This window comes from Novosphingobium sp. B 225 (assembly GCF_002198665.1).
Taxonomy (GTDB): Bacteria; Pseudomonadota; Alphaproteobacteria; order Sphingomonadales; family Sphingomonadaceae; genus Novosphingobium.
In genome coordinates, this window is sequence record NZ_MWLM01000039.1 from 54,437 (window position 1) to 110,598 (window position 56,162).

The following is a 56,162-nucleotide window of genomic DNA, read 5'->3' on the forward strand; positions in this document are numbered from 1 at the left end:
TCCGCTGATGGCCAAGATCGACGTCAACGGGGACAAGGCCGATCCGCTGTACGATTGGATGAAGGCCGAAGCGCCGGGGCTGATGGGAACCCGATCGGTCAAATGGAACTTCACCAAGTTCCTGATCGACCGCGAAGGCCAGGTCGTGCGGCGTTACGCCCCCACGGACAAGCCAGAAGCGCTGGAAAAGGATATTCAGGCGCTGCTGTAGTTCCTTGCCCGCTGGGGGCATCCCGCAGGGATGGTGGAACGGCAAGTGCGGTTTTTGGTTACTTCGCCGCACTTCAGGAAATGCTGTGCGCGAGAAGCACCTTGCGTTCGATCCCCGTCACCCTGAACTCGTTTCAGGGTCCATTTCGCCGTTATCCCTGTTGCCTGAGCGTGTGAGCAACCTGAGCGGTTTGCTTGCGCTTTGAGCCACAGGGCTGGAACCACGATGGACCCTGAAGCAAGTTCAGGGTGACGATGGTGAGGTGCCGATGGTGAGGTGACGATGCTTAGGTCGTGGCGCTTGGGTGACGATGCTTGGGTGACGATCCTGAAGCGACGGCAAGGACCTGAAGGCATCGCGTGAACAAACCCCCACTTCGCATTTTCCTACACGCTGCCAATCTGCGATAAGGGCGCCGCTGATTCAGCCGCTCTTTGACATTGTCGGTTCGCGTTCCATTCCGTGCGGCAGGTTTCCAGCGGGGAAAAACCGCCCAAAAACGCAAATGTGTCACCTTATTTGGGTTAAGATTTTGAATTAAAACGAATAACAGGCCGGACAGGGTGTAACCCTGGTGTCACCTTGTCCGCCCCTGTGTCGCTCTCGCGTGTCGCTTTATTTGGCCAGTCCCGCCAGCGCTCCCGGGTCCACGGCCGCAACCGCGGCTTTCAGTTCGTCGATGCTGCCAGCCTGGCCCTCAGCCTCAACCATGAAGCGGGTGGCGATCATGGTGCCGAATTTGCCGCGGCTGTCGGTCTTGTTCCATTCCTCGGTCTGCATCTGGCCGTTTACCGTGCTGGTCTTGCTGTAACCGTCGGCGTCTTCCTTGCTTTCCTCAACCCCCATGGCCGCGCCGATTCCGGCGATGGCGCCCAGGCCGCTCATGTCCACAACCTTGAGTCGGAAGGATTTTTCGCCCTGGGTATAAGTGCCCTCGGCCTGGCTGCCCATGCCGCCCAGCGCCTGGCTTTCGGTGGCGGTGCGGGTGTAACCGCCGATTGATCCGGGCAGCAGTGCTTGCAGCTTGGCCGCTTCGATCGCCACTTTCTTGCCATTGGCTGCAGCTTCAACCTGCTTGCTGGCAGCTTCGATCCCGGCGGTATCGATCGTTCCGCCGCCCGGCAGGGTAAGCGTTCCGCCATCGGTTGATGACGTGACGCTTCCGGCCATGCCGCCGCCAAACAGGGCAACGACCGGGGCCGTCACGGCGGCGACAACGAAGTAGAGCACCATGGCCGCTACCAGCGTGACCACCGTATAGACCGCCGCCTTGTCCTGCGGGACTTTCATCAGCGGGGCGGCACCGGTGTAGAACAGGTAGCAGCTGTACAGTGCCAGCAGGCCAAGGATGCCAAGCCCCGGAATGAGCTGGAAAATCCCCACGATCCAGGCCGCAGTTGATCCCCAAACCACCAGTTTGAAAGCATTGGTCCGGTCTGACGTGCCGCCGAATTTCGGGGCGAGAAAGTCTGCGATCAGGGCCAGCACACAGACCCCGATCAGGCCCAGCACATAGCCAACCACGGCGCCGGTCAGCCCCGCCATCAGCCCCGGCTTGTAGCTGAACCCCAAGGCGCCATAGCCCCACAGCTGGCCATGGATGAACCCGGCGACCGGGCCGATCGCCGCCAGCGGCACCGCCACTTTGGTGATCAGATCGGCCGGGCTGGCAGGCTCTGCCGCGATGGCCGGCCAGGTATCGGCGGGCTTGGTGACCAGCGCCTTGATCCGATCGATCAGGCCGCTTGTGCTGTTATTGACGTCCATCGAAATTCCCCTCGTCCTAACGGAGTTCGACCCGGCGATTTTCTTTGCAGCAGACCACATCGGGGGGGACTTGCCTAGTAGATTTCCGCCATTGTCCACTTGTGTGGAAAAGGCCGCCCGGGGCCCTTCCGAATCCCGCCGCGATCCCTAGTTTCAGCGCCATGCCTCATGCCCAATTCGTCCCGCTGCGCGTTTTTTCGAGCTATACGATGCTCGATGGGGCGATTGATCCCAAGGCCATGCCGAAACTGGCCAGGGAACGGCAGTTTCCCGCCATTGCGATGACCGATCGCAACGGGCTCTACGGGGCGATGTCGTTCGCTTCGGCATGCCGGGACAGCGGGATCCAGCCCTTGCTTGGCACGTTCCTGGCGGTCCGCCGCGATGCCAGCGGTCCGATCGACTGGCTGGGGCTGCTGGTGCAGGACGATGCCGGGTGGCTAAACCTGTGCCGCCTGGTCAGCCGGGCGCACCTTGATCGCCCGCTTGAGCTTGATCCGCATGTGACTTTTGCCGAACTGGCCGGGCACACCGACGGGCTGATCGCCCTAACCGGCGCGGGCGAGGGGGCGCTGGCGAGACTGCTGGCAGAAGGCAAGCGTGATGCGGCAGAAGGCTATTGCGAGCAGTTGGAGGCCTTGTTCCCGCAGCGCCTCTATATCGAAATCGCCCGCCGGGATGACCCGCTGGAAGAAGCTGCCGAAGAAGGCCTGATCGATCTCGCCTATGCCCGGAACCTGCCGCTGGTCGCCACCAACCCGGCGCAGTTTGCGGAAGCCGGCTTTCACGCGGCGCATGATGCCATGCTCTGCATCGCCAATTCGACCCACATCGACGCGGCGGACCGGCCCCGCAGCGGCGCGCAAGGTTGGGTCAAGCCGGCCGAAGTGATGGAGCAGATCTTTGCCGATCTGCCCGAAGCGCTGGCCAACACCCTGGTCGTCGCCCAGCGCTGCGCCTTCTCCCCGCCCAAGCGCAAGGCCTTGTTGCCCAGCCTGGCGGGCGACAAGGAAGGCGAGGCAGCGATGATGGCCGAGCTGGCGCGCAAAGGCCTGGAAGAGCGGCTCGCCCCCTATGGTGAGCTCACCACGGAGGAGCGGCAGGTCTATTTTGACCGGCTTGATTTCGAAGTCGGGATCATCACCCGGATGGGGTTCTGCGGCTACTTCCTGATCGTGGCCGACTTTATCCAGTGGGCCAAGCACAATGACATCCCGGTGGGGCCGGGGCGTGGTTCGGGCGCGGGGTCGGCGGTGGCATGGGCGTTGCTGATCACCGATCTCGATCCGCTGCGGCTGGGGCTGCTGTTTGAACGCTTCCTCAACCCCGAACGCGTTTCCATGCCGGACTTCGACATCGACTTCTGCGAAACCCGGCGCGGCGAAGTGATCCGTTATGTCCAGCAGAAGTACGGTGCGGACCACGTGGCGCAGATCATCACGTTCGGCAAGCTGAAGGCCCGCGCAGTGCTGCGCGACACGGGCCGGATCCTGCAGATGAGCTATGGCCACGTCGACCGGCTGTGCAAGATGGTGCCCAACCATCCGACCGATCCATGGACCTTGCCGCGCGCGCTCAACGGCGTGATGGAACTGAAGCGGGAATATGACAACGAGCCGGACGTCAAACGCCTGATCGATCTGGCGGTCCAGCTCGAAGGCCTGCCGCGCAACAGTTCGACCCACGCCGCCGGGGTAGTGATCGGCGATCGCCCGCTGGAACAACTGATCCCGCTTTACCGCGATCCGCGTTCGGACATGCCGGTGACCCAGTTCGACATGAAATATGTCGAGGATACCGGGCTGATCAAGTTCGACTTCCTGGGGCTCAAGACGTTGTCGGTGCTCAAGAAGGCGATCCAGCTGATGCAGCGCCGCGAGATCGAGATCGATCTGTCGGCGCTGCCGTGGGATGACGAGCAAGTCTATGCCCTGCTGCAACGCGGCGACACGGTGGGGGTGTTCCAGCTGGAATCCGAAGGGATGCGGCGCACGCTGGCGGCGGTGAAGCCGACCAATTTCGGGGACATCATCGCGCTGGTCTCGCTCTACCGCCCGGGTCCGATGGACAACATTCCCCTGTTCGGGCGGCGCAAGAATGGGCAGGAAAGCATTGAATATCCGCACGAAAAGCTGTCCGGCATCCTCTCGGAAACCTATGGAATCTTCGTCTATCAGGAACAGGTGATGCAGGCCGCGCAGATCCTCGCGGGCTATTCGCTGGGCGATGCAGACCTTCTCCGCCGCGCGATGGGCAAGAAGGATCAGAAGGAGATGGACCAGCAGCGCGCCCGGTTCATCGCCGGGTGCAAGGACGTTTCGGACATCGATGCGGCCAAGGCCAACGAACTGTTCGACTTGATCGACAAGTTCGCAGGCTACGGCTTCAACAAGTCGCACGCCGCCGCCTATGCCCTGCTGGCCTATCAGACCGCCTGGCTGAAAACGCATTACCCGCATGAATTCTTCGCCGCCTCGATGTGTTTTGACATGCACCAGTCAGAGAAACTGGCGATTTTTGTGGACGACATGCGCCGGGCCGGCCTCGCCCTGGCCGGGCCGGACATCAACCGCAGCGAGGCGGAGTTCACGGTTGAGCGGACGGATGAGGGACTGGCGGTGCGCTATGCCCTGGCCGGTATTCGCAACGTCGGCGAAAAGGCGATGGACGCGATCGTGGCCGAGCGTGAGGCCCATGGCTGGTTCACGTCGCTGGAAGACTTGTTCCAGCGTGTGCCCCAGGGCAGCATGAACCGCCGCCAGCTGGAAGGCCTGGCCGGGGCCGGAGCGTTTGACGGGCTCGATCCCAACCGGGCGCGGGTGCTGGCCAATGCCGACATGCTGCTGGCCGTAGCGGACGAGGCTGAGCGGACCCGCAATTCGGGCCAGCACGGCCTGTTTGGCGGAGAGGACCACGCCGCCCAGGCACTGCGGCTTAACGAGTGTGAGGCCTGGAGTCGGGCCGAGCAGATGGCCAAAGAACGCGAGAACTTCGGGTTCTACTTTGCCGCGCATCCGGTGGAGCAATGGCGCGCGGTCGCCAGTGCCAACGGTGCGCGCAATTACGGCAGTCTGATGGAAACCGGGGTGCCCGGCGGCGGACGGCTGGGTGCGGTGATGGCGGCAATGGTCGAAGGGGTCCAGCGCCGAAAGACCAAGCGCGGCAATGATTTTGTTGTCGCGGAGTTTTCCGATTCGTCGGGGCAGTTTTCGGCAAGCTGCTTTGAGGAATCGCTGGTCGAACCAATGGTTCAATGGGCGCGGGAGGGGACCTGTGTGCTGCTCAATGTTGAGCTTGACGCTCCCAGCCCGGACGAGCCGCCCAGGGTGACCGTGCGCGGGGGACGCCCGCTGAGCGAGGTCAAAAGCGCCTCGTCTATGGTGCTGAAGCTCGATATTCTGCGGCCCGAGGCCCTGTCGGAGCTGGCGCTGCTGCTGCATCGCGGCGCGGACGGACGCGGCGAAGTGCTTGCCCGGCTGCGCACCGGCACGGGTCAGGAGCCGCTGGTGCGGCTGGGCCGCGACTTCCAGCTTGATGGAGATCTCGCGGAACGCTTGGCAAGTGTCGAAGGACTTGCCAATGTATCGCTGACTGCGCGGCGCGGGGCAGGGCACCTGCGGCTCGTCGCGTAACCAAGTTAGGCCCCGGTTGGGTCGAGTGAACTAGAGCTACGTCGCACCGGCGTGTCTCGACATCGCTCGACACGGACGGAGGTTAGTAAGGGAGTAGGGAATGCTGGGAGCGATGCAGGACTGGGACCTTCGGGTAACCCGCATCATTGATCACGCCGCGCGCGAACATGGCACGCGCGAATTGCTGACGCGCTGGGCCGATGGCAGCGAAACCCGCACCAATTGGGCCGGGATCCGCCGCGACGCGCTGAAGATGACGCAGGCCTTGCGCAAGCTGGGTGTAGGCAAAGGGGACCGGATCGCCACTCTGGCGATGAACCACCATTACCACCTGACCACCTGGTACGGCGCCGTCGGTGTGGGCGGGGTGCTCCACACGATCAACCCGCGTTTGTTCGACGATCAGCTGGAATATATCGCCAACCATGCCGAGGATCAGGTGCTGCTGTACGACAGCATGTGGGCCGGGATTGTCGAGCGGATGAAGCCGCGCTGGACCACGATCAAGCACTATGTGTGCTTTGATAATGGCGAGTTTGAAGCCTGGATCGGGGCCGAAGATGGCAATGCCGAATGGGAAGGCGGCGATGAGCGCGATCCCTGCATGCTGTGCTACACCAGCGGCACCACCGGCAACCCCAAGGGCGTGCTCTACAACCACCGCTCCACCATGCTGCACGCGATTACCAGCCTGCAGCCGGCGATCTTTGATTTTGATGCGCGCAGCGTGATGCTGCCGGTGGTGCCGATGTTCCACGCGGCAAGCTGGGGCCTGCCCTGGGGCGGGGCGGCTGCGGGGGTGAAGTTCGTCTTTTCGGCAGTCAACGATCCCGCCGTGCTGTGTGAACTGATGAACCGCGAACGCGTGACCCACACTGCCGGGGTGCCGACGGTGTGGCTTTCGATGTTCGGGCATATGGACGCCACCGGGCAGGGCATCCCCAGCCTGCGCCACGCGATCATCGGCGGCAGCGCCGCGCCGCGCTTCATGATCGAGCGGCTGATGAAGGCCGGGGTCAACATCGCCCACGCCTGGGGGATGACCGAAACCAGCCCGATCGGCACCACCGGTGCCAAGACCTGGGACTGGGACGATCGCAGCTTTGACGAACAGGTTTCGATCAAGCAGATGCAGGGCCGCGTGCCGTTTGGCGTCGAACTGCGCTGCGTCAGCCTGGACGATCCCGATCAGGTCCTGCCGCGCGATGGGGAAACCAGCGGGGCCTTGCAGGTGCGCGGGCCGTGGGTGATCAAGCGCTATTTCAAGGCCGAACAGGACGCTGCGCCCAGCCCGGACCAGTGGTTCGATACCGGCGACGTCGCCGTGCTCCATCCCGATGGCACCCTGCAGCTGACCGACCGGACCAAGGACGTGATCAAGAGCGGCGGCGAATGGATCAGCTCGGTCGAACTGGAAAACGCGGCCGTTTCTCACCCTGCCGTGGCCGAAGCGGCGGCGATTGGCATCTATCACCCCAAGTGGGATGAACGCCCGATCCTGGTGGTGATCAAGAAGCCGGGGGCAGAGGTTTCAGCCAGCGAGATCAAGGACCACCTCGCCAAGACGGTGGCCAAGTGGTGGCTGCCCGATGCGGTCGAATTCGTCGACGACATCCCGCACACCGGCACCGGCAAGATCAGCAAGAAAGACCTGCGCGACCAGTTCCGTGATTACAAACTGGCTGATGCGTGAGTGAAATGGAGATCCTCCCCATTTTTGCGAAGCACAAATGGGGAGGATCTCCATTTCACTCACGCATCAGCNGCGAAGCACAAATGGGGAGGGGGACCGCCCGCGTTGCGGGTGGTGGAGGGGTTTTGCCTTGCCGCATACCCCCTCCATCAGCCCTTGCAGGGCTGCCACCTCCCCATTTGGCTTCGCACAATGGAGAGGAATTGGACTTGACCACCTACATCGACCCCAGCCGCGACAACTGGCAGCGTTTCAAGGACCTGCCGCGCGATCGCCCCATCCACATGCTCAACCTGATCAAGTTCCGCGACCTCGCGGAATACCCCGCAGGCCATCCCAACCACGGCAAGGGCCTGACCGGGCGCGAGGCCTATGCGATCTACCTCGAAGGCTTTCAGCGGGTCGTCGCCAATGACGGCGCGGCGATGGTCTGGGAAGCTGAGCTGGAATGCACAGTCACCGGGCCGGACGGCGAATGGGACGAGGGCTTCGTGATGGGCTATCCCAACAGCGGGGTGTTCATGGCCATGGTCAAGAACGAGGAATACATCCGCGACGTGGTGCCGCACCGCTCGGCGGCAGTGGCGGACAGCCGGTTGATCCGGTTCCGGGGGTGAACCGCCTGACCCGTCTGACAGAAGCCGAACGCGCGGTGCTGCGGCTGCTGGGGCAGGGGCATGATACCAAAAGTTCGGCCACAACCCTTGGGGTCAGCACCCATGCCGTGAACGAGCGCCTGCGCGAGGCACGGCGCAAGTTGGAAGTTACGTCCAGCCGCGAGGCAGCGCGCTTGCTGCTGGCGGCGGAAGGCGGGGTACAAGAAATTTGGGACAGATTTTCCGGGGATGCGACGGGGCCAGTAGGCGCGGCATCGCTGGCCGCACCGGTCTTGTCTCGCCGGGTGCTGATGGGAGTTTTCGCTGTGACTGTTCTTGCCCTAGCGGCATTCGCCTGGACGCTCGCCGCGCCCGCCGCCGCGCCGAAGGTTGTTGCCACAAGTCCGGCCAGCGGCGCACAAGTCACCGCTGGTCCGGCGCAGGTCTCGGTTACGTTCGATCAGCCGATGCAGCCGGGCAGTTTTTCCTTCGTCCAGACCGATCCGGCGCGCTTTCCCTCGTGCGCCCGCGTGCCGCGCCAGAGCAAGGACGAACGCACCTTTGCGCTGCAATGCCAGTTGCTGCCAGGGCGCGAGTACGAGGTGTGGTTCAACCGCGGGCGGTGGCTGAATTTCAAATCGAAGCGCGGGGTTCCGGCTGAGCCCTATCGGCTGGTGTTCCGCACGGCGCCCTAAAACAGCCGCATCTGCCCATTCGAACTCGGCCGCTCAAACTGGCTGCAATCAAGCACGGGCTGCTCGCGGTTCAGCGCCAGCCGCTGCACCGCGATGCGGAAGCGGGCGCGGAACACATCTGCCCAGACGCCGCTGGGCTTCATCCTGGTGAAAAAGCCGGGATCGTTGTCTCGCCCTTCGCGCACGGACTGGACAATGGCCATGACCTTGCCCGCGCGGTCAGGGTAGTGGACGTCCAGCCATTCGCGAAACAGCGGTGCAACCTCGAACGGCAGACGCAGCATGATCCAGCTGGCGCTTTTCACGCCGCGCTCTGCCGCAGCTTCCAGAATACCTTCAATGAAGAGGTCGGTGATCGACGGGATTACCGGCGCTACCGAGACATGAGCAGGCACGCCGGCGTCGGCCAGCTGGCGCAGTGCGTCGAGCCGCTTGGAAGGCGCACTGGCGCGCGGCTCGAGCAATCCGGACAGGCGCGGGTCGAGGCTGGTGACTGACACGCTCACCGCCGTCAGGTTCCGCTTCGCCAATTCGGCCAGCAAGTCCAGATCGCGCACTACCCGCGCGCTTTTGGTGGTGATCGTTACCGGATGGCGTGTTTCAAGGCACACTTCCAGCACCTGGCGGGTCAGCTGATAACGGGCTTCGATCGGCTGATAGGGATCGGTGTTGGTGCCCATCGCGATCGGGGCCGGTTTGTACCCCGGCTTGGCCAAAGTCTCACGCAGCAATCGCGCGGCATCGGGTTTGGCGAACAGCTTGGTTTCGAAATCCAGCCCCGGTGACAGGTCGTGATAGGCATGGCTGGGGCGGGCATAGCAATAGACGCAGCCATGTTCGCACCCGCGATAGGCATTGATCGAACGGTCAAACGGGATGTCGGGTGACTGGTTGAAACTGATGATCGTTCGCGCCCGTTCCTCGATCACATGCGTGCGCAATTTGGGGCCGGGACCGTCAATACCCTCTCGCGCATCCAGCCAGTCCCCATCGGCTTCGCGCGCGGCCAGGCCAAAGCGTTGCGGCACTGCGGCCGACTGGGCGCCGCGTCCGTGTATGGGGGTTGGGGACATGAGAGTAAGAGAACATAAAAAGAACAAATTGACAAGGGCAAGTAGCCAGTTAGTTTGCTCCCCAATCTGATGAGAGGAGAATGTGCGTGCGGTTGTTGTCATCTGCCGTTTTGTTGGGATTGGGCGTGTTGGGGGCATCGGCAACACAAGCGGAAGAAGCCGCGAGCGCTTGTCCGCAAGGCAAAATCTGCGCAGCCGATCCACAAACCGTGGTGAATGCCATGCAGGAGGCGGGTTACAAGGCCAAGCTTACCGCCAGCAAGTCATCCGGCAATCCGCTGATAAACAGCGCCGCCGCAGGTTACAATTTTGAGGTTCAGTTCTTCAATTGCACGATAATGACGGCATGCAAGTCATTGGCTTTTCTGATTTCATTCGACGATGATGGAACCAACACCCCTGAACTGGCCAACCAGTGGAACGATGTGAATCGATTTTCGACGATGTCGGTAAGCAGCGACAAGAGCCTGGTACTGGCTTACGATATCAGCACTGTCGGTGGCCTCAATTCGCGTAATTTCGAAGATTTGCTCGATACCTGGAACAGCACGCTGGGTGAGGTGTCGAAGTTCTTCAAAGCTCACCCCGCACCGGCCAAGCCTGAGAAGGGCAAGCCGAAAAGCTGATTACACCTCGCGCAAGCGCGGCATCAGTTCGACGAAGTTGCAAGGCCGGTTGCGGCTGTCGAGCTGTTCGGCCAGGATCTTGTCCCAACCGTCCTTCACCGCGCCGTTCGATCCGGGCAGGGCGAAGATATAGGTGCCGGCGGCCACAATCGCATCGGCCCGGCTTTGCACCGTGCTGGTGCCGATCGACTGAAAGCTGATCCAGCGGAACAATTCGCCAAAGCCGGGGATCTGCTTGCCGCCCCTTGCTGCGCGGACGCGGTCAAGCGCTTCGGGAGTGACATCGCGCCCGGTCAGGCCGGTGCCGCCGGTTGTCACCACGCAGTCAATCGCCGGATCATCGATCCAATCTTGCAACCGGCTGGCAATCATCGCGGCGTCATCGCGCTCAACCGTGCGGGTCACCAGCTTGTGCCCGGCCGCGACCACGCGCTCGGCCAGCAAAGCGCCGCTGGTGTCGGTATCAAGCGTTCGGGTATCGGAAACGGTCAGAACCGCAATGTTGATCGGTTTGAATGTGCGCGCCGGATCAACGGCCACGCAGCAGCACTCCGTCCTGGCTCATCCGCACGGCCTGCGATCCGGTCAGACCCGGGAAAGTCGGCCACAGGCCCTGGACCAGCGCGAGGCGGCTTTCGCTGGGCCCACCGGCCTGGCGTTCATACATCCAGTAATTGCGCATCACGATGTTCACATAGCCGCGCGTTTCCCAGTAGGGGATGCTTTCGATCCACAGCAGCGGATCGCCCTGATCCTTGATCTCGGAATTCCAGCGCGTGATCGGGGCGAGCCCGGCGTTATAGGCGGCCATCACCTTGGGCAGCAGGCCCTGGGTTCCGGACGAATTCTTGAGCATCTGCAGATGCTGCTGTCCGAAGGCCAGGTTGATCGTTGGTTTAGCAAGATCAGACGCGCTGCCCGAAACACCCAGATCAGCGGCATGATCGCGCGCGGCGGCGGGCATGATCTGCATCAGCCCTTTCGCCCCTGCCAGGCTGGTCACGCTGGTGCGGAACACCGATTCCTGCAAGGTATGGGCATAGACCAACGCCGGATCGACCCGCCAGCCGGTGGCCGGGGTCCATTTCGGTGTGGGAAAGCGCATCGCTGGTTCGGCCTTGCCGCCATAGGGCGCGTTATAGGCCATCCACAGCTGGGTGCTGGGCAGGCCGATGTCGCGGGCGAGGCGGCTGAGCGGCTTGTATTGATCGGCCCCGCCAATCCGCGCCTGATAGCGCAGCACTTCATCTGCGCGACCATCCTGGCCAACTTCGGCAAGCGCCGCAGCGGCGCGCACCGTGGGCACATCGCGCAGACGTTGCCAGTCATTCTGGGTGAAATCGGGCGATTGATGGGTTTCCGGAACCTTCAGTCCCAATTGCTCGATCGCCAGCATGCCATAAAGCGTTTCATCCATCCGCGCCGCCTGGCGCAGCGGCGCAGTGGCCTTTTCCGGCTGGCGGCAGCGCACGAATGCGCGGCTTTGCCAGAACCAGGCCGCAGCCGTCAGTTCGGCATTCTCAGAACCGGCAGCGGCGCGGGCAAAGGCATCGGCAGCCCCGGCACAGTCATTCAATCGCCAAGCGGCGAGGCCTGCCGTCCACCAGCCTTCGGCCACCCACGGGCCTGCGCCATCGGTTACGCCTTGCGCCGTGGCATAGGCATTCGCATCGTCATTTTCGATGTAAAAGCTCCACGCCACCTTGGCGCGCCATTCGGCACGGGTAGCCTGCGAAAGCTGCGTATCGATTCCGTCAAGCAGGGCCTTTGCCCCGGCTGGGTCGTCGCCTTTGATTCTGGCCAGAATACCGGCCGCAACGCTGCCCGGCATGGTCCCGTCGTTGATGTCACGCGGGCGAATTCGCTTGGGGCGGCTGGGCACGGTGGACAGCGCATTGGCGCTGGGCAGCGCTGGCAGCACAGTCGCCCCGCGTTTGACGGCAAGAGCGGCAATCTGTTCGGCCTGGGGCAGCCCAACGCCGTTTGCCAGCCACTGGTTCAGGGTATCCAGCTCGATCTTGGGGGAACCCGGCGCCAGATAGTATTCCGCGCGGGCCACCTGATGCAGCGGGCCATCGCCCTTTTGCGCGAACAGGGCCTGCACCCGCGCCCAATCGCCCTTGTCGATCGCGGCGAACAGGTCCTTGTAATAGGCGCGTTCATCCTGGCTGAGCAGTGCGGGCACGGCGCTGCGATCCGCACGGTTGCGGAAATAGTCCACAGCAGCGGCATTAGCATGGGCAACAACCGGCAGCGCGGCCAGCGCGCCCGCCAATGTCAATGCCGCTATCCTTGCCCTTGAAGGCTTGGTCACAATCAAAAAACTCACCCCGTCCAGTCGAGCAGGGCCTGCCATAGCCGGGCCTTGCTGCGTGGTCGCGCCATCAGGATGTCCAGCCCCGGCGCGGTCAATGTGGGCCACATAGCGCCGCCATGGTTAAATTGGGTGAAAGGATCCCCACTTTTCGCCGGATCGTGGCCAAGCAGCGACGAGATGTTCGGATCGAGCAGTAAAAGCCGCTGGGGCTGGGCCAAAGCGATATGATGCGCCGCGATTTCCCCCAATCCGGCTCGCTTCAGCGCGCCCCAATCGGGCAAAGGCATATGGCGCGGCAAGCAGCTCGCGACATAGACTTCGGCCGGATCAAAACCGAGTGCGGTGAGCACTGCATCGAGCAACTGGCCCTGCGACCCGGACAACAGGCGATCACCATCCTGCGACTCGGGGTAGGGGACCAGCACCATCAGTGCCGCACCCGCTGGCCCGCGCGGTGGCACCCGGCGATCAACGATGCCGTTGTCCAGCGCCGGTTCGACCAGCCACCATTCACGAAATTGATTCCAAGTATCGGGAAGGGGGGCAGATCGTTCGGTGATCAGTTCCGGTTCGGGTGGCGGTTCGAGCGTACGCGGCGCAGCGGGCTGCGGGCTTGCCGTAGCGACCGGCTCTGGCGCAGCGAGCCAGCTGCGCGGCGCTTCTTCAAAATGCAGATCGACGCCCGCACCGCGCCACCAATCGAGCGCAGCGGCCAGATCGCCCGCTTGCAGCGGGGCCGATGGCGCAGTTTGTCCTGGCAAAGTCACTTTGCGGTCTTGACCTGCCGCAAGCCAGCAATCAAGGCTCCAATGCAAAGTTGAACGGGAATGCACGGGGACAAGGCCATGAGCGAACGTGAATCGATGCCTTATGACGTGGTAATCGTTGGCGGCGGCCCGGCCGGGCTGTCAGCGGCGATCCGCCTCAAGCAGGTCAATGCCGACCTTTCGGTCTGTATTCTGGAAAAAGGCAGCGAAATTGGCGCGCACATCCTCTCAGGCGCGGTAGTTGACCCCAAGGCGCTGGATGAACTGTTCCCGGACTGGCGGGAACAGGGCTGTCCGTTGGCCGAAGTGCCAGTCACCGACAACCAGCACTGGGCGCTGAGTGCGAAGCACAAGTTTGAAGTGCCGCATTTCATCGCCCCGCCGTTCATGAACAACAAGGGCACTTATACCGGCAGTCTGGGCAACCTGTGCCGCTGGCTGGCGGGCAAGGCGGAAGAGCTGGGGGTTGAAATCTTCCCCGGCTTCCCGGCGAGCGAAGTGCTCTACAACGAAGACGGTTCGGTCAAAGGCGTAGCGACGCAAGATATGGGCGTGGCCAGGGATGGCAGCCACAAGGGCGAATATCAGCCCGGCATGGAACTCCACGCCAAATACACCCTGTTTGCCGAAGGCGCGCGCGGGCATCTGACCAAGCAGGTCAAGGCGCGTTATGATCTTGATGCGGACAGCCAGCCGCAAGTTTATGGCATCGGCATCAAGGAACTGTGGGACATCGATCCTGAAAACCACGTTCAGGGGCGGGTGATCCATACCCAGGGTTGGCCGGTGAAGGACGAAGACGGTTTCGGTGGTGGGTTCCTGTACCATCAGGCGAACAACCAGGTCGCGCTGGGTTATGTGGTGTGGCTGGGCTACAAGAACCCGCATCTCTACCCGTTCGAGGCCTTCCAGCAGTGGAAGACCCATCCTGCGATCTCAGCAATCCTCAAGGGTGGGCGGCGCGTGTCCTATGGCGCGCGGGCCATTTGTGATGGCGGCTTCCAGTCGATCCCGAAGCTGGTTTTCCCAGGCGGCGCGTTGATCGGCTGCGCGGCGGGCTTCCTCAACGTGCCGCGGATCAAGGGCACGCATACGTCGATGAAAAGCGGCATGATGGCCGCCGAAGCAATCGCCGATGCGATTTCGCGCCAGCGCGGCAATGATGAGCTGACCGCTTACACCGAAGCCTATGAAGCCAGCTGGGTTTACAAGGAACTGCGGATGGTCCGCAATTTCGAGCCGATTGTCTCGAAATTCGGCGGGACGATCGGCACCTTGCTCGCAGGTGCGAACCTGTGGCTTGAATCGCTGGGTATTCGCTTGCCCTTCACGATGAAGCATCACCGCGATTGCGAAAAGACGCAGCGCGCGGACCTCTATCAGCCGATCCAGTATCCCAAGCCCGATGGCGTGATCAGTTTTGACCGCCTGTCCAGCGTGGCACTGTCTTTCACCAACCACGAAGAAGACCAGCCTTGCCATCTGCAGCTAAAGGATCCGGCAGTCCCGGTTGACGTGAACCTCAAGCTCTTTGCCGGGCCCGAGGCGCGGTACTGCCCGGCGGGGGTGTACGAATTCCTCGGCGAGGAGGAAGGCAATCCACGCCTGCAGATCAACGCCCAGAACTGCGTCCACTGCAAAACTTGCGACATCAAGGACGCCACCCAGAACATCACCTGGGTCACGCCGGAGGGCGGCGGTGGGCCGAATTACCCGAATATGTAAGCCGGCGATCCTCCCCCTGGGGGAGGTGGCAGCCCGCAGGGCTGACGGTGGGCGAATGAGGCATATTCAGGCCCCCTCCGACCTCCGCTTCGCTCCGGCCTCCTCCCCCGGAGGGGGAGGATTTTGACCATGATCGAAACCGCTTATGCCAAGATCAACCTTGCGCTGCATGTTCGGCGGCGGCGGGAGGATGGCTATCACGAACTCGAAACCCTGTTCGCCTTCGTTGATGCGGGGGACAAGCTGAGCATTAGTTCGGCCGCGCGGGACGAGCTCAGGACTTGCGGGGAGTTCGGTGGCGAGCTGGCTGATCCGTTCGGCAATATCGTCGCCAAGGCCCTGTCGGCCTTGCCCCGGCCGCAGGGCTGGGCGGTAACGCTGGAAAAGAACTTGCCGGTGGCTGCCGGGCTGGGCGGCGGCTCGGCCGATGCTGGCGCTTTGTTCCGCCTGGTCGAGCGCGAATACGGACTGCCGGATGACTGGCATTCTCGTGCCGCTGAACTGGGTGCTGATGTTCCTGCCTGTGTGCTTTCGCAGACCTGCATCGGGCGCGGGACGGGGACCGAGCTGGAGCCGGTCGAGAGCGACTTGGCCGGAATACCTGTGCTGTTGGTCAACCCTCGCTTGCCGCTGGCAACCGGGCCCGTATTCAAAGGTTGGGACGCTGTGGACCAGGGTCCGATGCCGCAGGGGCCGGTCAGCCGGATTGCTCTGGAAGGCCGCAATGACCTGGAAGCACCGGCAATCGTGTTGTGCCCGGCGATTGCGGATGTCCTCACGGCGCTTGGCGATACACACCCGTGGCTTGCCCGCATGTCGGGTTCGGGCGCGACTTGTTTTGCGCTTTACGAAGATGACGCCGCCCGCGAAGCAGCGGCGGTGCAGTTGGCGGCACAGCATCCCGGTTGGTGGCAATTGGCAGGACATTTGCGGTGAGGGAGCACGAAGCATGGCGCTTGCTTGGTCAGCCCCGCTTCGGCGGGATTCTGGTCGTGTCCGATCACGCCAGCAACACGGTGCCCGCCGATATTGAACTCGGCATTGCATCAGAGCTGCTCACGCAGCACATCGCGGTCGATATCGGTGTGGCAGAGGTTGGCGCATTGATGGCGCAGCGCCCCGGCATCGCTGCGTTCCAAGGCAATGTCAGTCGGCTGGTGTGCGATTTCAACCGGGAGGAACATGGCCCGGCGGTGTTTCCGATTGCCAGTGATGGCCATGCCATACCCGGCAATATGCTCGACCACGCGGGGCATCTTGCCCGGCTGGATCGGTTTTATCATCCTTACCACCCCGCGCTGTCCGCTCTGCTGGATGAAGCACCGCCCGCGCTGATCCTGTCGTTGCACAGCTTTACCCCGCAACTGGCCAGCCATCCAGAGCAAGGCCGCCCCTGGCAAGTCGGCGTCCTCTACAACCACGATGACCGCGCCGCGCGGATCGCCATTCCCTTGCTGGCGGCGGAAGGCTTGGTGGTGGGCGATCAGCAGCCCTATTCGGGTCAGCTACTGAACCACACCATGAACCGCCATGCCGAGGCGGAGGGGCGGCCCTATCTGGGGATCGAGATCCGGCAAGACCAGCTTTCCGATGCTGCCGGGCAGGCCAAATGGGCTGAGCGGCTGGCGCGGATTTGCAACGAAGTGGCGTTGAAGCTGGGGGATTAGGCGTGTAGGGCCGCTGCAAAGCCCCTCATTTGAAAGATCGTTCCATGCCCGCCTATCGTTCACGCACTTCCACCCATGGCCGCAACATGGCCGGTGCGCGGGGGTTGTGGCGGGCTACGGGGATGAAGGACGGTGATTTCGGCAAGCCGATCATTGCCGTGGTCAACAGCTTCACCCAGTTCGTGCCGGGCCACGTTCACCTGAAAGACCTGGGCCAGATGGTCGCGCGTGAGATTGAGGCGGCGGGCGGTGTGGCCAAGGAATTCAACACCATCGCCGTCGATGATGGGATCGCGATGGGCCACGATGGCATGCTTTATTCGCTGCCCAGCCGCGATCTGATTGCGGACAGCGTCGAATATATGGTCAACGCCCATTGCGCCGATGCGATGGTGTGCATTTCCAATTGCGACAAGATCACGCCGGGCATGCTGATGGCGGCGATGCGGATCAACATTCCGGTGGTGTTCGTATCTGGCGGGCCGATGGAAGCGGGAAAAGTGGTACTGAAGGGCAAGGAAGTCGCGCTCGACCTGATCGACGCGATGATCGCCGCGGCCGATGACAGCTATACCGACGAGGAAGTGCAGACGATCGAGCGTTCGGCCTGCCCGACCTGCGGTTCGTGCAGCGGCATGTTCACCGCCAATTCGATGAATTGCCTGACCGAGGCGCTGGGCCTGTCGCTGCCGGGCAACGGTTCGCAACTGGCCACCCATGCAGACCGCAAGGAGCTGTTCCTGGAAGCCGGGCGGCGCGTAGTCGATTTGTGCAAGCGGTACTATGAACAGGATGATGCCTCTGTCCTGCCGCGCAATATTGCCAGCTTCAAGGCGTTCGAAAATGCCATGAGCCTGGACATCGCAATGGGCGGATCGACCAACACCGTGCTGCACCTGCTCGCCGCCGCGCAGGAAGCCGGGATCGATTTCACCATGAAGGACATCGACCGGCTGAGCCGCCAGGTGCCGTGCCTGTCAAAGGTTGCCCCGGCCAAGAGCGACGTCCACATGGAAGACGTTCACCGCGCCGGCGGGATCATGTCGATCCTGGGTGAACTGGACCGTGCCGGGCTGCTCCACACCGATCTGCCCACTGTCCATGCGCCAACGCTGGGCGATGCGCTCAACAAGTGGGACCTGAAGCGCACCAACGATCCGGCGGTTCAGCATTTCTTCAAGGCCGCGCCCGGCGGCGTGCCGACACAGACCGCGTTCAGCCAGAACCGGCGCTGGGACGAGCTTGACCTTGACCGTGAAAACGGCGTGATCCGTTCAAAGGAACACGCCTTTAGCCAGGATGGCGGGCTGGCGGTGCTGTTCGGCAACATCGCGCTGGAAGGCTGCATCGTGAAGACCGCCGGGGTGGATGATTCGATCCTGAAGTTCAGCGGCCCGGCCAAGGTTTACGAAAGCCAGGATGCCGCCGTCACGGCGATCCTGACCGGGCAAGTCGAAGCCGGCGACGTGGTGGTGATCCGCTATGAAGGGCCCAAGGGCGGCCCGGGCATGCAGGAAATGCTCTATCCCACCAGCTACCTCAAATCGAAGGGGCTGGGCAAAGCCTGCGCGCTGCTGACCGACGGGCGCTTTTCGGGCGGTACCTCAGGCCTGTCGATTGGTCATGCCTCACCTGAAGCAGCCGAGGGCGGAGCGATCGGGCTGGTCGAAATGGGTGATCTGATCGAAATCGACATTCCGGGGCGCACGATCAACCTGGCCGTCAGCGATGCTGAACTGGCCCGCCGCCGCGCAGTGCAGGACGCCGCCGGATGGCAGCCAAAGGCCGAACGCAAGCGCGTGGTCAGCCAGGCACTGCAGGCCTATGCCGCCATGACCACCAGCGCTGCTCGCGGCGCGGTGCGGGATATTTCGCAGTTGAAGCGAGGATAACTGATGAATTCCAGACTGCCTGGCATCCTTGCCCTCTTCCTGCTCCTCGCCGCCTGCCAGCAGGCGAGTGATGCAACCGTGGCCGATGGCGAGGCGATCTATTGTGCGCTGGCCGGGGCGAAGGAATTCAAGCAGGATTGCACACTGGAACGCACGCAGATTGATGGCAAGGCGACCTATGTGATCCGCCACCCGGACGGCGCGTTCCACCGTCTGGTTGTAAGCGACGATGGCCAGAACCTGCTTGCGGCAGACGGGGCGGATGTAACCCAATCGGCGCGCAAGCAGGATCGCTATGAAGTGATCCTGGGGCAAGACCGTTATGTCGTGCCTGTGCAGGCACCGGCCAGTGCCAAGCCGCAGTAACCAGATCCTGACCGTGCGCCAGATGCGTGCGGGCGAAGAAGCGTTGATCGCGGCGGGAACCACGGTCGATCACCTGATGCAAGTGGCGGGACGCGGCGCGGCGGAATGGGTCTGGCGTGTGGCCGGACCGGGCAAGGTTACGGTGCTGTGCGGCCCGGGCAACAACGGCGGCGACGGCTATGTCATCGCCGAGGCGCTGCGTGAGCGGGGCGGCACAGTGCAGGTTATTGCCGCTTGCGATCCGGCCACGCCAGCGGCGCGGACCGCGCGGGCGCTTTATCAGGGTCAGATCTTGGGACCGGATGCGGCCGTGCGGGGCGCGGTGCTGGTTGATTGCCTGTTCGGCAGCGGCCTGACCCGCGCACTGACCGCCGAACACGCCGCATTGTTGCGCCGCCTCGCCGCCAGCCATGACAAGCGCATCGCGGTCGATCTGCCAAGCGGGATCGAGAGCGACAGCGGCGCTCCGCTTACGCCTGACTTGCCACAATGGGATCTGACCATTGCACTGGGGGCGTGGAAATCCGCGCATTTCCTGATGCCCGCCTGCGCGGCGATGGGCGCGCTGCGGTTGGTCGAGATTGGCGTGGAAGCAATCCCGGGCGCTGCGCAAGTGATCACACGCCCCGTGCTGAACACCCCGGCAGCCGATGCGCACAAGTACCGGCGCGGCCTGCTGGGCGTGATTGGCGGCGCGATGCCCGGCGCGGCCTTGCTCGCGGCGCGCGCGGCGCAGCATGGCGGGGCCGGCTATGTGAAGCTGCTGGGTGCGGCGGATTGGGCTCCCAGCGATCTGGTGGTCGATAGCGGCCCACTGGGAGCAGCCTTGCAGGACCGGCGCTGGTCCGCACTGCTGGTCGGGCCGGGGCTCGGCCGCTCCAAGACCGCGCGGGAGCAGCTTGAAACGGCGCTTGATGCGCAAGTCCCCACGGTGCTCGATGCCGATGCGCTGATGTTGTTTGGTGCGGTGATGGCGCAAGGCCATCAGGCTGGGCGGGTGCTGACCCCGCACGCCGGGGAGTTCGATGTGCTGGAGCGCGCGTTCAAGCTGTCTGGCCTGGGTAGCAAGCTTGACCGGGCGGTTGAACTAGCCGCCCATACCGGCGCGGTAGTGGTTGCCAAAGGTCCGGACACCGTGGTCACTGCGCCCGATGGACGGGTGGCACTGGCCCGGCGGGCATCGTCGTGGCTGTCCACGGCGGGAACTGGTGACGTTCTGGCCGGAACGATCGCCAGCCGCCTTGCCACGGGTGCTGATCCGTTCGAGGCGGCCTGTCAGGGCGTCTGGCTTCACAGCGAAGCCGCGCGGCTGTGTCCGCCTGCTTTCACGGCGGGACAGCTTGCGGAGGCGGTGCAGTGCGCCTACGCGGCCTGTCTGTGAACCCGGATTGGCCCAACCCTCAATGACCAAAGAACCCATCATCCGCATCGCCGCCAAGGGCGATGGCCTGACCGCGTCAGGGCGCTATGCCTGGGGCGCGGCGCCGGGGGATTTGCTGCTTGAGGACGGGACGCTGGAGCCCGGCCCGCACCATGTCACGCCGCCATGCCGCCATTTCGGCCGCTGCGGCGGGTGCCAGCTGCAGCAACTGGATGAAGAGAGTCTGGCCGGATTTGTCGAGGCGCGGGTCAGCAATGCTTCCACCTCGCAGGAACTGGGCGCGGAACTGATCGCGCCGCCACATCTTTCGCCCCCCGGCGCACGCCGCCGGGCTTCGTTGCGGGCGGAAAGCTCGCAAGGGCGAGTGGTGATCGGGTTTCGCGAGGCGAAGTCGCACCGGGTGGTGGAACTGGCCGAATGCCCGGTGATGCTGCCGGAAATGGCCGCAATTCTGGCTCCGCTGCGCAAGCTGCTGATCCGGTTGGGGCAGGATCAGGCCAAGCCGAAGGGCAAGGCCAAGGGCAAGCCCGGCAAGCACGCACATGCCAAACTGGCCGCCGATGTCGATCTGACCATGCTGGATCAGGGGCTCGATCTGGGTATCAAGGGCCTCAGCGCCGATGGCCTGACCGCCACCCAGGCACTGCTCGATTTCGCGGGCGAACACCGCCTCGCGCGGCTGACGATCGATGCGGGATACGGCCATGAAGTGGTGTGGGAACCCGAACCCGCGACCGTCACGCTCGCCGGGGTGGCCGTGCCGTTCCCGCCGGGATCGTTCCTGCAGGCGACGCTGGATGGAGAGGCCGCGCTGGTCGCTGCCGCGCGCGAGTGGCTGCAGGGCTGTGCCAGCGTGGCGGACCTGTTCTCAGGCCTCGGCACTTTCGCTTTCGCGCTGGCGGGTCCGGAGACCAAAGTGCTGGCGGTAGAGGCCGCGCGCGATGCACATCAGGCCTGCAGTGCCGCCGCCGGGCGTTCCGGCCTGCCGATCCACGCACTGCACCGCGACCTGTTCCGCAATCCGTTGCTGCCGGATGAGCTGAACCGTTTTGCCGGGGTCCTGCTCGATCCCCCCCGCGCCGGCGCGCGCGATCAGGTGGAGCGGATCGCGGACAGCACGGTGGAGCGCGTGGTCTATATCAGCTGCAATCCTTCCAGCTGGGCCCGCGATGCGCGGCTGCTGGTGGAGGCGGGCTATCGCCTGGCGGAGCTGCGCCCGGTCGGACAGTTCCGCTGGTCGACCCATGTGGAGCTGGCGAGTTTGTTTGTGCGGTAGGCCAAAACCCTCTCCATTTTTGGCGAATGCCACAAATGGGGAGGTGGCAGACGCCGCAGGCGGCTGACGGAGGGGTTTCCGCCGTGCCGCATTACCCCTCCGTCTCGCCTGCGGCGATCCACCTCCCCATTTGTCCCTGCGGGAAAAATGGGGAGGATCTAGTTTGCGGTAATCTCGCGCCATTCGCCCGGCGCCAGCCCATCGAGCGCCCAGTCCCCGATCTGCCAGCGGACCAGCCGTAGGGTGGGATGGCCCACAGCGGCGGTCATGCGGCGGACCTGGCGGTTCTTGCCTTCGCGCAGGGTCAGCTTGAGCCAGCTATCCGGCACGGTCTTGCGGAACCGCACCGGCGGATCGCGCGACCAGAGTTCGGGGGCGGGGATCAATTCGGCCTCGGCGGGGCGGGTCATCCCGTCCTTTAGCCGCACACCGCCGCGCAGGGCGGCCAGCGCGGCGGCGTCCGGTTCGCCTTCCACTTGCACCAGATAGGTCTTGGGCAGCTTGAACCGGGGAACGGCGATCCGGGCCTGCAAGCGTCCGTCGTCGGTCAGCAGCAACAGCCCCTCACTGTCGGTATCGAGCCGCCCGGCGGGATAGACCCCCGGCACCGGCACATATTGCGCCAGCGTCGGCTTGTCCGAACCGTCCGCGCTGAACTGGCACAGCACGCCATGGGGTTTGTTGAGCAGGATGAGGCGGGCCATGATTGCGTGCCTATCCGCTACGGCCCAAAAAGCAAATGGGGCCGACGTTTCCGCCAGCCCCACGCTACGCCATTACTGCCTCCGACCGACTTGGGCGATCGCTGTTCCGGCGTTCCATCCTGCCTGCCACTGTGATGCTACCTGAGCACCTCGCGTACCATCGCACCGTGAGTGCTACCGCATCGTGATGCTCATCGCATCGGGCTGGCCGATCTCTGTCCGGGGTTCCCGAAAGAACCGGCTTTCATCGTCCGGATGCCGTTTCCGGCGTCCGGTCCCGTCAGGTGTTGGTCCGGACCTTGCGGCCTTTCCCATCACCTGGCGGTTCCGTGACCACGCCACTGCTGCTGTCTGCGAACTTTCGTTCCGCTGCGCCGAAACGCGGCTTTCCCATCGTTCGTTCCAGCCACTGTGCCGTGACCAACCAGCCTCGCACCTCTCACTGCATCTGCGGTTCGCCAGATTTGGTCCGAAGACTTTCTGAGGCGTGTTTTCCGATACTGCTGCGGGCATCGCTGCCGGTATCTTGACGTCTCGGTTTTCCCTATCTGTTTCAGTGGTTTCCCACTTCATCTTCAAGTTCGGTATCAGCGTCTCGATGACTTGAAGCTGCGCCCCGAAACCGAGTCTGGCAAGCACGCGCAGGCCGACTTATCCACAGATCGCCATCTTGGCGGTGGATAAGTCGGGTCAAGCGGTGGACAATATCGGAAGATGCCGTCATTCGGCGCGGTTTCCCGCCAGAATCAGGTCAGAAATTGCGGCGGTCACGTGTGGCCAGCAACCGCAGGCGCAGCGCATTGAGCTTGATGAAGCCCGCCGCGTCCTTCTGGTCATAGGCGCCGGCATCGTCCTCAAAGGTCACGTGGCGTTCGGAATAGAGCGAGTTGGGGCTCTTGCGGCCAACCACGCTTGCCATACCCTTGTACAGCTTGAGCCGCACAGTGCCCGAAACCTTGGCCTGGCTGTGATCGATCGCAGCCTGCAGCATTTCACGCTCGGGCGCGAACCAGAAGCCGTTGTAGATCAGCTCGGCATATTTCGGCATCAGCTCATCTTTCAGATGGGCCGCCCCGCGATCGAGCGTGATCTGTTCGATCCCCCGGTGCGCGCGGGCATAGATCTCGCCGCCCGGCGTTTCGTACATCCCGCGGCTCTTCATCCCGACAAAGCGGTTCTCGACCAGATCGAGCCGCCCGATCCCGTGCTTCTTGCCCAGCGCGTTGAGCTCGGTCAGCAGGGTCGCCGGGCTCATCGCCGTGCCGTTCAGCGCAACGCCATCGCCCTTTTCAAAGTCGATGGTGATGTATTCGGGAGTGTCCGGCGCCTTCTCGGGGTTATCGGTGCGCGAATAGACGTAGTCCGGGGTTTCCTGCCACGGGTCTTCCAGCACTTTGCCTTCGCTGCTGGTGTGCAGCAGGTTGGCGTCGGTAGAGAAGGGCGCTTCGCCGCGCTTGTCGTTCGGCACGGGGATCTGGTGCTGTTCGGCCCAGGCGATCAGCGCGGTGCGGCTGGTCAGGTCCCATTCGCGCCACGGTGCGATCACCTTGATTTCGGGGGCGAGGGCATAGGCGCTCAGCTCGAACCGCACCTGATCGTTGCCCTTGCCGGTCGCGCCGTGGGCGATCGCATCGGCCCCGGTTTCGCGGGCGATCTCGATCAGCCGCTTGGAAATCAGCGGCCGGGCGATGCTGGTGCCGAGCAGATAGTCGCCTTCATACCGGGCGTTGGCGCGCATCATCGGGAAGACGAAATCGCGCACGAATTCCTCGCGCATGTCATCGATATAGATGTGCTCATCCGGCACGCCCATCAGCTTGGCCTTGGCGCGGGCGGGTTCCAGTTCTTCACCCTGGCCCAGATCGGCGGTGAAGGTCACCACTTCGCAGCCATAGGTAACCTGCAGCCACTTGAGGATGACCGAAGTATCGAGGCCGCCGGAGTAGGCGAGGACGACTTTCTTGATATCCGACATGGGCTGGTTTTCCGCTGGATTGACGTTAGGATTCGACGCGCGCCCTAGGGCAACCGCGAACCGGAGGCAAGCCGATGGCAAAGGCCGAAGCCAAGACCAAGCCCAGTGACAACAGCGTGGCCGAATTCATCGCCGCCGTGCCGGAGGAGCGCCGCCGCGAGGAAGCCGCGGCGGTCGATGCCTTGCACCGGCGCGTGACCGGGTGCGCGCCGCAGATGTGGGGCCCCTCGATCATCGGCTATGGCAGCTATCACTACCGGTATGACAGCGGCCGCGAAGGCACCATGTGCCGCGCCGGGTTCTCACCGCGCAAGGCGGCGATGACCGTGTACCTGATGGGCAATTACTGTGACCGGCAGGCCGAAGTGGACGATCTGTTCGCACGGCTGGGCAAGCACAGCACCGGCAAGAGCTGCCTCTATATCAAGCGGCTGGCCGATGTGGATCTGGCGGTGCTGGAACGGCTGGTGGAAATCAGCTGGGAAGTGATGAACGCGAAGTACCCGGATTGACCCGGCAACAGCGGCCTTCGCTGCAAGGCCTGGCGGGCTTGCACAGTTGTCCGGGTTGACACGCAACAGGGCCGGAATTCCTGTGACTTTAGGGCCCTCCCGTTCCGGCTTAAACTGCTGCAAACAAATTGAATATGTGATTTTCAAACCGGCTTTCCGACGCCCGGATCTGTGAACTTCCATTTCCGCAGCGTCACGCTCCGCGTGTCAGGCTTGCACGCCCCGGCCTGCCGCCTTGGCAGGGGTGCGATCCCGATGTCGACAATGTCAAAGAAGCTGCGCGCGATTCGCCGCCAGCCGCGTGCAGGATGACAGTTCGGCGGCGTGTAGGAAAATGGTTTGCGGGGCCGGCGGACCTGCGCACCGGCCATCCCAGTTCCCGCGTCATACGAACAGGGTTCACGTAGAGGCCGCAGAGTAAAAACAGCGGCGCAGAGATGCCGGGCATGCGGCACTGTCGTTTCGTCCATCCCTGGCCCACACAACCACGCCTATGGGTAAGGATGCTGCACCCACAGTGCGGAACAACCCCTCTGCGCCTCGCTTGTGCCCCCACAAGCTCCTTCAGTTCCGCACGGGGAAGGCAGAGTAATTCGGCACGTATGGGGCGAGGGTGACACTGGCAGTGTGTCCAGGCACCATTTCGCGTTTTCGGGTTTTGGCGAAGGCTTGGCAGATATCGTCCGAAAGTGGGGTTACAATGCGCTTTCCCGCCATTGATGCCTGGCAATAGACACCGCCCAGAAATGCATAATCGAACGCCAGATCGATTTGCGGTCCGCCTCGCTCGGTCAGCGTGACCGGCATGCGAAACCAGTCACTGAAGCGCCAGTGAACCGGCTGATAGAAGTAAAAAGCCGCCGCCCTGTCGCTTCTGTCCCGCGCCGGGATAAAGGACTTGCGGGCGAACAGCTTGCAGGCAGCGCGGTCCAGCCGGGCATAGCCCGAAGTCTTGACCGGTGTGCACGCGGCAAGCTGGCCCTTTGCCGTAATGTGCAGCCGCACAATACTGGTGCCAGCCTGCTTTGCCCGCACGGCGGACGCGGGGATGCGATTGAGAATATCGGGCAGATCGATCGGGCTGGCCAGACGCGGCAAACTGGCGAACCGTTCTTGCGGGGTTGGCGGCAACGGCGGCAGGGCGTGCTTGACCAGAGTGATGGCATTGTCGCCATGGCGCACTCCGAATGCCGCGACCTGGTTGCGGTACCAATAGATATGTCCGAGGTGGTTGCCGAGCAGCGCACGCCCTTGCGCATCCTGCGGCACGGCATAGCGGGCACGCTCGCGCAGCAGATCGCAGGTCAGCCGTGCAAAACGGCTCGACCCATCATCGTCGAGCAGAAATTCGTCCGCTGCGAAGCAGTTCCGGATCTTGCCATCTTGCCCCACAACCATCCGGTATCTGACATGACCGCGCGCATCGGCTGGAGCATCGGCGGGAAAGTCCGCATTGGAAACCCAGCCGAACGGATCGGAAAGCGGGTTGGCGAAGGGTTGCTCTTCGCCGAACGCCGGACTGCCGATCATCACACAGCTGCAAAACAGAAGGGTCCGCTTCATCGGCCAAGAGATATGCGATCTTGTTTATCATTGGCCTAACGGCGGGGCTGATCAGGGTGGCGGTGCCATCCGTGAATGGGGCTGAAAGTTTGGCGGGTAAGGGCATCTCAGCGCAACCGGGAAGCGCGCACCGGCCATCCCAATCCCCGCGTCATGAGAACAGGGTTCACGCAGAGGCCGCAGAGAAGAAGCAGAGGCGCAGAGATGCCGGGCATGCGGCACTGTCGTTTCTTCCATTCCCCGCCGCGCCAAAACCGCACCCATGGATAAGGAAGCTGAGCTACAGTCCAGAACAAGCCCTCTGCGCCGCTCTTCTGCCTCTGCGTGAATCCTAAATTCCGGAGCTTTCGGGTGACGCGGCGCGAGCCGGTGTGGCTTGGCCCAGGCGATGCAGTTTAGGGGTTTACGGACCTGTCACCGTAATTCTCCGTAATTCTCTGTCACCGTAATTCTAGTTCACCTGTCGCCGTAATTCTAATTGACGAATTGAGCGCGCTACGACCGTTATGACTAGATTCTCCTAGCGAAGTCACCGATTTCAGCATCCTCAAATGGTTCGTCTACGGTACGATTACCCTCCTCGATCTCTTCGACTGGCGGTGCCCCAAGGCCAGCAATCCGAAATGGATTGTTTCGAGTGACAATCTTTTTAATTCCAGGTAGTTGCCGAGTATCAATTGATTTGATTGTGCAAAACCTATCTTGTAAGTGCACAACCTTACCGCGCCCTCTAATTATTTCAAGAATGCCGAGGGATTCTCCTGTTTCAGGATCAGTTATTTCTTGTCCCAGTCCATAAATCAAAAATTTTTGAACGCTTTGTATTCCGTCATCACGTCCAACATTTAAGACTATGTGAAAATCGTCGATAATCGCAGCCACTCTAATCGCTTTTGCTTGGTTAATTATTTCTAATGAGTTATTGCTTCCTGAATCGGGCATCACGAAGCCCTCCAATCCTGCGCGGGTTTGACAATAATGTCTGAAAGCTTCAATTTAGTTAGTTGAGCCATTATGTCTTCATTGTCGTCGTAAAACTTCTCTACTACTTGAATTTGAATCAATCTATTGGCTTGGATATTGGAAACAATGCCAAGTGCCAGGGGGCGTTCGTAGTCGCCATCTTTTTGATAAATATTTAGCCTCGCACCGTAGCCTATCCATTCCTCTGGCTCGCAGATAATTATTGAATTATTTTCTATAACTGCTCTAATCTTAGGAAGTTTGAAGTGGTGCGTTTTTGTGTCATAGACTAACCATATTAGAAAAAATATAAAAGTGAGGTACAAGACATTCATAAGAACAAATGACCAGTACTCCGCTCTAAATTTCTCACCACCTATTGTTAGCAGGAAACCGCCAATCGCGACAAAAGCGAGAAGCGACCCGAGGAGCGGTTTGCCAAAATGCGTGTATGGATTTTGATTATCTACCACAGCGCCTCCAGCAAACTGTTTCGTAAAATCTGCTATGCCTTTAGAAAGGTGTCAAGTCTTGGACGAGACTAAGCCCAGTTACTGGTTCAGATATTTTGCACGTGAGGCATGCTTATTCAACTCTCAACCCTATATGCAGGCATACAAGTCCGCCTCACGCCGCCACAGCCAGCCTCACCCCGAGTGCCCGCGTCACCTTCAACAAGGTGTCCAGCGTCGGGTTGCCGTTCTCCCCGAACGCCTTGTAGAGTGCCTCGCGGGAGATGCCGGTTTCGCGGGACAATGCGGTCATGCCGCGCGCGCGGGCGACGGTGTTGAAGGCGTGGCGGATCAGGGCGGGGTCACCATCTTCGAACGCCGCTTCAAGATAGTGCCGAATGTCGGAATCAGAGCCGAGAAATTCGGCTGCATCCCAGACTTTGGTGGAAATGCTCATGGCTACTCCAGTTCTTCGGTCATGCGGATTGCAGCGGCGATGTCCGCGTTTTGGCTCTTCTTGTCGCCTCCGCACAACAGGATCACGATCTCTCCTGCGCGTTCGGTAAAATAGACCCGGTAACCGGGGCCGTAATCGACTTTCATTTCGCGCACCCCATTGGTCAGGTTGCGGTGCTGGCCGGGATTGCCCAGAGCCAATCGGTCGATCCGAATGGCAATCCGTGCAACTGCCGCCCGATCCCGCAAGCCCTTGAGCCATGCAGCGAAAGTGTCGGTGCGAATGACGGTTTTCACATGGGGTGTGTAATTCAGATTACGGAATGTGTCAACTTTGGATTACAGGTGGTAGTACGTCCGGCCCGCCACCTATCCCCCCAAATGCCACTCCGGCGCCTGATCCAGGGCTGACAGCCTTGCCGCCTCCGCGCTGATGTAATCCCGAGTCATTGGCACGGCGCTGCGGCGTTTTACGCTTTGGATATGGAAGTTGACCATGCCGCCGTGGCGGAAGCTTTGCTCCGCTCCCGCGAGGTAGAATTGCCACATCCGGAACAGGCGCGAGTCGTAGAGCGCGGTAATCTCTGCCTCGTGCAGGGTGGTGCGGCGATACCATTCGGCCAGGGTGTAGGCGTAGTGATAGCGCAGCACTTCGATGTCCGCGATCTCCCAGCGGTTGCGTTCCAGTGCCGAAACCAGTTCGCTCATCGCCGGGATGTAGCCGCCGGGGAAGATGTATTTGCGGGTCCACTTGTCGGTCGTCCCCGGCGGGCCGGTGCGGCCGATGGTGTGGGTCAGCATGATCCCGTCGTCGGCCAGCAATTCGTTGGTCTTGGCAAAATACTCGCCAAAATGCGGCGCGCCGACGTGTTCGATCATGCCGACGCTGGTGATCCGGTCGAACTCGCCCTGAACATCGCGGTAGTCGATCAGCTGGAATTTGACCTTGTCGGCCACCCCAGCCGCCTCGGCACGTTCATTGGCGAAGCGGACCTGATCCGGGGCGAGGCTGACGCCCAGCACCTCGCAGCCGAAATGGCGGTTGAGGTAAAGGCCAAGCCCGCCCCAGCCGCAACCAATGTCGAGCAGGCGCATGCCCGGTTCCAGCCGCAGCTTGGCCGCGATCAGCGCCTGCTTGTCAATCTGCGCGCGTTCCAGCGTGTTCGCCGGATCCTTGTAATAGGCCATGGTATATTGGCGGTCTTCATCAAGGAACAGCTCATAGAACTGGCGGGTCAGGTCATAGTGGTGGACCACATTCTTGCTGGCCTTGGCGCGCAGGTTGACCTGATCGGCCTTGAACGCCAGCCAGTCCACCGCGCGCTTGGCCTTGCTGGGCGGCTTGACGCTCGCTCCGGGGCGGTTGGCATTGCCCATGACCAGCAGCACCATGTCGCGAATGTCATGCGGTGGTTCGACCACCAGCCGCCCGTCCATATAGGCCTCACCCGCGCCAACCCGGGGATCGCGCGCGATGTGCAGTGCGGCGCCTTTGTCAGTCAGGCGGATCCGCACCGGATCGGCGGCAGGATCGCCGAAACTGTATTGCTTGCCGTCATGATCGGTCACCAGCAACTGACCGTTGCGGACCAGCGCCGAGAGCATCCTGGAAAGTAACCACATGGCGTGGAGACTAGGGCCGCGACCACTGCTGGCAAGGGCAAAGTCGCGCTGTCCATCTTGCCAATCCCGCAGCCTGCCGCCAGTAACGGCACAGCAAACCCATTTGACCCTGTGGAGAGACCCCGATGACCCTGCGCCGCCTGCTGCTGTCCAGCGCCCTTGTTGCCACGCCTCTGGCCATGCCGGGCGCGGCCTTTGCCGATGAGGGCATGTGGACCTTTGACGGATTTCCGGCGGCCCGGATGCAAAAGGACTATGGCTGGTCGCCCGATTCTGCCTGGCTCGACAAGGTCCGCAGCGCGGCGGTGCGGCTGACCGGCGGGTGCTCGGCCAGCTTCGTTTCGCCTGAAGGGCTGATCCTGACCAACCACCATTGCGTGGTCGATTGCGCGCAGAACCTGTCGACCGCCGACAAGGATCTGGTTGCCAATGGCTTTGTTGCGGATACCCGCAGCAAGGAAACCAAGTGCCCCGGGCAGCAAGCCGAAGTGGTCACCGCGATCACTGACGTGACTGACAAGGTCAAGGGTGCGATCGGCAGCGAAACCGGGCAGGCGCTGGTCAAGGCGCGCGACGGGGCGATCGCCAATCTCGAAAGCCTGAGCTGCCCCGATACCAAGCTGACCCGCTGCCAGGTGGTGACGCTGTTCGGCGGCGGACAGTACAAGCTGTACCAGTACCGCAAGTATTCCGACGTGCGGTTGGTCTGGGCCCCGGAATTCCAGGCCGCGTTCTTTGGCGGTGATCCGGATAATTTCAACTATCCGCGCTATGCCCTCGATGCTTCGTTCCTGCGCGCTTATGAAGATGGCAAGCCGGTCAAGGTGGCGAGTTTTCTGAAATGGAATCCGCGCGCGCCCCAGCCGGGCGAGGCGACTTTCGTGGTCGGCAATCCCGGTTCGACCCAGCGGCTGTTCACGAGCGACCAGTTGGCGTTCCAGCGTGAGGTGTCGCTGCCGATCACCCTGGCGATCTATTCCGAACTGCGCGGCCGCGTGATCACGGCGATGGAGCAAAGCGAGGCGAAAAAGCGTGAGGGCGGGGACACCCTGTTCGGGATCGAGAACAGCCTGAAGGTGTTCATCGGCCGCCAGCAGGCGCTGAACAGCCCGGCCTTCACCGCCAAGCTGGCCGCTGCCGAAGCCGACCTCAAGGCCAAAAGCGCGGGCAACGCGGCGCTGGGCAATCCCTGGGGCGATGTGGCGAAAGCAGTCAGCGCCTACCGCGAGGTCTATCTACCCTATCGCTTCATGGTGCCGACCAGCGACCTTTATGATTATGCCGAAACGCTGGTCCGCGCTGCGGAAGAGCGCGGCAAGCCCAATGCCGAGCGGCTGCCGGGTTACACCGATTCCAGCCTGCCGCTGACCGAAAAGCAGCTGCTGGATGAACGCCCGATCTACCCCTGGCTCGAACAACTCAAACTGGGTTGGTCGTTTTCCAAGGCGCGCGAATATCTGGGAGCGGATGACGCAGATACCCGGCTGATCCTGGGCAAGGAATCGCCCGAAGGCCTCGCCGCGCGGCTGGTCGCTGGCAGCAAGCTGGCCGATCCGGCGGTGCGCAAGGCGCTGTGGGAAGGCGGCAAGGCGGCGATCGAAGCCTCTGACGATCCGCTGATCCAATACGCCCGCAAGGTCGATCCGCGTGAGCGTGAGCTGAAGAAGCTGGTCGATGAGCGCTACACCGGCCCGCTTGCCAGCGCCGGAGCCAAGCTGACCCAGGCGCGGTTCGCGGCCTATGGCGACACGCAGTACCCGGATGCGACGTTCACGCTGCGGATCAGCTATGGCAAAGTCGCGGGCTGGAAGGAACGCGGCGCGGATGTGACCCCGGTCACCACCCTTGGCGGCGCCTTTGACCGCGCAACCGGCAATGAGCCGTTCAATCTCGCCAAGAGCTTTGCCGCGAACGAGGCAAGGATCAACAAGGCGACGGCCTATGACTTTGTCACCACCAATGACATCATCGGCGGCAATTCGGGTTCACCGGTGGTGGCCAGGGACGGCTCGGTGATCGGTGCGGCGTTTGATGGCAACATCCATTCGCTGGGTGGCAACTATGGCTATGAGTCTGACGTCAACCGCACCGTGGTGGTCAGCTCTGCAGCGGTGCACGAAGCGCTGACCAATATTTACCCGGCTCCCGCGCTGGTAAAGGAACTGGCCGGGAAGGGCGGCAAGGGCGGCAAAGGGAAGTAGGTGCCGTGAAGCCCCCCTCCCGCTTGCGGGAGGGGGGAACGGGCTACCCCAGCCAGCCCAGAATTTGCGCCAGCTGCCACAACCCCAGCACCAGAAACAGCAGCGCTGCGGCCATGCGGGTGGCGTTCAGGCTGACCCGCTTGACCAGTTCCTCGCCCAGGAACACTGCCGGGCCATTCGCCAGCATCATGCCCAAAGTCGTCCCTGCCGCGACCACCAGCACGTTGTGATACTGCGCGCCCAGGGCAATTGTGGCGATCTGGGTCTTGTCGCCCATTTCGACCAGAAAAAAACTGACCAGCGTGGTCAGGAACGCCCCGCCGCGGTGCTTGAAGCCTTCCTCGTCATCATCCAGCTTGTCGGGCACCAGGGTCCAGGCGGCCATCGCGATGAAGCCCAGCGCAACGGCAATGCGGAACCATGGCGCGTCCAGCAGTCCGGCCACTTCCTGCCCGACCAGTGCGGCAAGGGCATGATTGGCCATGGTGGCCACGAGAATGCCGGCCAGGATCTGCCACGGCGCTCGCAGCCGTGCGGCCAGGACAATGGCAAGCAGCATGGTCTTGTCGCCGATTTCGGCGAGGGCGACCACGGAGGTGGATGCGAAAAAAGCGCTGAGCAGGGAGGGAATCATTGCCGCGCGAGGTAGAGCACGTCGCGCGGCTGTGCCAGCAGATGTTGGCCGCTGTCGATGTAAAGCGTTTCACCGCTCGCCAGCCAGCCTTGCGACAGCCACAACGCCGCATCAGCCAGTTCACGCGGAGCAGTCAACCGTTGCAGCAGGTTCATCCGCCCGCTGGTCTCATGCTCATGCTCGGCCTGATCGAAGCTGGGCAGCATCGCCCCGGGGGCCAGACCATAAATGCGGTCGTCCGCTCGGTCCTGTGCCATGGCGAGCATTTTTACCGTGGCTGCCAGCGCGTGTTTGGCCATGGTGTAGCTGAAGAAATCGGGGTTGGGGTTACGCAGTTTCATGTCGAGGAACTGCACCACCCGGCGGCCTCCGCTGGCGCGGGCTGTGGCCAGATAGCGCTGGCTCATCCGGGCTGGGGTTTCGGCATTGACGGTGATCGCCTCGGCGAAAATCGCCGGATCGATCGCCTGCGCGGTATCGAGCTGGAACACGGCGGCACAGTTGACCAGCATCCGCCAATCGCCCAGCCGCGCGGCCAGATCGTCGATCATCGCCAATGCAGCGTCACCATCCAGCAGGTCGCACAGCACCGTTTCGGCAGAAGGCAGGCTGGCAGCCAGTTCGGCGGCGGCGTCGGGGGAGTGACCTGCGTGGATCACCACGTGCCATCCGGCAGCGGCAAAAGCGCGGGTCAATTCCGCGCCGATGCGCTTGGCGCCGCCGGTGATAAGAACTGCGGGTCGGGACATCACCCGGGTCCATGCGGGCGATGTCCCGATTTCGTCAAGCGATTAGCTGTGTCAGGCAGACCATATCCAGCTAACCAACCTCCGGTCGAGACACCGGGCGCAGCATTTCGACTTCGCTCGATGCGAACGGGAAGTGGGGATCAATTTGACTCCGACGCGCGGTTCATCGGCAGCGGGATGAACCCTTGCCCAGTTCGTTGCCGATCAGCGCCCCGGCGGCAGCACCCAGGATTGTGCCGGGCGCGCGGTCGCCGCGGGTGTCGATCGAGCGGCCGACCAGCGCACCGGCAACCCCGCCGATCAGCAGGCCGACCGTGCCATCACCCCGGCGGCAGTAATTGCGCCCATCGTCCCCGCGCCAGTAACGGATGCCGTTATCAGTGCGGTAATAGCGGCGGTCATCGTCATGAAAGCGGTCATGGTGGCGATTGCCATGCGCCGGGGCCCAGCGCGGCGGATCGGCGGCAACGGGCATGGCGGGCAGGGCGGTGACCGCGATCAGAGCGGCCAGGACAGTCTTGTTCATGCGCTGTCTCCTTCTTTGCAGGTTGGAAAACGTGACCACAGACTGGCCCGCGCACCCCAACCGCAGATGAACGCAGCGACGAACCGTGCAGGGCCAAGACAAGCCGCCCTTGCCGCGCGGCAAAGTGAGACCATTTGCACGACGAGCCGATCCGGCTAGCACTGCCGCCCAAGGAGAATCGCACAATGCAGCTCGATCTGGTTGACGTTTTCGGTGCGCGCGCTTTTGCCGGAAACCCGCTGGGGGTGGTCCACGGGGCTGAAGGCCTGAGCGATGCGGCGATGCTGCAACTGACCCGCTGGCTGGGTTTTTCGGAAACGACCTTTCTGTTGCCGCCAACCGATCCGGCGGCGGATTACCGTGTGCGGATATTCTATCCGGCGGGCGAATTGCCCTTTGCCGGGCACCCGACGCTGGGCACTGCCCACGCCTGGCTGCGATCCGGCGGGGTTCCGCAAGTGGCGGGAACGATCTTGCAGCAATGCGGGGTTGGTCTGGTCGAGGTGCGGCAGGACGGCGATCTGCTCGCTTTCAAGGCTCCGCCAATGGCCCGCACCGGGCCGCTGAGCGCAGAGGATTTGGCGGAAGCCTTGCGCGTGACTGGCGCCACTCCCGATGCAGTGGTTGAAGCGGTGCATGTTGCCAACGGCCCGAAGTGGCAGCTGCTGCGGCTGCGTTCGGTGGCGGATGTACTGGCGGCGGAACCTGCAGCCAAAGCCCCGCTCGGCACCGATATCGGCCTGTGTGCGCCCGGTGAGAATGGGTTGGATTGGGAACTGCGTGCTTTCTTTGCCAACGGGGTTGGCTCGATCTGCGAGGATCCGGTTACCGGCAGTCTAAACGCTGGTGTTGCCTGCCACTTGTTCGCCAGTGGACTGGCGCAAGGCAGCTACCTGGCAGGACAAGGCCAGAAGGTCGGCGCAGATGGGCGCGTTCATTGCCGGATTGACGCCAACGGCGCGGTCTGGATCGGCGGCCGGGTTGATACGATCGCGGCGGGGGCAGCGCTGCCCGCGCTTTGACGTGCTTACTTGGCCTTCTTCTTGCCCTTGGCGGCTTTCTCCGCTTCGGCAGCGGCGATGGCTTCATCGCTTGACCAGGCGTTAAGCTTGGGCTTGTCCGAAGCTGCGGCCACAGGGGCGGGTTTGGCCTTTTTCTTGCTCTTGGCGGCGGCTTCGGCCTCGGCGGCTTCGATTGCGGAATCCTTCGACCAGGGATTGGGTTTGGTCGAAGCCGCAACTGCCTTTCCGCCGTCCTTGGCCGGTTCGGTAGCGGCTTTGCCCGAACAGCCCATCAGGGCCAGGCTCACCAGTCCAAGTGCCAGCATTGAACGCTTCATGGGAATCGCACCTCCTGTTGGCCGAATCCCTAGGCGTCAAATGTCTAATAAGTGGTAATTCGCCGCTCCGTTCAGCCCAGCGCGGCCTGCTTTTCCTCGGCCAGCCGGTCAAGTTCGGCGCGGCTGAGTTTTTGCGCGGTGGTCTTTAGCTGGCCACAGGCAGCATCGATGTCGCGCCCGCGCGGGGTCCGAACCGGGGCGCTGATGCCCGCTTCGAACACGATTTCCGAAAAGCGCCGCACCCGTTCGGGCGTGGAGCATTCGTAAATCGCGCCGGGCCAGGGGTTGAACGGGATCAGGTTGACCTTGGCGGGCAGTTTGTACTGCTTGATCAGCCGCACCAGCTCGCGCGCGTCGGCGTCGCTGTCGTTCTTGTCCTTGAGCATGACATATTCGAACGTGATCCGCCGCGCATTGCTGGCGCCGGGATAGTCGGCGCAGGCCTGGAGCAGTTCCTCCAGCCCGTACTTGCGGTTGATCGGGACGATTTCGTCCCGCACTTCCTTGCTGACCGCATGGAGCGATACCGCAAGGTTGACGCCGATTTCCTCGCCCGCGCGGGCCATCATCGGCACCACGCCGCTGGTGGACAGGGTGATGCGCCGCTTGGACAGCGCCAGCCCGTCACCATCCATCACCAGCTTCAGCGCATCGCGGACATTGTCGAAATTGTAGAGCGGTTCGCCCATGCCCATCATCACGATGTTGGTCAGCAGGCGTCCGTCGGCGGAATAGCCGCCATCATCGTCCACCAGATCGTCGCCCAGCGCCGCCAGATCGGCCTGCCCCGCACGCGGCCATTCGCCCAGCGCGTCGCGTGCCAGCATGACCTGGCCAACGATCTCGCCGGGGGTGAGGTTGCGCACCAGCCGCATCGTCCCGGTGTGGCAGAACCGGCAATTGAGCGTGCAGCCGACCTGGCTGGAAACACACAGCGTGCCGCGGTCCGCATCGGGGATGAAGACCATTTCGTATTCCTGATCGTCGGCGGTCTTCAGCAGCCATTTGCGCGTGCCGTCGCTGGAATGCTGTGACAGGACCACTTCGGGCCGCCCGATTACAAATCGTTCGCTGAGCCACGGGCGCATGGTCTTGGCGATGTCGGTCATCGCTTCAAACTCGGTCACGCCGCGGTGGTAGAGCCAGTGGAACAGTTGCTTGGCGCGCAGCTTGGAAGCCTTGGCATCCAGCCCGGCTTCGGACAGCAATTCGGCGATACGCTGGCGGGGCAGGCCCAGCAGGTCGATCCGCCCGTCGCTGCGCGGCGTGATGTCACGCGGGGTGGGGACCGGATCGATATTGCCGGGGATCTGCATGATGGGGGTATGGGACATAGGGCGGCGCATATAGGCTGACCGCCCCGGAAAAGCTAGCGCGCCCCCGCGCAGCCGACCATTGCCGCGTCAATCGCGGTTGCCGCGCCCTTGAGATCCCAGGTATTGGAGAAGCCCCGTCCATCGGCCCCGCGTGCGCTGACGGTCATTTCGCTGGCCGAACGCATTGCCGCTACGATCGCCGCGTCGCCGCGTGGGTCAGGGGCCCAGGCGTCTCCGCCGCCGCCAGTCAGACCGATCCGCTGGTTTCCGATTTGCAGGCTGATCGGTGCGCCGGGCTGCAGTTTGCGTGACAGGCGAAAGTGAACCTGCCCGCGCACGTTCTGCTTTGGCCAGAAAGCGACATCGGCATAGGGCTGAAAATCCCGCTGCATGGTGCTGGGCGCTGCCATGGCCAAGGCATAGCAACGCGGTACCTGCGCATCCTTGAATGCGCCCCATTGCCCGAACATGCCCAGGCTGTCCCGCGCAGCGAGCGGGGCAGCCACAAGGCCGACAAGCAGAAGCATCCGGTGCAGTTTCATTACGGGGTCTATTCCCCGATCAGGTCCAGATAGGCAACCACATCGTTGTCGGTGGCGATGAACAGGCCTTCCTGCACTTCCTGTGGCTGTTGTTCGGCCAGCCGCAAGGCTTCCAGCAGCGGGCCGTACATCAAGGTATTGGCGGCCCCGCCTTCGGGGCCGCCATCAAGGTGGTAGAGCCGGACGGTCGCGTGGTCATTGGTGGTGCGCATGACGCGCAGTCATATCAGGAACCGGGCTTACCAGGAACTGGGCGCGCGGTAAAAGGCGAAGCGTTTTACCTTTTGCTTGATCAGGAAGCTTTTGAACTTCACCCTGGCTTCATCGGCGCCTTCGCTGGTCTTGCAGACCAGGTGGGTTCCGGCGCCGGGCAAAGGTTCGATCGCGCTGATCGCGATCCCGGCCTTCTGGCAGCGTTCGGTTACGTCGTCCTGATCGAGCAGGATGTTCATCGCGCGGCTCATGGCTGGATCTCCGGGGCAGGTGTGGATGCGCGGCCAAGGACGGCCCATTGCGGTGCAGCGCTGGCGCCCAGGGCGTCCTGCATTCCTGCAATTGTGCGGGCCATGCCTTGCGCCGTGGTCAGGTGCACTGCGCGGGCCTGAAGGCCGCGGGTGCGCGCTGCGCGGATCAGCAGCAACTGGTGATCGTGATAAAGGGCGTTAAGGTCCATCGGCAGCTCCGTTCAGCAAGCGGGAGCACAACCGGGTCTCTCAGCCACGCGAATGCACAGGAGATTGCGCGTGGTGACGCCTATATGGTGACTTTTCGCAGAATTGTAAGCCCTGATCGGCTATTCGGGATAGCTGATTGCCAGCACTTCCCATTCCTTTTCCCCGCCGGGCAGGTTCACCTTGCGCAGATCCCCCAGACCTGCACCGCGCAATGCTCGGGCCATTGGCGCGCTCCAGCCGATCCGGCCCTCCGAGGCATCCTGTTCGTCATCACCCACCAGGGTAACGATGCGGCGGTTGTCATCCTCGTCAGCGATGCTCACGCTCGCGCCAAACCAGGCGCGGCTGCGATCCTGCTGCTGCGCAGGATCGATCACCCGGCAGGCTTTCATCCGCCGGGCGAGGTGCGCCAGCTCGCGGTCAATCTCGCGCATGCGTTTGCGGCCATAGAGGTAATCGCCGTTCTCGCTGCGATCGCCATTGCCCGCCGCCCAGCTGACGATTTCGACAATCGCCGGTCGTTCGGTGCCCAGCAAGTGATCGTAACGCGCCCGCAGCGCGGCCATGCCCGCAGGGGTGATCGGCGGTCCCTCCTGGCTCATCCCGGGGTGCGCTTGCCCAATACCTGGCTAAGCGGATTGGCCCCACGGAACCGGGCCTTGGCCGGGTGCATCGCTTCATAGACCACGACGTTTTCGGTGACGCGCTGCACGTAGCCGCGGGTTTCGGAAAGCGGGATCTTTTCGATCCAGTCGATCCAGTCGATCCCGCCATTCCGCGGATCGCCATAGGCGCGCAGCCACTTGTTCACATTGCCGGGCCCCGCATTGTAACCCGCGATGGCAAGCGGCCAGCTACCGCCGTAATAGTCCAGCAGCCAGTTGATATAGCTGTTGCCCAGGGTCAGGTTATAACCGGCGTCCTGCGTCAGGGCAGCCATGTTCCATTGCAGCCCGACCTTGGCCGATTCGGCCCGCGCCGTGCCCGGCATCAACTGCATCAGTCCGCGCGCGCCGGCGTGGCTGATTGCGTTCATCGCGAACTGGCTTTCCTGCCGGGAAATTGCATGGATCATGGTCCAGTTGCCGCCCGGGGGGATCGGGATCAGCGGAAAGCTGGTGCGGCGATAGGTGCCGTGTCCATCGACATGCGCGGCCTGGCCCAGGATCACGCCCAGATCACGCCGCCCCAGTTCACGCGCCAGATCGGTGACCATCACGTGATCGGCCTCGGTGCTGGCCTGATCGGCAATTTCGCGGAAGAACCGCACGGCAGTGGGCCAGTCGCTTTCGCGGGCCACTTCGCGCACTGCCTGGGTCAGGGGCAGCGCGTTGAACGCCTCGCGCTCACTGCGGGTTGGAACGATTGCAGGCGTGCTGTCCAGCGCTGGCAGGGCCCGGCCCAGACGTTCCAGCGCCAGCATGCCATAGAATTGGTCGGGATAGGCCGCCGCGAGCTCGAAATAGCGATTGGCTTCCTTGGTGTTGCCCGCGCGCACCATGGCACGACCAGCCCAGTAGAACCCTTTGCTACGGGTCTGCGGCGTGCGGGCGGCGGCGCCATAACGCCAGAATAGCGGCGCAGCCTGATCGCCCCGGCCCAGCCCGCTTAGCGCCATGTTCCCGCCCAGCCACATCAGCGAGGTATAATCGTCGCGGATCTGAAAGCTTTGGCGCGAAACGTCGGTGCCGGGGGCAAAGGCATCGTCAACCATCGCCGCGATCCGCACCGCACTCGCCGCGTCGCTCTTGCGGGCCACCGTGAGCAGCTCAGCAATCCATTTGCGCACATCAAGTGGGGGCTTGGCCAGCTGGGGGCGGGTTGCGTGGAGATAGATTGCAGCAGAGCTTTGCCCCGAATTGCGCAAATAGCGTGACCGGGCATAGACATAGCCCGCGTCCTTTGCGGCATCGGCAGCGGGCACAATCCCGGCGCCTGCAGGGTCACTGCCGTTGGCCATGCCCAGCCGCGCCAGAAAGCCCATCCGTGTCGCTGCAGAGACATAGGCGATCTGGCGCTCTGCCTGTGCGGTTGCCCCGGCCCACAGCAAGGCATCCATTCGCGCATCATGATCGGCCATGGTCAGCGTGGGAGCGAGCCGGGCGAACAGCGTGGCTTCGGACACGTCGCTCATCGCCCCGCCGCGCCATGCCTCAAGCGCAGTCTGCGCCGCCTGCGGACGGCCCATGGCATAGAGCGCGGCCGCATACTGCGCGCGGGCAGCGTTGGTTACCGGCGGAAAGCGATCGAAAAATGCGGTCACACGGGCCGGTTCCGCCGCCTCTCGCGAAAGGGCGGTTTCCGCCTTGATCCGCATTTTCGGTTCTTCCGGAAAGCCCGGATAGGTCAGCAGAAAACCGGCGTAATCGGCAAAGTTCAGGCTGTCAGTGGCGCTCAGCTGCTTCCAGCGCGCGACGCCCAGCACCATGTCGCCAGCCGGCTTGCCCACCAGCACGGCACGCGCATGGTCCCATTCGCTGCCGTCCGCGCCGTCCTGAGCCCTGGCGCAACCCGGCAACAAAGCCAGTGTAAGCAGCGGGATAGCAAATGTGATGCGCAACATGCTGGACATTGTCGGCAAAGGCTCCTTATCAGGCGCTGAACGTAACAGCACCCCGCCTATGGGGCATTAGCAAAGGTCATGTCCATGTTCTCCGGTTCAATTCCGGCTCTGGTGACTCCTTTCCGCGACGGAGCGTTTGACGAGAAAGCCTTTCGCCGCCTGGTTGATTGGCAGATCCTGAACGGATCGGCGGCGCTGGTCCCTTGCGGCACCACCGGCGAAGCAAGCACGCTGTCCAATGCTGAACACCACCGGGTCATCGAAGTTTGCATCGAGCAGGCGGCGGGCCGGGTGCCGATCATTGCCGGGTGCGGATCGAACGATACGATGAACGCGCGGCTCCACCTCAACTTTTCGAAGAAGAGCGGGGCGCGCGCCGGGCTGTGCGTGGCGCCTTATTACAACCGTCCCAGTCAGGAAGGGCTGATTGCCCATTTCAGCTTTCTGGCCGAAAACACCGATCTGCCGATTGTGCTCTACAACGTGCCGGGCCGGACGGTGACCGACCTGAAGCCTGAAACGGTGATCGAACTGGTCCGGCGCTATCCCAAGACTTTCGTGGCGATCAAGGACGCGAGCGGCGATCTGTCGCGCGTGACCGATCACCGCATGGGGATTGCGCGCGATTGGTGCATGCTGTGCGGCGATGATGAGCTGGCCTTGCCGTTCAACGCCGCTGGCGGGGTTGGCTGCATTTCGGTGACGGCCAATGTCGCGCCGCGGCTGTGTGCCGATTTCCAGCAGGCCTGTGCCGAAAACAACCTGGAAAAGGCGCGCGAACTGAACGACAAGCTCTATCCGCTGCACTACGCGATGTTTGACGATGCCTCACCCGGGCCGGTCAAGTATGCGCTCAGCCGGGTGCATGACTGGATCGGTGATGAATTGCGCCTGCCGCTGGTGCCGTGCAACGCCGAAGCACGCAAGGCCGTGGATGCCGCGCTGGAACATGCCGGTCTGGTCTAGGTGAATTTACAAAGTCCGCTGCGAACCGGACTGCAAGGCGCAAATCCTTAATCCTCCCGCAACCATGAAACGGGAGTAAGCGCATATGATCGGCAGCGGCAGTCAGGCAGCCATTTCAGAACGGCTGAATTTCATCGAGTTCGGCGATGCCGACCGTGCCGCCTTGCGCGGGATGAAGCCTATCCTGGACAAGGCGATGGGGCCTGCGCTGGACCGGTTCTATGCCCGGATTCGCAGCAATCCGGAAACCGGTCATTTTTTTCGCGACGATACCCATGTTGGCCGCGCCAAGGGTGCGCAGGCCAGTCACTGGTCGGTGATTGCCGAGGCAAACTTTGATGAAAGCTACGTCAACCGGGTTCAGACCATCGGCCGCACCCACGCCCGGATCGGGCTGGAGCCGCGCTGGTACGTCGCGGGCTATTCGCTGGTCGCGCAGAACCTCGTCACCGAACTTATCGAACAGCGCCGGTTTACCCCGCGGCGCAAATTGGCGCAGGAAGTAAGCGCGCTGATCAAGGCGATCCTGCTCGACATCGAAATCTCTGTTTCGGTCTATCAGGAGACTACCGACGAAACGATCGTCAGCAGTTTCGGCACAGCGCTTTCCGAACTGGCGCAGGGCAATCTGACTTATCGCCTGAGCGATGTTTCAAGCCGTTTTGCGCAGCTCCAGAACCACTTCAACCAGGCTGCCGAACAGCTCGAATTCAGCCTGAGCGGCGTGGCCCGGACCGCCGGAACAGTTCGAATCGCGGCCGAGGAAATTGCCAGCGCCGCGAACGATCTGGGCCTGCGGACTGAACGGCAAGCCGGTTCGCTTGAAGAAGCCGCCGCTTCGATGCGTGAGGTCAACGATTCGGTTCAGGCCAGCGCCCGCGGTTCGGCAGAGGTCCACACGGCAGTCGGGCTGACCCAGCAGGAAGTTACCGAAGGCCAGCGGGTGGTCACCAGCGCGCTGGAAGCCATGCAGGCGATCGAGCGGTCATCTCAGGAAGTGTCAAAGATCATCGAACTGATCGATGGAATCGCTTTCCAGACGAACCTGCTTGCACTCAATGCCGGGGTCGAGGCTGCCCGGGCCGGTGATGCCGGCAAAGGCTTTGCCGTGGTGGCTACCGAAGTGCGGGCGCTTGCCCAGCGCAGCGCCGACGCCGCCGGGGACATCAAGCAACTGATCGTATCCAGCGGCGAAAAAGTGGGTGAGGGCGTGTCGCTGGTGGGTGCGACGAGCGAGACGCTGAGCCGGATTGTCGAGCGGGTCAATGACGTGAGCGGTCACATCGACGCGATCCGTAAAGCCAGCGAACGGCAGGCAAGCAGTCTTGCGCAGGTCAGCAACACGGTTTCGGAAATGGACCGTTCAACCCAGCAGAACGCGGCCATGGTCGAACAATCCAGTGCTGCCGCACGAAGTCTGGCTGATGAGGCATCGGCGCTTAACGGCCTGGTCGAACGGTTCCGGACGGGGGGCGGTGCTGGCGGGATCGCATTTGCGCGGGCCGCCTGACCGATTCAGCGCTGGCGCCGCAGCGGCTCCATCGATTCGGCAAAGTATCTCGCCCAGACGTACCGCCACGGGACGACGAAATAGGCCACGATAATCCCGATGCAGTCATAGAACATGCTGTCGATGTCTGCATTCCAGCGCCCGTTGAGCCAGGCGCGCAAGGCAATCAGGATGAGCCACACGGTTTTCCAGGCTATTTCGTACAGCATCAGCGGCAGCATCTGCAGCGGATAGCGCACGCCAATCAGGCTGATCAGCGCCAGTGCCGCCAACATTGATTTGCCCACGCCCTTCCACAGCGGCCAGTCTGCCCAATCCAGCAACAGCTGCCGCCAGACCACGCTGCCCATTATTACCGCCATCAACAGGAAGAGCAGACGAATCGCATTGATCCGCCACATCGCGACCGGGGGAAGGGGCGGTGGTGTGGTGGCTAGCATGGGTGATTTTCCGTTCAGTTGAAGCAATTGGTGTATTAGTGTAATACTACAATGCACCTGTCAACCGGCCTGAGGCGGCAAAAGTTCGGCAGAACGGTGTCTGACCACGCGGGATTGGTTTGAATTTTACCATTCCGGCCCTACATGCGGGCAGATCATGGCCCGTCCGTCCCGCGAACAGTTCGACAAAAAGAAGGTCGTCGCCGAAAACCGGCGCGCCCGGTTCGATTACTTCATCGAGGAAGTGTTCGAAGCCGGGATCGTCCTGACCGGGACCGAGGTGAAAAGCCTGCGGTTCGGTGAAGGTTCGATCGCCGAAAGCTATGCCGAAGTGAAGAACGGCGAAGTCTGGCTGGTCAATTCCAACGTGCCCGAATTCAGCCACGGCAACCGTTTCAACCACCAGCCCAAGCGGCTGCGCAAGCTGCTGCTGAACGAGCGCGAAATCTCCAAGTTCCACGGTGCCGTGGAACGCAAAGGCATGACCCTGGTGCCGCTGTCGGTCTATTTCAACGGCCGGGGCCGCGCCAAGGTTGAACTGGCACTGGCCAAGGGCAAGAACGTGGCGGACAAGCGCGCGACGATCAAGGAACGGGACTGGAAGCGCGATCAACAGCGGATTATGCGGGAATACAAATGACGACCCTGATGACCCGCGTAATCAACTGGGCGCAGCGCAACATGCCCAAGCGTGAAGAGCTGGAACACAGCCGCTTCGCTGGGCCATTGGCGCGGCGGCAGGAACTGTGGCGCTTTACCCGCCGTTCGGTTCCGCGCGGGGTAGCCGTGGGGCTGCTGGTGGGGATTTTCGCCCTGATCCCGGGAATCCAGATTGTCGGTGCTGCGCTGATGTGCGTGCCGTGTCGGGGCAATATCCCGCTCGCTGCCTTGATGACGTTCCTGTCCAATCCGGCCACCACTCCGCTGATCCTGATCGGGGCGATCCGGATCGGCAACTGGCTGGGCTATCACGCCGACGTATCGACCTTTTATGCGCTGTATGAAAACGGCGCAGGGCTGCGCGAATGGGCGATGTGGCTGCTGTCTGATGCTGCCCCGGCGCTGCTGATCGGTTTGTTCTTCATTGCCACCATTGCCGGGGCGATCGGCTATGTCGTGTCGGCGATCGGCTGGACCTGGTGGATCCGCCGCAAGCGCCGGCTGGCGATGGAACGGATCCGTGCGGGAGCTGCGAGCGAGTGAGCGCGCCGGTCGCCGCATCTGCGCGACCTGGCAGCGGCGATCGCATGCTGCTGGGTGGGGCACTGCTGCTAAGCTTGGGGTTGGTCTGGCTGGTCAGCGGATCGGTGGTGTTGACCGGCGGGTTCGCGGCAGGCCTGCTCGCGCTGGGCGGACTTGGCTGGATCCTGCTTCGGCCCAAACCCGAAGAACGCGAAATCGAATATGCCTTGCCCGATTGGTCGGTAACCGTTGCCGCGATCGAGCAGGGTGATGTCGCCGTGGGGATTGTTGATCGGGCGGGGCGGTTGGTTTGCGCCAATTCCCGCTATGAAGCCTGGTTCGGCATGCAAAGCGCACCACCGCGCCTGCCGGTTGATCCCGGCTCGCTTGACCGCCTGGCCAAGACCGGCCGCGCGGCATGGCGCGATGGCGCAGCGGTGGCCGATGTAATCGAAAGCCAGGGTCAACGCTGGAAAGCGGCGGCGCTGCGGGCGGGCCGCGGGGATGACTATCTGGTGTGGACATTCTCGGCCTTGGTCGATCCCGATCCGGTAGCGGCGCTGGTCCCTTACCTTGATGGCAAGCTGGGCCGTGCGCTGAGCCAGGCGGGGATTGCCGCCGCGATTGTTGATCCTGATGGCACTTTGCGTGCGCATAGCGCCGGTTTTGCCCAGCGCGCCACGGGCGATGGGGCCGTGCTGCTTACCGGCAAGCCATTCACCACTTTGCTGCAACAGGACGAGCGTGACCGGATCAGCTGGGCGCGTGAGGGCAAGCGCGGTGCGCCGTTGACTATGTATTACTTGCCCGTGACCGATCCCGATGCTGGCGCGCCGGACTATGCCAATGCGCCCAGTCTGATGCTGCTGGTGGATCAGGGCGTAGGGTTGGGGGCAGGCGCCGGAGCCGGGGGCGAGGGCGGCAGTGCGACCGTGCCGCATCTTGAAGCTTTGCTCGGCCAGCTTCCCCTTGGTCTGGCCATGGCGGATCGTGACGGGCGGCTGCTGTTCGCCAACCCGGCTTTCCTGCGCGCGGCGGGCCGCGAGGAGCAGGGTGCGCCAACCTATCCCACCGATCTGGTGGTGCAGGAAGACAAGGGCCCGCTGTCTGACGCAATCCGCCGGTTTGCCCAAGGGCCGGCAGCCACCGGGGACATCGCGGTGCGGCTTAAGCACCAGCCGGAAGACCCGGTCTCGCTCAGCCTGGCGGGCGTGCGCGGATTGGGCGAGGCGGCGGTGCTGCTGGGTCTGACTGACAGCACCGAGGAAACCCGGCTCAAACGGCAAGTCGCACAGGCGACCAAGATGCAGGCCGTGGGACAACTCGCTGGCGGGGTTGCCCACGATTTCAACAATGTGCTGACCGCGATCCTTGGTACCTGCGATCTGATGCTGCTGCGCCATACCCCCGGTGACAGCGACTATGACGATATCCAGCAGATCCGCGCCAATTCCAACCGCGCCGCCAGCCTCACGCGGCAGCTGCTCGCCTTCAGCCGCCAGCAGACGCTGCGCCCCGAAGTGCTGCAACTGCCCGATGTGGTCAGCGACGTATCGCACCTGCTCAAGCGCCTGATTGGCGAGAAGATCCAGCTGACGGTCACGCACGATCGCGATCTCGGCCCGGTCCGTGCCGATCCGACCCAGCTGGAACAGGTGATCGTCAATCTGGCGGTCAACGCCCGCGATGCAGTGCTGGCCCGCGGTGATGGCGTGGGCAAAGTCACGCTCGCCACCCGCAAGATCGGCGCGGCAGACGTGCGCGCGATGCAGGGCGGGATCATGCCGATGGGTGATTACACCGCGCTGGTAGTGCAGGATACCGGCACAGGAATCGCCCCCGATCACCTCGGCAAGATTTTCGAACCGTTCTTCACCACCAAGGATCAGGGCAAGGGCACGGGCCTTGGCCTTTCCACGGTCTATGGGATCGTCAAGCAATCGGGCGGGTTCATCTTTGCGGATAGCGAAGTGAACAAGGGCACCACTTTCACTGTCTACCTGCCGGTCCACCATGCTTCGGCCCATAGCGAAGCGCCGGAACCGCAGGCCAAGCCGCAGCCCCAGATCGAATGGTCCGGCGGCGGACGGGTGCTGCTGGTGGAAGACGAAGACATGGTCCGCGCCGTCGCCGAACGGGCGCTGACCCGCGCGGGCTATACGGTCACCACTGCCAGCGATGGCGACATCGGACTGGAAATCGTCGAGAACGGGGGCGAGTTCGACATGGTCGTGTCCGACGTGGTCATGCCCGCGATGGACGGCCCCACCATGATCCGCGCGATCCGCAAACTCCGCCCGGACCTGCCGGTGCTGTTCATGTCGGGCTATGCCGAAGAACAGCTGCGCAAGGAGATCGACATTGCCGACGTCCATTTCCTGCCCAAGCCGTTTTCGGTGCAGCAGATCGGGGACAAGGTTGGGACTGTGCTGGCGCAATCGAAGTGATATGCTGGCCCGGTCGATTTGGGGAAAGGGACCGGACATGAAGCATCTTGTGACAATCGCCGCAGCACTTGGAATGGCGGCCATGCCCGGCACCGGCGCAGCACAGACCGTCAAGGCGATCAGCGGTGCAGCTGTAGCCAAGGTTACTCCAGACCGGATTGCCGCAGCCGCGCGGCGGGCACAACGCCCGACGGCGCTGGCCAAGGCAACGCTGGCGGCGACTGCGCAAAAGGTGCTTGGCCTGACAAGCCAACCGTCGATCGGAGAGCCGGTCGTGCTCAATGCCTCGCAGATGTACGTGAATGGGACCACGCTCTGGTTCGAACAGGTGACCTATTCAGCGATTGACGCGACGCCGGTGGTGGCACTGGGCCAGGAAGGCGCCAAATCGCGGATCAACATCATGTATTCCGCCAGTTCAAAGCCCTTGATGGTCGATTGCGACTTTCAACTGTCAGCGGCGAACGGCCTGCCGTTCAATGCCTCTTTCATGGTCTATCAGGTTGGTGCTTCGTCCGCGCCGGTCTATTCGGGAAGTGGCCAGATCGGTGCGGACGGGCATCTGGTTCTGGCCGTACCTGGATCGCAGACCAGCCCAAAGTTGCAGCTGCAGATCAGCATGCCCTCGTTTCCGGGGTGGTCCGATTTCATGATGCTCAACGCCTGCCGAGTGTACCAGCTCGGCTGAGCAAATAGTCCACCCGCTCCAGCCCCAGCCGCCTCAGCGGCGCGCCCAGCAATCCGCTCATCAGCAAGGCCTGCACCTGCTTGCCCGGCCAAAGTCGTGAGAGCGGAGCGAAAACACGGTCACGCACGTGCGCGGGGAACGCCGCGTTGGACTGATAGAGCGGCGTGAAGAACGCCGTCGCCCATTGATACAACGCCACATGCCATCCGCGCAGCTGCACCGTGAGCGCCGGGGCGAGCGCCGGATCGCCGCCCAGCCGGAGCGCTTCGGCCAGGCCCCAGGCATCGAGCAGCGCCATGTTCGCGCCCTGGCCTAGCTGCGGGCTGGCGGTGTGCCAGCTATCGCCGATATGGATCAGCCGGTCTTGCGCCGGGACGGGCAGGGTGCGGTGCGCGTAACGCGCCATGGTCAGTTGGGCGGGATCGGTCACCTGCTCGGCCAGCGGAGCGCATTCGGGCCACAGTGCCGCCACTTCATCGCGCCAGCTATCCAGCCCGCGATCCAGCCAGGCCGGATAGTCCTCGCAGCGCAATGACCAGAACAGCGCGAGCTCTTCGCCGTGGCCCGGGCGCTGGCCAGTCGGCAAGACCCCGACCATCTCACGCGCTGCGCGGTAGCGCTGTTCCAGCCGTTGCCGGTCGAACGGCCCATGCTCTGGCCAGGGCAGCGTAACCCACAGTGCTCCGAACGGCAGCGCACGGCCGCATGGCGGGGCGAGGGGGGTGTGCAGCCCCAGTGCATCGACCACCAGATCGAACGGACCTGCATCGGCCTGCCCGGCAAAGCGCAGCATCCGCCCACCGGGAACGGAATGGCTGCCCACCACTTCATGCCCGGCATGGAGCTCAATGCCATGTTCCGCCACTGCAGCATGCAGCAGGTCAAACAGGCCGGCGCGGTGAATTCCAAGCCCCATGCTGCGCGGGCCAGAAAGCTCGCTATAGCGGGCGTCCAGCACCGTGCGGCCATTGACGCACAAGCCCAGCAACCGCTCTATCAAGGCGCCGCGCGTCATCGCTGCTTCGGCCAGCCCCAGCGCGGCCAGCACGGCCATGCCGCTTGGCTGCAGCATCAGTCCCGATCCAAGCGGGCGTGGTTCGGGGAAGCGATCAAACAGGGAAACCCGGTGCCCCTGCCGCGCCAGTAGCAAGGCTGAAGCCAGACCTGCCGGGCCGCACCCGGCAATGGCGATCGTATGCTGCCCCATTCCCCTGGTCCTATCCTGAAAACAGTTCTGGCAAGTGTTGCCGCGCCGCAGCCTGGGTCCAGGTGGCATATTCGGGCAGTTCGGGGCCTACCAGCGGCAGGCCCCAATCGGCCATTGTCGCGGCAATCCCGGCTGCGTCGATTGCCCGTCCGGCGCGGTGTGCAGCGCGGGCCAGTTCCAGCTCCTGCCCCCAGAAATGGACCGCGTTCGCACCCATGTTGGCCTGCATCTGCCGGACATGATCAAGCCGCACGTCATCGACCAGCGGCAGCCAGATATCAGGCAGCAGAAAATCCACCGGATCGCGATCGGGTCGCCAGGTCAGGGCATCGCCCGCAACGATCCGCAGCTTGGCGCGCTGGAGCGGGGGGAGCTGGGCAAACAGGTCCAGTTCGCGGTGCAGGGCAAGGACCTCTGGGTCGAATTCGATCACCGTCACAGCCCGCACCGCTTCACGCATGGCCGTTGCCGCTGCGGCCCAACCCAACCCAAGTCCGCAAATCACCACATGACCGCTGGTCAGGCGCACGCCGATACCCTGGCTTTCAAGTTCGAGCGGAGACATCGACATCCAGGTTTGTTCGTGGCGCTGCAGCGCGGCTACGCCGCTGACCAGGCAGGGTATGCTCCAGTAACCTGGCATAACGCCCATGCCGATCACATCGAGCCGCCAGGCTCCGCAAACAATCGGATGATAGTGCGGGACGAACAGATCTGGGGCAAACTGCGCGGGGGTGAGGATTTCCATGTCGGCAAAGCCTAGGGTGATTGGCCGGAAAGGCAATGCCCGGATGATTCGGGTCTCACAATGGATTTTAATGGCGTAAAATCAAATAGATATAAATGTTCCAAAAATGTTCCAGTTCCCCTCTTGTTCTATCGGAACAAACGCGGTACATGAGTCGCAGTTGACCTCCTCGGTCAGCGAGTTAGGCAAGGGGACGAATGATGGCTGCACAGCTCAAGCTGATTCAGGAAGGCAAGGAAACCATGGACCGTCAAAAGGCGCTGGAAGCAGCGCTGGCGCAAATTGACCGCGCGTTTGGCAAGGGCTCGGCGATGAAGCTGGGTTCGAAGGAAACGATGCAGGTTGAAGCGATTTCAACCGGCAGTCTCGGGCTGGACATTGCGCTGGGCGTGGGCGGCCTGCCGCGTGGCCGCGTGATCGAAGTTTACGGACCGGAAAGCTCGGGCAAGACCACGCTGGCGCTGCACGTGATTGCCGAAGCGCAAAAGGGCGGCGGCACGGCGGCCTTCATCGATGCCGAACACGCGCTCGATCCGGTCTATGCCAAGAAGCTGGGCGTCAATATCGATGAACTGATTGTCTCGCAGCCCGATACCGGTGAACAGGCGCTGGAAATCGTCGATACGCTGGTGCGCTCGAATGCGATTGACGTGCTGGTGGTCGATTCGGTCGCCGCGCTGGTTCCCCGCGCCGAAATCGAAGGCGAAATGGGGGACAGCCACGTTGGCCTGCAGGCCCGTTTGATGAGCCAGTCCTTGCGCAAGCTGACCGGTTCGATCAGCCGTTCGCGCTGCATGGTGATCTTCATCAACCAGCTGCGCATGAAGATCGGGGTGATGTACGGTAACCCGGAAACCACCACCGGCGGTAACGCGCTCAAGTTCTACGCCTCGGTCCGGCTCGACATCCGCCGCACCGGACAGATCAAGGACCGTGATGAGATCGTCGGCAACGCGACCCGCGTGAAAGTGGTCAAGAACAAGGTTGCCCCGCCGTTCAAGCAGGTCGAATTCGACATCATGTATGGCGAAGGCATTTCCAAGATCGGTGAAATCCTCGACCTTGGGGTCAAGGCCGGCATTGTTGAGAAAAGCGGTGCCTGGTTCTCCTACGATTCGATCCGGATCGGGCAGGGCCGTGAAAACTCCAAGCAGTATCTCAAGGAAAACCCTGAAGTTTGCGACCGGCTGGAGGCTGCGATCCGCAGCCAGACCGATGGTCTTGCCGAAGAGATGATGACCGGCCCGGACGCGGAAGAGGACATCTGAACTTCGAAGAATTCCGGTCCGCGGCTCGCCCGCCGCAGGTGCCGGGGTTGAGAAGGAGGCATGGCCCGTCCCCGTACCCCAGGGTCATGTCTCCCTACCACAGGACCGGCGCGGTGTTCCTTATGGGCACCGCGCCGGTTTCTTGTTGCGGCCGGGCCGACAAGGCTCCAGGCTGATCCCATAAGCGGCCGCATGATAGCCAAGCCGCATAGGGGAGTTTCGCATGAGCCTGATCGTCCATCATCTCAACAACAGCCGCTCGCAGCGGATCCTCTGGCTGCTGGAAGAGCTGGGTCTGCCTTATGAAATCCGGCACTATCAGCGTGACGCCGTGACCAACCTTGCCCCGCCAGAATTGCGGGCGGTCCATCCGCTTGGCAAATCGCCGCTGCTGGAGGACGGCGGGGTGGTGATCGAGGAATCGGGCGCAATCGTACAGCACCTGATCGACACGCACAGCACCGGTGCTTTCCGGCCCGCACCGGCTGACGCGCTGCGTCACCTGCAATGGATGCATTTTGCCGAAGGCTCGGCAATGACGCCGATCCTGCTGCGGCTCTACACTTCGCGCCTGGGCAATGCCGCCGCCCCGTTGGAGCCGCGCATCACCGAGCAGCTTGAAAGCCATTTCGCCTATATGGAGGATCAGCTCCGACCCTCTGGCCATTTCATCGGTGATGACTGGACCGGGGCCGATGTGATGCTCAGCTTCCCGGCCGAGATCGCGATTATGCAGGGCATGGGGGAACACCTTCCCAAGCTGGCCGCGTTCGTCGCCGCGATCCACGCCCGCCCGGCCTGGCAGCGCGCCCGCGCCAAGGGCGGGGCCTATTACGGCTATTGAGACCGATGCAAACAGCGATTGAACTGATCGGTTTACCCAGTGACAGCAACAGCTCGTTTGAGCGCGGCGCTGCCATGGCCCCGCCGCTGATCCGGGCGGCGCTGTGGTCGGATCGGGGGAACCTGGCCTGCGAAAACGGGATGGAAGTAGGACGCGACTTCGAACTGCGCGATCGCGGTGATCTGCAGCTGCTCGAACAACCCGAGGACGATGGATTGATCGCTGCGGCGGTCAGTGACGTGGTGGCATCCGGCGCTGTGCCGCTGGTGCTGGGCGGGGACCATGCCATGACTCACCCGGTCGTGCGCGCGCTTCACGCCGTGCACGGCCCTCTGACCATCCTGCATGTCGATGCCCACCCCGATCTCTATGCCGATTTTGAAAGCAATCCGCGCAGTCATGCCTCACCCTTCGCACGGATCATGGAGGCCGGGCTGGCGCGCCGCCTGGCCCAGGTCGGCATTCGCACGATGAACGCGCATTGCCGCGAACAGGCCGCGCGCTATGGCGTAGAGGTGCTGCCCATGGCGGATTTCGCGGCAAGCAAGGTGCCGGTGCTGGAAGGACCGCTTTACATCAGCATCGATCTCGATGGCATCGACCCCGGCGAGGCTCCCGGCGTATCGCACCCCGAACCCGGTGGGTTGACTGTGCGGGAGGTGTTGGCCGTGCTGCGCCGCCAAACCGCGCGGGTGATCGGTGCCGACGTGGTTGAATACAATCCACGCTTCGATTCAAACGAACGCACCGCGATTGTCGCTGCCAAACTGGTGCGCGAACTGGCGGCGCTGATTGCGCAAAACAGTGCGCGCGGCTGAGCCGGATCGCCGGTCTGTCAAAGTGGGCTGGTGATTGACCCCATCAATCTGCGCACTGGACCATCCTGTTGTGCGCCACCTTGCGAATCCGCCCCCCGCTGCCTGCGCGGGGGGCGCTGCAAGTGAAATCTTCACCGTTATTGTTGCTTGTCCCGCAACCGCTTCGCGCATAGCCTGCGCGCCATGACGACAGGAACGGATTGGCAGGCGCAGGTCGGAAAGAGCTGGGCCGAGAACTATCATCTGACCGACCGCAGCTTTTCCGGGCTGACCCAGCGTCTGCTGGAGCGGATCGACACTTGCGATGCCCGGGCGGTGCTGGACATCGGCTGCGGGGCGGGAGAGCTGAGCCTGGCGATTGCCCGCGCGCGCCCGGCTACCCGGGTAGTTGGAGTGGATATTTCCGCCGATCTCGTCGCGGCTGCGCGGGTGCGGGGGGAGGCGCTGTCCAACGCCAGCTTTATCGAAGCCAATGCCGCCACCTGGCGCGAAGGCGGGTTCACGCCGGACTTGCTGGTGTCGCGCCACGGGGTGATGTTCTTTGACGATCCATCCGCCGCGTTCGCCAACCTGCTGGAACAGGCCGCACCGGGCGCGCAACTGATGTTCTCATGCTTCCGCAGCCCGTTGGAAAACCCTTGGGCGAGCGACATGGCCCAGCTGCTGCGCGTCCCCCCTGCCGCCAACCCGCGCGCGCCGGGGCCGTTTGCTTTTGCCGATCCGGCCCATGTCGAAGCCGTGCTGGAAAGCGCCGGGTGGCAGGCAGTGGCGCTCGATCCGGTTGATTTCGCTTACGTTGCGGGCATGGGCGAAGACCCGGTGGAGGAAGCGCTGGGCTATTTTGGCCGCATCGGCCCCGCCGCCGCCGCGCTGCGCGGGTTGGAGGGTGAGGACAAGGCTGCGGCCGTGGCCCGCATCCGCGGCTGGCTCGAAGAGTATCGCAGCGGCAACCTGATCGCCTTTGGCGCGGCCGCCTGGCTGGTTTCCGCGCGGAAAGCCTGATGTCTTCGCACTTGCCGCAATGCACGGCCTGCCGTATCGGCGGCTCGTTATGACCACGACGAACGAAATCCGCCGCTCCTTCCTGGAATATTTCGGCAGCCAAGGGCACGATGTGGTGCAGTCTGCGCCGCTGGTGCCCTATAATGATCCGACGCTGATGTTCACCAACGCCGGGATGGTGCCGTTCAAGAACGTGTTCACCGGCCTGGAAACCCGCGCCACCCCGCGCGCCACCAGCAGCCAGAAATGCGTGCGCGCCGGGGGCAAGCATAACGATCTGGACAATGTCGGCTATACCGCGCGGCATCACACGTTCTTCGAGATGCTGGGGAATTTCTCGTTCGGCGATTACTTCAAGGAACAGGCGATCACCCATGCCTGGACCTTGCTGACCAAGGAATGGGGCCTGCCCAAGGACAAGCTGCTGGCCACGGTGTACCACACCGATGATGAGGCATTTGCCCTGTGGCAGAAGATCGCCGGCCTGCCCGAACACCGCATCATCCGCATCCCCACCAAGGACAATTTCTGGGCGATGGGCGATGATGGCCCGTGCGGCCCGTGCAGCGAAATCTTCTTCGATCACGGCGACCACATCTGGGGTGGCCCCCCGGGATCGCCGGACGAGGACGGCGACCGGTTTATCGAAATCTGGAACCTGGTGTTCATGCAGTTTGAGCAGACCGCCGGGGAAATCACTGGCGAGCTGCCCAAGCCCTCCATCGATACCGGCATGGGGCTGGAACGCATCGCCGCGGTGATGCAGGGCCAGCACGACAATTACGAGACCGACACCTTCAAGGCGCTGATCTCCGCTTCGGTGAGCCTGACGGGTGTGAAGGCAGAGGGTGAGACCCAGGCCAGCCACCGCGTGATCGCCGATCACTTGCGTTCCACCAGCTTCCTGCTGGCCGATGGCGTGCTGCCCAGCAACGAAGGGCGCGGCTATGTGCTGCGCCGGATCATGCGCCGCGCAATGCGCCACGCGCACCTGCTGGGGGCAAAGGATCCCCTGATGCACCGCCTGGTGCCCGCGCTGGTCACCGAAATGGGCGCGGCCTATCCGGAACTTGGCCGCGCGCAGCCGCTGATCGAGGAAACCCTGCTGCGCGAGGAAGTGCAGTTCCGCCGCACGCTCGCCAACGGGCTCAAGCTGCTGGACGAAGCGACCGGCGATCTGGGTGAGGGCAGCTCGCTCCCCGGCGAAACCGCGTTCAAGCTCTATGACACCTTCGGCTTCCCCTATGACCTGACCGAGGACGCACTGCGTTCACGCGGGATCAGCGTCGACAAGGCCGGGTTTGACGCGGCGATGGCCCAGCAAAAGGCCGCTGCCCGCGCCGCGTGGAAGGGCAGCGGGCAAGCTGCTGACGCCGAAGTGTGGTTCGACATTGCCGAACGCGTCGGCGCGACCGAATTCACCGGCTACACCGCCGTCACGGGCGAAGCGCAGGTCGTTGCGCTGATCAGGGACGGCAAGGAAGTGGACAGCGCCGGGGCGGGTGACAGCGTCAGCGTGATCACCAACCAGACCCCGTTTTATGGCGAAAGCGGCGGGCAGACCGGCGATGCCGGCACCATTACCGGCGCGAACGGACTGTCGCTGCAAGTCAGCGATACGGCCAAGCCGCTCGGACGTCTGCACGCGCACAATGCGGTGGTGGCGGCGGGTTCGCTCAAGGTCGGGGACATGGTCCGGCTCGACATCGATGTCGCGCGCCGCGATGCCACCCGCGCCAACCATTCGGCCACCCACTTGCTGCACGAAGCACTGCGGCGGCGGCTGGGCGATCACGTGACGCAGAAAGGCTCGATGGTTTCGGCTGATCGCCTGCGGTTTGACTTTGCGCACCCGGCTGCGCTTTCGGCGGAAGACCTCGCCGTGGTCGAAGCCGAAGTGAACGCTGAAGTGCGCGCCAACGATCCGGTCGTCACCCGGCTGATGAGCCCGGAAGACGCGATCGAAGCCGGGGCGATGGCTCTGTTCGGTGAGAAATACGGCGATGAAGTGCGCGTGCTCAGCATGGGCCGCAGTGCGGATGGCCGGACCTATTCCACCGAACTGTGTGGCGGCACCCATGTGCGCGCGTTGGGCGACATCGGCCTGCTGCGGATCGTCAGCGAAAGCGCGGTCAGCTCGGGCGTGCGCCGGATCGAGGCGCTGACCGGCGAAGGCGCGCGCAACTGGCTGGTGGCGCGTGAGGAACAGTTGAAGCAGGTTGCTGGCTTGCTCAAGACGACCCCTGATGACGTCGAAACCCGCGTTGCCGCGCTGGTGGATGAACGCCGCAAGCTGGAACGCGAACTGGCCGAAGCCAAGAAGGCGCTGGCGCTGGGCGGCGGCGGAGCCAAGGTAGACAGCGCGGATGAGGATGTGGGCGGGGTGAAATTCTCCGGTCAGGTGCTCGACGGGCTCGACCCGAAAGAACTGCGCGGGCTGCTTGATGCGGCCAAGCAGCGCATGGGCAGCGGCGTGGCCGTGGTGGTCGCCGTCAACGATGGCAAGGCCAGCATCGCGGCGGCAGTCACCGATGACTTGACCGGCACTGTCAGCGCGGTCGATCTG

The 56,162-nt window shown here is 63.1% G+C and carries 54 protein-coding genes (2 of these 54 running past the window's edge); 27 read left to right on the top strand and 27 right to left on the bottom strand.

The window, feature by feature from the left end; all coding sequences use genetic code 11:
• A protein-coding gene (locus tag MNBBLIKP_RS06930; protein ID WP_088308830.1) for a glutathione peroxidase crosses the window boundary here: on the top strand, positions 1–211 show its 3' portion. Its footprint begins 269 nt before the window's first position; 211 of the gene's 480 nt are visible here — the last part of the coding sequence; its start codon lies beyond the left edge, outside the window; it ends in the stop codon at positions 209–211.
• Positions 212–826: 615 nt separating this feature from the next.
• On the opposite strand, the gene MNBBLIKP_RS06935 is transcribed toward MNBBLIKP_RS06930, so the two are convergent.
• On the bottom strand, positions 827–1,978 hold the full coding sequence (locus tag MNBBLIKP_RS06935) for a Yip1 family protein (protein ID WP_176399702.1): 1,152 nt from the start codon (positions 1,976–1,978) through the stop codon (positions 827–829).
• Between the two features lie 161 nt (positions 1,979–2,139).
• Here MNBBLIKP_RS06935 and dnaE point away from each other — a divergent pair, with 161 nt between their 5' ends.
• The 4 genes from dnaE to MNBBLIKP_RS06955 all read left to right on the top strand — a co-directional run bounded on the left by dnaE (position 2,140) and on the right by MNBBLIKP_RS06955 (position 8,594).
• Positions 2,140–5,610, top strand: coding sequence for a DNA polymerase III subunit alpha (gene dnaE / locus MNBBLIKP_RS06940; RefSeq protein WP_088308834.1), 3,471 nt, complete (start codon positions 2,140–2,142; stop codon positions 5,608–5,610).
• Between the two features lie 100 nt (positions 5,611–5,710).
• A complete protein-coding gene (locus MNBBLIKP_RS06945) occupies positions 5,711–7,303 on the top strand; it encodes a long-chain fatty acid--CoA ligase (protein WP_088308836.1) in 1,593 nt (530 codons plus the stop codon).
• 209 nt (positions 7,304–7,512) lie between these two features.
• Positions 7,513–7,920, top strand: a complete 408-nt coding sequence (locus MNBBLIKP_RS06950) for a DUF1330 domain-containing protein (RefSeq protein ID WP_088308838.1) — start codon at positions 7,513–7,515, stop codon at positions 7,918–7,920.
• Positions 7,917–8,594 (top strand): Ig-like domain-containing protein, encoded by a 678-nt coding sequence (locus MNBBLIKP_RS06955; RefSeq protein ID WP_088308840.1) that lies wholly within the window; start codon positions 7,917–7,919, stop codon positions 8,592–8,594. Before MNBBLIKP_RS06950 ends, MNBBLIKP_RS06955 begins: the two co-directional genes overlap by 4 nt.
• Here MNBBLIKP_RS06955 and MNBBLIKP_RS06960 read toward each other — a convergent pair.
• The gene (locus MNBBLIKP_RS06960; protein ID WP_088308842.1) at positions 8,591–9,667 is read right to left on the bottom strand and encodes a PA0069 family radical SAM protein; all 1,077 of its coding nucleotides are present in this window, start codon (positions 9,665–9,667) and stop codon (positions 8,591–8,593) included. The two genes, MNBBLIKP_RS06955 and MNBBLIKP_RS06960, sit on opposite strands and share 4 nt — an antisense overlap.
• Positions 9,668–9,753: 86 nt before the next feature.
• Here MNBBLIKP_RS06960 and MNBBLIKP_RS06965 point away from each other — a divergent pair, with 86 nt between their 5' ends.
• A complete protein-coding gene (locus tag MNBBLIKP_RS06965) occupies positions 9,754–10,293 on the top strand; it encodes a YbjN domain-containing protein (RefSeq protein WP_217896665.1) in 540 nt (179 codons plus the stop codon).
• Here MNBBLIKP_RS06965 and moaB read toward each other — a convergent pair whose 3' ends face one another.
• The 3 genes from moaB to MNBBLIKP_RS06980 are packed head-to-tail and all read right to left on the bottom strand — an operon-like array spanning position 10,294 to position 13,377.
• Positions 10,294–10,833 carry a molybdenum cofactor biosynthesis protein B gene (gene moaB / locus MNBBLIKP_RS06970; RefSeq protein WP_088308846.1) on the bottom strand — a complete coding sequence of 180 codons (540 nt, stop codon included), beginning with the start codon at positions 10,831–10,833 and terminating at the stop codon, positions 10,294–10,296. It lies immediately after the preceding gene.
• Positions 10,823–12,649, bottom strand: coding sequence for a lytic transglycosylase domain-containing protein (locus tag MNBBLIKP_RS06975; RefSeq protein ID WP_088308848.1), 1,827 nt, complete (start codon positions 12,647–12,649; stop codon positions 10,823–10,825). Before MNBBLIKP_RS06975 ends, moaB begins: the two co-directional genes overlap by 11 nt.
• On the bottom strand, positions 12,619–13,377 hold the full coding sequence (locus MNBBLIKP_RS06980; RefSeq protein WP_140420541.1) for a hypothetical protein: 759 nt from the start codon (positions 13,375–13,377) through the stop codon (positions 12,619–12,621). Before MNBBLIKP_RS06980 ends, MNBBLIKP_RS06975 begins: the two co-directional genes overlap by 31 nt.
• Positions 13,378–13,455: 78 nt before the next feature.
• Between MNBBLIKP_RS06980 and MNBBLIKP_RS06985 the strand changes: the two genes are divergently transcribed.
• From MNBBLIKP_RS06985 to MNBBLIKP_RS07015, 7 genes are all read left to right on the top strand, one after another.
• Positions 13,456–15,102 (top strand): electron transfer flavoprotein-ubiquinone oxidoreductase, encoded by a 1,647-nt coding sequence (locus MNBBLIKP_RS06985; protein WP_088308946.1) that lies wholly within the window; start codon positions 13,456–13,458, stop codon positions 15,100–15,102.
• 129 nt (positions 15,103–15,231) lie between these two features.
• Positions 15,232–16,038, top strand: coding sequence for a 4-(cytidine 5'-diphospho)-2-C-methyl-D-erythritol kinase (locus MNBBLIKP_RS06990; RefSeq protein ID WP_176399703.1), 807 nt, complete (start codon positions 15,232–15,234; stop codon positions 16,036–16,038).
• The gene (locus MNBBLIKP_RS06995) at positions 16,035–16,769 is read left to right on the top strand and encodes an N-formylglutamate amidohydrolase (RefSeq protein ID WP_088308854.1); all 735 of its coding nucleotides are present in this window, start codon (positions 16,035–16,037) and stop codon (positions 16,767–16,769) included. The genes MNBBLIKP_RS06990 and MNBBLIKP_RS06995 overlap by 4 nt, the downstream gene beginning before the upstream one ends.
• Before the next feature lie 44 nt (positions 16,770–16,813).
• A complete protein-coding gene (ilvD, locus tag MNBBLIKP_RS07000) occupies positions 16,814–18,661 on the top strand; it encodes a dihydroxy-acid dehydratase (RefSeq protein WP_088308856.1) in 1,848 nt (615 codons plus the stop codon).
• 3 nt (positions 18,662–18,664) lie between these two features.
• Positions 18,665–19,027 (top strand): hypothetical protein, encoded by a 363-nt coding sequence (locus MNBBLIKP_RS07005; protein ID WP_088308858.1) that lies wholly within the window; start codon positions 18,665–18,667, stop codon positions 19,025–19,027.
• Positions 18,984–20,408: an NAD(P)H-hydrate dehydratase gene (locus tag MNBBLIKP_RS07010; protein ID WP_088308860.1), complete on the top strand. Its 1,425-nt coding sequence runs from the start codon at positions 18,984–18,986 to the stop codon at positions 20,406–20,408. Before MNBBLIKP_RS07005 ends, MNBBLIKP_RS07010 begins: the two co-directional genes overlap by 44 nt.
• 22 nt (positions 20,409–20,430) lie before the next feature.
• Positions 20,431–21,684, top strand: coding sequence for a class I SAM-dependent RNA methyltransferase (locus MNBBLIKP_RS07015; RefSeq protein WP_088308862.1), 1,254 nt, complete (start codon positions 20,431–20,433; stop codon positions 21,682–21,684).
• A 158-nt stretch (positions 21,685–21,842) separates the two neighbouring features.
• Here the strand turns inward: MNBBLIKP_RS07015 and MNBBLIKP_RS07020 are convergent, their stop codons facing one another.
• Both MNBBLIKP_RS07020 and MNBBLIKP_RS07025 read right to left on the bottom strand, forming a co-directional pair.
• Positions 21,843–22,388: a pseudouridine synthase gene (locus tag MNBBLIKP_RS07020; protein ID WP_088308864.1), complete on the bottom strand. Its 546-nt coding sequence runs from the start codon at positions 22,386–22,388 to the stop codon at positions 21,843–21,845.
• Between the two features lie 751 nt (positions 22,389–23,139).
• Complete coding sequence (locus MNBBLIKP_RS07025; protein WP_088308866.1) at positions 23,140–24,363, bottom strand: argininosuccinate synthase; 1,224 nt, start codon at positions 24,361–24,363, stop codon at positions 23,140–23,142.
• Positions 24,364–24,437: 74 nt separating this feature from the next.
• Between MNBBLIKP_RS07025 and MNBBLIKP_RS07030 the strand changes: the two genes are divergently transcribed.
• Positions 24,438–24,875 (top strand): DUF1801 domain-containing protein, encoded by a 438-nt coding sequence (locus MNBBLIKP_RS07030; RefSeq protein WP_088308868.1) that lies wholly within the window; start codon positions 24,438–24,440, stop codon positions 24,873–24,875.
• A gap of 564 nt (positions 24,876–25,439) precedes the next feature.
• Here the strand turns inward: MNBBLIKP_RS07030 and MNBBLIKP_RS07035 are convergent.
• The 6 genes from MNBBLIKP_RS07035 to MNBBLIKP_RS07055 all read right to left on the bottom strand — a co-directional run bounded on the left by MNBBLIKP_RS07035 (position 25,440) and on the right by MNBBLIKP_RS07055 (position 29,932).
• A complete protein-coding gene (locus MNBBLIKP_RS07035) occupies positions 25,440–26,438 on the bottom strand; it encodes an energy transducer TonB (RefSeq protein WP_088308870.1) in 999 nt (332 codons plus the stop codon).
• Positions 26,439–26,948: 510 nt separating this feature from the next.
• A complete protein-coding gene (locus tag MNBBLIKP_RS17740) occupies positions 26,949–27,380 on the bottom strand; it encodes a hypothetical protein (RefSeq protein WP_140420542.1) in 432 nt (143 codons plus the stop codon).
• A complete protein-coding gene (locus MNBBLIKP_RS07040; RefSeq protein WP_140420543.1) occupies positions 27,380–27,874 on the bottom strand; it encodes a hypothetical protein in 495 nt (164 codons plus the stop codon). Before MNBBLIKP_RS07040 ends, MNBBLIKP_RS17740 begins: the two co-directional genes overlap by 1 nt.
• Positions 27,875–28,028: 154 nt before the next feature.
• Positions 28,029–28,310, bottom strand: a complete 282-nt coding sequence (locus MNBBLIKP_RS07045) for an addiction module antidote protein (protein ID WP_088308874.1) — start codon at positions 28,308–28,310, stop codon at positions 28,029–28,031.
• A 2-nt stretch (positions 28,311–28,312) separates the two neighbouring features.
• Entirely contained in the window at positions 28,313–28,606 is a 294-nt protein-coding gene (locus MNBBLIKP_RS07050) for a type II toxin-antitoxin system RelE/ParE family toxin (protein WP_088308876.1), read from the bottom strand.
• 72 nt (positions 28,607–28,678) lie between these two features.
• Entirely contained in the window at positions 28,679–29,932 is a 1,254-nt protein-coding gene (locus MNBBLIKP_RS07055; protein WP_088308878.1) for an SAM-dependent methyltransferase, read from the bottom strand.
• A 125-nt stretch (positions 29,933–30,057) separates the two neighbouring features.
• Here MNBBLIKP_RS07055 and MNBBLIKP_RS07060 point away from each other — a divergent pair, with 125 nt between their 5' ends.
• Positions 30,058–32,133 (top strand): S46 family peptidase, encoded by a 2,076-nt coding sequence (locus MNBBLIKP_RS07060; RefSeq protein WP_088308880.1) that lies wholly within the window; start codon positions 30,058–30,060, stop codon positions 32,131–32,133.
• Positions 32,134–32,176: 43 nt separating this feature from the next.
• On the opposite strand, the gene MNBBLIKP_RS07065 is transcribed toward MNBBLIKP_RS07060, so the two are convergent.
• From MNBBLIKP_RS07065 to MNBBLIKP_RS07075, 3 genes are all read right to left on the bottom strand, one after another.
• Entirely contained in the window at positions 32,177–32,767 is a 591-nt protein-coding gene (locus tag MNBBLIKP_RS07065) for a TMEM165/GDT1 family protein (protein ID WP_088308882.1), read from the bottom strand.
• Positions 32,764–33,516 (bottom strand): SDR family oxidoreductase, encoded by a 753-nt coding sequence (locus MNBBLIKP_RS07070; protein WP_088308884.1) that lies wholly within the window; start codon positions 33,514–33,516, stop codon positions 32,764–32,766. The genes MNBBLIKP_RS07065 and MNBBLIKP_RS07070 overlap by 4 nt, the downstream gene beginning before the upstream one ends.
• Before the next feature lie 163 nt (positions 33,517–33,679).
• A complete protein-coding gene (locus tag MNBBLIKP_RS07075) occupies positions 33,680–34,042 on the bottom strand; it encodes a glycine zipper 2TM domain-containing protein (RefSeq protein WP_088308886.1) in 363 nt (120 codons plus the stop codon).
• Positions 34,043–34,227: 185 nt separating this feature from the next.
• On the opposite strand from MNBBLIKP_RS07075, the gene MNBBLIKP_RS07080 reads away from it, so the two are divergent.
• The gene (locus tag MNBBLIKP_RS07080; RefSeq protein ID WP_088308888.1) at positions 34,228–35,064 is read left to right on the top strand and encodes a PhzF family phenazine biosynthesis protein; all 837 of its coding nucleotides are present in this window, start codon (positions 34,228–34,230) and stop codon (positions 35,062–35,064) included.
• 5 nt (positions 35,065–35,069) lie between these two features.
• Here the strand turns inward: MNBBLIKP_RS07080 and MNBBLIKP_RS07085 are convergent, their stop codons facing one another.
• From MNBBLIKP_RS07085 to MNBBLIKP_RS07120, 8 genes are all read right to left on the bottom strand, one after another.
• A complete protein-coding gene (locus tag MNBBLIKP_RS07085) occupies positions 35,070–35,381 on the bottom strand; it encodes a hypothetical protein (RefSeq protein ID WP_088308890.1) in 312 nt (103 codons plus the stop codon).
• A 71-nt stretch (positions 35,382–35,452) separates the two neighbouring features.
• Positions 35,453–36,715, bottom strand: a complete 1,263-nt coding sequence (gene rlmN / locus MNBBLIKP_RS07090) for a 23S rRNA (adenine(2503)-C(2))-methyltransferase RlmN (protein WP_088308892.1) — start codon at positions 36,713–36,715, stop codon at positions 35,453–35,455.
• Between the two features lie 35 nt (positions 36,716–36,750).
• Positions 36,751–37,239: a hypothetical protein gene (locus tag MNBBLIKP_RS07095; RefSeq protein WP_088308894.1), complete on the bottom strand. Its 489-nt coding sequence runs from the start codon at positions 37,237–37,239 to the stop codon at positions 36,751–36,753.
• Positions 37,240–37,247: 8 nt separating this feature from the next.
• The gene (locus MNBBLIKP_RS07100) at positions 37,248–37,451 is read right to left on the bottom strand and encodes a hypothetical protein (RefSeq protein WP_088308896.1); all 204 of its coding nucleotides are present in this window, start codon (positions 37,449–37,451) and stop codon (positions 37,248–37,250) included.
• 27 nt (positions 37,452–37,478) lie between these two features.
• Entirely contained in the window at positions 37,479–37,703 is a 225-nt protein-coding gene (locus MNBBLIKP_RS07105; protein WP_088308898.1) for a hypothetical protein, read from the bottom strand.
• Complete coding sequence (locus MNBBLIKP_RS07110) at positions 37,700–37,912, bottom strand: hypothetical protein (RefSeq protein WP_088308900.1); 213 nt, start codon at positions 37,910–37,912, stop codon at positions 37,700–37,702. Before MNBBLIKP_RS07110 ends, MNBBLIKP_RS07105 begins: the two co-directional genes overlap by 4 nt.
• Before the next feature lie 120 nt (positions 37,913–38,032).
• Positions 38,033–38,515 (bottom strand): GreA/GreB family elongation factor, encoded by a 483-nt coding sequence (locus MNBBLIKP_RS07115; protein WP_088308902.1) that lies wholly within the window; start codon positions 38,513–38,515, stop codon positions 38,033–38,035.
• The gene (locus tag MNBBLIKP_RS07120; protein WP_088308904.1) at positions 38,512–40,485 is read right to left on the bottom strand and encodes a lytic transglycosylase domain-containing protein; all 1,974 of its coding nucleotides are present in this window, start codon (positions 40,483–40,485) and stop codon (positions 38,512–38,514) included. The genes MNBBLIKP_RS07115 and MNBBLIKP_RS07120 overlap by 4 nt, the downstream gene beginning before the upstream one ends.
• Positions 40,486–40,560: 75 nt before the next feature.
• On the opposite strand from MNBBLIKP_RS07120, the gene dapA reads away from it, so the two are divergent.
• Entirely contained in the window at positions 40,561–41,442 is an 882-nt protein-coding gene (dapA, locus tag MNBBLIKP_RS07125; protein ID WP_088308948.1) for a 4-hydroxy-tetrahydrodipicolinate synthase, read from the top strand.
• Positions 41,443–41,527: 85 nt separating this feature from the next.
• Positions 41,528–42,952: a methyl-accepting chemotaxis protein gene (locus MNBBLIKP_RS07130; protein ID WP_088308906.1), complete on the top strand. Its 1,425-nt coding sequence runs from the start codon at positions 41,528–41,530 to the stop codon at positions 42,950–42,952.
• 5 nt (positions 42,953–42,957) lie between these two features.
• On the opposite strand, the gene MNBBLIKP_RS07135 is transcribed toward MNBBLIKP_RS07130, so the two are convergent.
• Positions 42,958–43,353, bottom strand: coding sequence for a hypothetical protein (locus MNBBLIKP_RS07135; RefSeq protein ID WP_088308908.1), 396 nt, complete (start codon positions 43,351–43,353; stop codon positions 42,958–42,960).
• Positions 43,354–43,549: 196 nt separating this feature from the next.
• Here MNBBLIKP_RS07135 and smpB point away from each other — a divergent pair, with 196 nt between their 5' ends.
• Genes smpB through MNBBLIKP_RS07155 form a run of 4 tightly spaced genes read left to right on the top strand, consistent with a single transcriptional unit; the run spans position 43,550 to position 47,709 of the window.
• Positions 43,550–44,032, top strand: a complete 483-nt coding sequence (smpB, locus tag MNBBLIKP_RS07140) for an SsrA-binding protein SmpB (protein WP_088308910.1) — start codon at positions 43,550–43,552, stop codon at positions 44,030–44,032.
• The gene (locus MNBBLIKP_RS07145) at positions 44,029–44,595 is read left to right on the top strand and encodes a DUF2062 domain-containing protein (RefSeq protein ID WP_088308912.1); all 567 of its coding nucleotides are present in this window, start codon (positions 44,029–44,031) and stop codon (positions 44,593–44,595) included. Before smpB ends, MNBBLIKP_RS07145 begins: the two co-directional genes overlap by 4 nt.
• A gap of 44 nt (positions 44,596–44,639) precedes the next feature.
• Complete coding sequence (locus MNBBLIKP_RS07150) at positions 44,640–47,021, top strand: ATP-binding protein (protein ID WP_088308950.1); 2,382 nt, start codon at positions 44,640–44,642, stop codon at positions 47,019–47,021.
• A gap of 37 nt (positions 47,022–47,058) precedes the next feature.
• Positions 47,059–47,709, top strand: a complete 651-nt coding sequence (locus MNBBLIKP_RS07155) for a hypothetical protein (RefSeq protein WP_140420544.1) — start codon at positions 47,059–47,061, stop codon at positions 47,707–47,709.
• Here the strand turns inward: MNBBLIKP_RS07155 and MNBBLIKP_RS07160 are convergent.
• Together MNBBLIKP_RS07160 and MNBBLIKP_RS07165 are read right to left on the bottom strand one after the other, a co-directional pair.
• Positions 47,678–48,916 carry an FAD-dependent oxidoreductase gene (locus tag MNBBLIKP_RS07160; RefSeq protein ID WP_088308916.1) on the bottom strand — a complete coding sequence of 413 codons (1,239 nt, stop codon included), beginning with the start codon at positions 48,914–48,916 and terminating at the stop codon, positions 47,678–47,680. The genes MNBBLIKP_RS07155 and MNBBLIKP_RS07160 overlap by 32 nt on opposite strands.
• A gap of 10 nt (positions 48,917–48,926) precedes the next feature.
• On the bottom strand, positions 48,927–49,664 hold the full coding sequence (locus MNBBLIKP_RS07165; protein WP_088308918.1) for a hypothetical protein: 738 nt from the start codon (positions 49,662–49,664) through the stop codon (positions 48,927–48,929).
• A 200-nt stretch (positions 49,665–49,864) separates the two neighbouring features.
• Here MNBBLIKP_RS07165 and recA point away from each other — a divergent pair, with 200 nt between their 5' ends.
• From recA to alaS, 5 genes are all read left to right on the top strand, one after another.
• Entirely contained in the window at positions 49,865–50,932 is a 1,068-nt protein-coding gene (gene recA / locus MNBBLIKP_RS07170) for a recombinase RecA (RefSeq protein WP_088308952.1), read from the top strand.
• A gap of 223 nt (positions 50,933–51,155) precedes the next feature.
• Positions 51,156–51,776: a glutathione S-transferase family protein gene (locus MNBBLIKP_RS07175; RefSeq protein ID WP_088308920.1), complete on the top strand. Its 621-nt coding sequence runs from the start codon at positions 51,156–51,158 to the stop codon at positions 51,774–51,776.
• A 5-nt stretch (positions 51,777–51,781) separates the two neighbouring features.
• Positions 51,782–52,594, top strand: a complete 813-nt coding sequence (locus tag MNBBLIKP_RS07180) for an agmatinase family protein (RefSeq protein ID WP_088308922.1) — start codon at positions 51,782–51,784, stop codon at positions 52,592–52,594.
• A 183-nt stretch (positions 52,595–52,777) separates the two neighbouring features.
• A complete protein-coding gene (locus MNBBLIKP_RS07185) occupies positions 52,778–53,596 on the top strand; it encodes a class I SAM-dependent methyltransferase (protein WP_088308954.1) in 819 nt (272 codons plus the stop codon).
• Positions 53,597–53,645: 49 nt separating this feature from the next.
• Positions 53,646–56,162, top strand: partial view of an alanine--tRNA ligase gene (alaS, locus tag MNBBLIKP_RS07190; RefSeq protein ID WP_088308924.1) — the 5' portion only. The gene runs 132 nt beyond the window's last position; 2,517 of the gene's 2,649 nt are visible here — the first part of the coding sequence; the start codon lies at positions 53,646–53,648; its stop codon lies beyond the right edge, outside the window.

Coding starts and splice junctions, on each gene's coding strand:
- ilvD (WP_088308856.1), top strand. CDS start 16,814: ATGCCCGCCTATCGTTCACGCACTTCCACCCATGGCCGCAACATGGCC.
- MNBBLIKP_RS06960 (WP_088308842.1), bottom strand. CDS start 9,667: ATGTCCCCAACCCCCATACACGGACGCGGCGCCCAGTCGGCCGCAGTG.
- MNBBLIKP_RS07160 (WP_088308916.1), bottom strand. CDS start 48,916: ATGGGGCAGCATACGATCGCCATTGCCGGGTGCGGCCCGGCAGGTCTG.
- dnaE (WP_088308834.1), top strand. CDS start 2,140: ATGCCTCATGCCCAATTCGTCCCGCTGCGCGTTTTTTCGAGCTATACG.
- recA (WP_088308952.1), top strand. CDS start 49,865: ATGGCTGCACAGCTCAAGCTGATTCAGGAAGGCAAGGAAACCATGGAC.
- MNBBLIKP_RS07075 (WP_088308886.1), bottom strand. CDS start 34,042: ATGAACAAGACTGTCCTGGCCGCTCTGATCGCGGTCACCGCCCTGCCC.
- MNBBLIKP_RS07175 (WP_088308920.1), top strand. CDS start 51,156: ATGAGCCTGATCGTCCATCATCTCAACAACAGCCGCTCGCAGCGGATC.
- MNBBLIKP_RS07005 (WP_088308858.1), top strand. CDS start 18,665: ATGAATTCCAGACTGCCTGGCATCCTTGCCCTCTTCCTGCTCCTCGCC.
- MNBBLIKP_RS07185 (WP_088308954.1), top strand. CDS start 52,778: ATGACGACAGGAACGGATTGGCAGGCGCAGGTCGGAAAGAGCTGGGCC.
- MNBBLIKP_RS07015 (WP_088308862.1), top strand. CDS start 20,431: ATGACCAAAGAACCCATCATCCGCATCGCCGCCAAGGGCGATGGCCTG.
- MNBBLIKP_RS07060 (WP_088308880.1), top strand. CDS start 30,058: ATGACCCTGCGCCGCCTGCTGCTGTCCAGCGCCCTTGTTGCCACGCCT.
- dapA (WP_088308948.1), top strand. CDS start 40,561: ATGTTCTCCGGTTCAATTCCGGCTCTGGTGACTCCTTTCCGCGACGGA.
- MNBBLIKP_RS06990 (WP_176399703.1), top strand. CDS start 15,232: ATGATCGAAACCGCTTATGCCAAGATCAACCTTGCGCTGCATGTTCGG.
- MNBBLIKP_RS07165 (WP_088308918.1), bottom strand. CDS start 49,664: ATGGAAATCCTCACCCCCGCGCAGTTTGCCCCAGATCTGTTCGTCCCG.
- MNBBLIKP_RS07045 (WP_088308874.1), bottom strand. CDS start 28,310: ATGAGCATTTCCACCAAAGTCTGGGATGCAGCCGAATTTCTCGGCTCT.
- MNBBLIKP_RS07065 (WP_088308882.1), bottom strand. CDS start 32,767: ATGATTCCCTCCCTGCTCAGCGCTTTTTTCGCATCCACCTCCGTGGTC.
- MNBBLIKP_RS07120 (WP_088308904.1), bottom strand. CDS start 40,485: ATGTCCAGCATGTTGCGCATCACATTTGCTATCCCGCTGCTTACACTG.
- MNBBLIKP_RS07085 (WP_088308890.1), bottom strand. CDS start 35,381: ATGAAGCGTTCAATGCTGGCACTTGGACTGGTGAGCCTGGCCCTGATG.
- MNBBLIKP_RS07025 (WP_088308866.1), bottom strand. CDS start 24,363: ATGTCGGATATCAAGAAAGTCGTCCTCGCCTACTCCGGCGGCCTCGAT.
- MNBBLIKP_RS07030 (WP_088308868.1), top strand. CDS start 24,438: ATGGCAAAGGCCGAAGCCAAGACCAAGCCCAGTGACAACAGCGTGGCC.
- MNBBLIKP_RS17740 (WP_140420542.1), bottom strand. CDS start 27,380: ATGCCCGATTCAGGAAGCAATAACTCATTAGAAATAATTAACCAAGCA.
- MNBBLIKP_RS07080 (WP_088308888.1), top strand. CDS start 34,228: ATGCAGCTCGATCTGGTTGACGTTTTCGGTGCGCGCGCTTTTGCCGGA.
- smpB (WP_088308910.1), top strand. CDS start 43,550: ATGGCCCGTCCGTCCCGCGAACAGTTCGACAAAAAGAAGGTCGTCGCC.
- rlmN (WP_088308892.1), bottom strand. CDS start 36,715: ATGTCCCATACCCCCATCATGCAGATCCCCGGCAATATCGATCCGGTC.
- MNBBLIKP_RS06945 (WP_088308836.1), top strand. CDS start 5,711: ATGCTGGGAGCGATGCAGGACTGGGACCTTCGGGTAACCCGCATCATT.
- MNBBLIKP_RS07055 (WP_088308878.1), bottom strand. CDS start 29,932: ATGTGGTTACTTTCCAGGATGCTCTCGGCGCTGGTCCGCAACGGTCAG.
- MNBBLIKP_RS06985 (WP_088308946.1), top strand. CDS start 13,456: ATGAGCGAACGTGAATCGATGCCTTATGACGTGGTAATCGTTGGCGGC.
- MNBBLIKP_RS07110 (WP_088308900.1), bottom strand. CDS start 37,912: ATGGACCTTAACGCCCTTTATCACGATCACCAGTTGCTGCTGATCCGC.
- MNBBLIKP_RS06935 (WP_176399702.1), bottom strand. CDS start 1,978: ATGGACGTCAATAACAGCACAAGCGGCCTGATCGATCGGATCAAGGCG.
- MNBBLIKP_RS07135 (WP_088308908.1), bottom strand. CDS start 43,353: ATGTGGCGGATCAATGCGATTCGTCTGCTCTTCCTGTTGATGGCGGTA.
- MNBBLIKP_RS06975 (WP_088308848.1), bottom strand. CDS start 12,649: ATGGCAGGCCCTGCTCGACTGGACGGGGTGAGTTTTTTGATTGTGACC.
- MNBBLIKP_RS07035 (WP_088308870.1), bottom strand. CDS start 26,438: ATGAAGCGGACCCTTCTGTTTTGCAGCTGTGTGATGATCGGCAGTCCG.
- MNBBLIKP_RS07020 (WP_088308864.1), bottom strand. CDS start 22,388: ATGGCCCGCCTCATCCTGCTCAACAAACCCCATGGCGTGCTGTGCCAG.
- MNBBLIKP_RS07010 (WP_088308860.1), top strand. CDS start 18,984: ATGTCGTGCCTGTGCAGGCACCGGCCAGTGCCAAGCCGCAGTAACCAG.
- MNBBLIKP_RS07155 (WP_140420544.1), top strand. CDS start 47,059: ATGAAGCATCTTGTGACAATCGCCGCAGCACTTGGAATGGCGGCCATG.
- MNBBLIKP_RS07145 (WP_088308912.1), top strand. CDS start 44,029: ATGACGACCCTGATGACCCGCGTAATCAACTGGGCGCAGCGCAACATG.
- MNBBLIKP_RS07115 (WP_088308902.1), bottom strand. CDS start 38,515: ATGAGCCAGGAGGGACCGCCGATCACCCCTGCGGGCATGGCCGCGCTG.
- MNBBLIKP_RS07095 (WP_088308894.1), bottom strand. CDS start 37,239: ATGAAACTGCACCGGATGCTTCTGCTTGTCGGCCTTGTGGCTGCCCCG.
- MNBBLIKP_RS07105 (WP_088308898.1), bottom strand. CDS start 37,703: ATGAGCCGCGCGATGAACATCCTGCTCGATCAGGACGACGTAACCGAA.
- MNBBLIKP_RS07150 (WP_088308950.1), top strand. CDS start 44,640: ATGCTGCTGGGTGGGGCACTGCTGCTAAGCTTGGGGTTGGTCTGGCTG.
- MNBBLIKP_RS07130 (WP_088308906.1), top strand. CDS start 41,528: ATGATCGGCAGCGGCAGTCAGGCAGCCATTTCAGAACGGCTGAATTTC.
- MNBBLIKP_RS07180 (WP_088308922.1), top strand. CDS start 51,782: ATGCAAACAGCGATTGAACTGATCGGTTTACCCAGTGACAGCAACAGC.
- MNBBLIKP_RS07100 (WP_088308896.1), bottom strand. CDS start 37,451: ATGCGCACCACCAATGACCACGCGACCGTCCGGCTCTACCACCTTGAT.
- MNBBLIKP_RS07070 (WP_088308884.1), bottom strand. CDS start 33,516: ATGTCCCGACCCGCAGTTCTTATCACCGGCGGCGCCAAGCGCATCGGC.